Raw genomic sequence first — 57,671 nt, 5'->3', positions numbered from 1 at the left:
GTGGTCGATCTCCAACGATTTTGGAGTGGACAACGACGCCTACTACGAGTTCATGGCCCTGACCATCAAGCATGGGTTCGACGAAGACGCGTGGGCCGTCGACCACATGCAAAAGGTGCTGGACAACGACAATTTCGACTACCAGGAGCTAGTGATCGGGGGCGACAAGGCCGGCCTGCTCTTCCGACGAATCGTGCTGGGCTGGGTCGAAGCCGAATACGGACGCACGCAGGCAACAGCCACCCAAGACTGAACCCAGACGGGACTGAGCCGAAACCATGACCGCGAAATCGCCCAGCATCGATATAGACCTGTTCAGCGACGAAGCCATCGCCGACCCGTATCCGTTGTACGAACAGATCCGCAACGCCGGCGCAGCCGTCTGGCTCGAGCCCTACGACATGTGGGCAATCTCCCGCTTCGAAGATGTCCGCGCTGCGCTCCGCGCCGATTCGATTCTGCTGTCGGGCAAGGGGGTGGCCATGAACGACGCCCTCAACAACACCGGCAATACCAACTCGCTGGTGAGCGACGGAGACGAGCACCGACGCCTGCGCTCCGCCCTGATGAGGCCCATGATGCCCAGCGCCGTGCGCGACATTCGAGAGCGAGTGCAGCAACTCTCCGACGAGCTGGTCGAGCGATTGCTCGCCTTGGACAGTTTCGACGGCATGTCCGATTTCTCTAGCTACCTGCCCGTGAGCCTCATTTCCGTGCTCATCGGCTTGCCCCCCGATGGACGTGCTCGAATGCTCGAATGGGCAGGCGCCGCCTTCAACGCGCTGGGGCCGATGAACGAGCGGGCCCAGGCAGGACTGCCCGGCGTGATGGAGGCCGGCCGATACGTGCTTGACCTCGACCCAGCCGACCTGCCGCCGCAGGGGTGGGCTGCGGGCCTCTTCCGGGCTGCCGACGAAGGCAAGATCGATCTGAGCGAAGCCCGCAAGCTGGTCTTCGACTACATCATTCCAAGTCTCGACACCACCATTCTTGGTGCCGGTCACCTGCTGTACCAGCTCGGACGCAACCCCGGCCAGTTCGACAAAGTCAAGAACGACCGGTCACTGATTCCGGCGGCGGTACACGAGGCACTCCGCATCGGTTCCCCCGTCCGCGCCTTCACCCGTTTGGCCAACGCCGATTATGAGGCTGGCGACGTGTTCGTACCGGCCGGCGACCGGGTGGTGATTCTCTACGCAGCCGCCAATCACGACGAACGGCGCTATGCGCTCCCCGCTGTATTCGACATCGAACGCGACGCCAAGGACCACGTCGCCTTCGGACACGGCGTCCACCGCTGCGCCGGAGCGCACCTCGCCGAGTTGGAGATGCAATGCCTGCTCGACGCCATGGCCCGCAAGGTCACCACGATCGACGTCGAAGACCCCACACCGTTCCCCAGCAACATGCTCTCGGGGTTCTCGTCGTTCCGAGCCAGCATCTCGTGAGTCTCACGAGCCAGCGCGTCGACGCCCACATCGTCAACACCGCCTAGAGCAGTTCGCCAAGGTCACGCTGGCTGACGAAGGACAGATGCGACGAGAAGGTCGCGAAAGAGTGCGCGACGCCCATTGCGGCCGAGGTCGTCGCGGAGCAACGCGACCGTGTGAACCGTCATGATGAGTTCGACGACGCGCGTGTCGCTGAGTTCGGTTCGGACTCGGCCCTGCGCACGCCCGCGACCGAGGACCGCCGACCAACTCTCGAGCACTCGGGCTGCAATCGCGTCGTTGACCCGCAACAGGAAGCGTTCGGGCGTTCCGGCGTGTTCGTGACGGACGATTTCGGCCACGAGTTCGTCGGCCTCGCCGGCTTCGACTGAGAACAACGAGCCCTCGATCAGCGCAGCCTCGATGTCGTCGTAGGTCGCCAGATGGGCCACGACCGAAGCGTGCAACTCCGAGAGCCGCCGGTCGAGGATCTCGGCGACGAGCGCAGGTCGATCGTCGAACTGCCGGTACAGCGTGCGCCGCGAGATCCCAGCCTCATCCGCGATGTCGTTCATCGACGTGCGCTGGGGTCCGAACCTCTCGAAACAGCGAATCGCTGCGTCGACGATCTTGTCCCGCTCATTGGCGTGGTCCGCCAGGGTCACGAGACGGCTTCGACCAACGGCGATGGCGAGGTGACTCGCACGACCTGGCCCGGTGTCTGCCCGTTGCTGACACCGGCCTCGTGGGTGACTTCACCATTGACCAGGATGTACTGGTAGCCGCCGGCGTCGCCCTTCCGTCGCCAGTCGCCGTTCGGCATGTCGTGCACGATGTCGTACCGACTCATGTCGAAATGCAGGTCGTTGAGGTCGTAGACGAGCACGTCGGCCCAGAAGCCCGGCAGGAGCGCCCCGCGATCGCGAATCTGCACGGCACGGGCGGGCTTGAGGCTGAGCTGGAAGTGCATGTCCTCGAGCGTCCGTACGCCTTGCTCCCGAACCAGCCAGATGAGGAGATCAGTCGGATAGTGGCCCATGCCGAACGACTTGGTGTGGGCGCCGCCGTCTGACCCACCACCGACGACACCGGCGTGATCGAGATACGACATGGCTTGCTCGGGCTCCGTGGCGCCGATCGGCGGCGACTTGAGCTGGAGGGCGAGATCGGACCGGAGCGCCAGATCGGCCAATACCGCGACCAAGGATTGGCCGATCTCCTCGGCGATGTCGTTGAGCGTTCGCCCGAGGTGCCCCTCGAGGGCCTCGTTGCCGCCGACATCGATTACCGTCTGGCCCGCCAAGCCCGAAGCGCCGGTGGCTGCGGTGACTTCGCCGAGCTCGGCATCGAAGCTCTCGACGAAGTCGCGGTCGCCGAGCAGGGCACGAATCTCGTCGTCGTCGGCGCAGGCGACGATCCGGCGGACGCCCTTGAACTGGCCACCGGCCGCGTCGAGCTCGCGTACGCCGGCCTCCACCCAGCCACGGTTGAGCAGCGCGCCGGCGGTGATGTCGCGGCCCAGACCTCGCTGCTCGCTGAGCCACTCCAGATCTTGGGGCACGAGGAAGTCGAGCTGATCGTTCGTGAGAAAAGCGTTGTGAATGACCCGAACGCCGGATCCATGCGCGAGTTCGGCGAGGCGTTCGGTGATCGAGCGGTCGCCATAGATCGCAATCTGTGACAGCACCTGGATGATGCCCTCGCCTCTGTCGACCACAGCGCGACGGATCTCGACGAGCGCGTCGTGATCCATCGAATCGGTCGGCATGGACGTGCCGTCGTAGTCCACGTGCGTGTTGCCCTCGGCGCCCATCGACGACATCGAGACGCCAATTACACCGGCGTCCATGGCTTCGTTGATCAGGCGATGGATCTCCGCCATCTCCTGCGCGTTTGGTGACCGGGTCTTGGCCGCGTCGGCACCCATCACGTAGACCAGCAACGGGTTGAGCGGCAGGTACGTCGAGACGTTGACGCCCTTGGGCAGCGCCTCTAGCCGGTCCATCCAATCGGGGAACGTCTCCCAGTCCCATGGCATCGCAGCTCGTTGATGAGCCACGGGAATCTGCTCGGTCGTCGACATCATCAACATCGTCCGCTCGGCGTCGTGAGCCCTCACGGGCGCGAACCCGAATCCACAGTTGGAGTTGACGACCGTCGTGATGCCGTTTGGACCCGAGTCGAGACAGTACGGATCCCAGAACAGGGCGGCGTCGTAGTGCGTATGCTGGGTGACGTGGCCCGGCGCCACGATCTTTCCCGTGGCGTCGATGGTGCGCACCGCGGTGCATCCCTTCAAACGCCCGATCTCGGCGACCCGGCCGTCGCGAATGCCGACATCCCCGTAGTAGCCAGGCGCGCCCGTTCCATCCACGACGAACCCGTTGCTGATTAAGACGTCAAACGATGCGGAATCCACAATCAGGTCCCCCTGGGTTCTCAAACTCTGGTGCCGGTGAAGCCCCGTCGCCCTGGACTGTAGCAAGTTTCTGACACAAGGCACAAAGTCTGCGTTATGTGCCAGAAACCAACCCGATGCCGACGACATGGGCGTGTCACGGGTTCGAAGTCGCCGACCGAGCCGATAGGACGCAGAACTCGTTGCCCTCAGGATCGGCAAGCACTACCCAAGAAACATCGCTCTGCCCGACATCGACACGAGAAGCACCGCGCCCAATCAGCCGATCGACCTCGGCGTCCTGATCATCGGGACGAAGGTCGATATGGAGACGGTTCTGGCCCAGTTTGGCCCGTTCGCTCGGCACGAACATGATGCCCGGCGAGCGGCCGACCTCGGGCCGAATCTCCAACACGACCGGGCCATCGTTGACAACCACCCAATCCAGCGCCTCACACCACCAACGACCAAGCGCCACCGGGTCACGCGAAGCGACAATGACCTGCTCCCACTCAACACTCACGACCGGAACCTAGCGACGCCGTCGATACTGCACGGTCCTCGCGCACCGCTGAGTGCCCCGGCTAGAAGGTACGGAGTCGCCAGGTGTCGACGGCGTCGCATGGTGTGGGCTGTCGAGCAAGCAGCGTCGGCTACTCATTTTCCGATGGCGGCGCGAATTCCGCAATTCGAAACCGAAGGAACGGGAGGACGCGATGTCAGGTGCGACCGAGATTGATCCAAGCCGAACCAGGGCTGCGTTGGACCAGGCGACCCATGCGCCGGGGGCGATCTTTGCCAGCCCCGAGATCTTGCGTCGCGAGGTGGCCGGTCAACAGGGGGAGGCACCTTCCGGCGATCACGCACCTATGGCGTTAGGAGCAGGTGGGTTAGGCTCGTCTTTGCATGGCCGATTGAGTTCGGCCTTGCAAGGAGGAAACCCTGATGGGCCCGGAGGACGCAGAGGGCGGTGGCGGTGCCGTGACGCAGGATGCCCCCGAGGAGTCGGCGCCTCGACTGCAGCCGATATCCCACGTGAACCCTCAGCGCCCAACTGAGCGCCGGAAGGCAGTTGCTATGGCCAAGCGGGCTGTGGCAGCGCCCAGGCAGCGCCGGAAGACAGTTGCTATGGCCAAGAGGGTCGTGGTGAACCCCCGGCAGCGCCGGAAGGCAGCGGGGTAACGGTTAGAGGAACAGCCTGCCCCAATGCAGCGCAGCGAGGGCTCCCAGCACTGCGGTGACTCCCGCCAAGCTCACATAGAGCCACTTCCGGCGGGCGTTGAACTGCAGGTACAGCTCTTGGACGTTGCTGTCGCCCCATAGAGCGAGGTCGCGATACACCGCGTCATCTGTGGGGAACAAGTCAACATCGTCCCCCTGCGCTACAAGCGCGTGCGGGCTATCACCAAACGGACCCTCCGGACTTCGCAGCACCGCCAGCACGGCGACTAGGTTGGCGAACACGCCCGCACCGATCACCGTCATCCACAGAACCGACGGGCTCGCCAAAGGCGGTTTCGTAGTAGGAAATCCGGCCAGCCCGGTGCCCGCAGCGATCACCGCAACGGCGAAGAACGCCATGGATCTCGTGCGGATGCGGTCCATTTGGGCGTCAAGTTCGGCTCGCCAGCGGACCACTTCCTCATAGGCCAGCCGGTAGGCGGCCCGCGACTCAGTCGGGTCAGGTTCGTTCACCGGTGCGGGACGCTACCGGCGGGCGCAGATGCGCCAGCACTGCTGAGTGCCCCGGCTAGAAGGTGTCGTAGTACTCGCGTTGTTCCCAGTCGGTCACTGCGGCACCGAACCGTGTCCACTCGGACCTTTTGAGGGCGACGAGGTAGTCGACGATTTCATCGCCGAGGGTGCTGCGGTAGAAGCCGCTGCGGTTGAATGCGTCGATGGCACCGCCGAGGGTGCGAGGCAGGAGGGGTCCTGCCTCAGCCTCATACGGCGTCTCGCTGGGGGGTGGCGCCTCGAGTTTCGAATCGATGCCGTCGATCCCTGAGAGGATTTGGGACGCGAGGTAGAGGTGGGGGTTCGCAGCGGGGTCGCCAGCGCGGTTCTCGATTCTGGTCGCGGGCCCGGGGGGCTCGTCGATGACGCGCAGCATGGCACCTCGGTGTTGGCGGCTCCACACGATCCGGTCGGGAGCGATGCTGTAGGGCCGGTAGCGCTTGTAGCCGGTAATGGTCGGCGTGGTGAGCAGGCAGGATTCCTCGGCGTGGTCGAGGAGCCCGCCGAGGTAGTGCATCGCCATCTCCGAGAGCGCTTCACCGGGGATCGTCGGCGCGAACAGGTTGCGGCCGTCGCCGGCGCTGAGGACCGATTGATGGATGTGCCAGCCGGTCGTGAAGGTGTCGTCGCCTGCTGGCCTGGACATGAACGTCGCATGCAAGCCGTGTCGCCTCGCGATCTGCTTGACGGCGGCGCGGATCAGAACCGCTTGATCGGCCAGTTCGATGCCGTCAGCGGGAGCGAAGGTGAGCTCCACCTGACTGGGGCCGTGCTCGGCCTCGATCGTCCTCGGCGCCAGGCCCAGCGCCGTGAGGTGGCGTTGGATCGGTTCGAGCAGCGGTTCAATCTGATCGGAGTAGTCCTCAGCCAGCAGGTCCCACCCCGGGTGGATGCGTTGGTGGTCACCGGAGGATTCATCGACGCGGTAGAGATGGAACTCCATCTCGAGACCAGCGCGGAGCCGCAGTCCGCGATCCGCCAGCCGCTGATGCGCTGCAGCACAGATCCGGCGCGTGGACAGCTCGACCGGAGCACCCCCGACGCTGTACAGGTCACAGAGCATCCACCCGGTCCCGTCCAACCACGGCAGCACGCGAAACGTGGCGGGGTCGGGGACCATCAGCATGTCGCGCGCCCCCATCACCGAGGCAAGCGTTGGGCCGCCGTCGGGCTCCCAGAGGCTGAACGCGTAGTGCCGGCCGGTGTCCTTGGTGAGCAACGAAGCCGGAAACGAGACGCCGCTGCGCAGCGCCTGCGCGATCTGCGCCGCGTCGAGAACCTTGCCGTGCAGCAACCCGTGCTGGTCGGCGAACGAGACCCGAACGCTTCGCAGCCCCAAGTCGCGAACCTGGTCTTCGACTCCCGCCGCGGCGTCGGACCAATCCGCGTCCCAGCGGTCTTCCAACTTCGGTATGCCGTGCAATGGTCAGTCCGCCAGCGCGGGAGCCCACCCTGAGGCCTCGCGTCGTTTGGTCTCGAGGCTGCGCCACGCGGTGTCGAAGTCGTCGACGATCGTGACGCCGTCGATGGCGCCGGGGCCGCGGAGCGCACCGGGGTCGGCCGCACCGATGAGCGTGTCCGCGTCGGGCTGGCGGATGGCAGCCAGATACATGCGGCGATGGGCACGGATGCCGACATCGGACGGGCTCAGGTGTTCGGTGGTGCGGTCAAAGATCGGGCCGGGCGACTCGACCGCCCACTGATCGTGAACATTGATGTCGGCGCCCATGCCGGTGTAGGTCCGCTCGCGCTGCTCGACCGGATCGAACCCCCAGTTGTTCGATTTGTCGGCGATCGGGCGGTACTCCGGCAGGGTGACCTGGCTGATGCGCTGCTCGCGCATGACCTCAGCATCGACGGGATCGCCGTAGCTGACGAACATCGAGTACCAGTAGCAGTGCTGATCATCAATGGGGACCTGCCACTGGGTGATGCTCATCTCTCGGCTCATCGCGATCGTGATCGCGTTCGGGAAGATGCAATTCGAGACCCGGACATGGGTGAACTCGTCCCGGTACCGGCGCAGCGTCCGGAACCTGAACCCGAACGGGGTGGGCTCGATCTTGATGTCCGGCGCAGAGGCCACCCGCATCAGCTCAGCGACGGTCACGCCGGTGTCCGCGATGGTGTCTCGGAACTGCAGCCCATAGGTGCCCTCCTCGGGGCCGAGGAAGCGATGCAAGAACGCAGCATGCGCCGGGTCCAAGCCGACCTCGTGAGCCTGCAGCCAGTTGCACCCCCACATGCCCTTGAACGCGAACACCTGCGGGCCCGGCGCCACGAAGCAATCCAGCCCAGGAAGCTCCGGTGGATCGCCCTCGCCCAAGAAGGCCCACACGATCCCATTGCGCTCCGCCACCGGGTACTGAACCTGACACACCCTGGTGTGGAACGTGGACCCCGGTGGTTCCGCCGGGGTTTCGACACACGCGCCGGTCACGTCGAAGAGCCACCCATGGAACGAACAGCGCAGACCGCCATCCTCCACCCGTCCATAGGACAGATCAGCACCGCGGTGGGGACACCGACGCCCAATCATGCCCAGACGACCTCGTTCGTCGCGAAACAGCACGAGGTCCTCTCCCAGCAAGCGAACGGGAACCACCGGCCGGTCGCTGTCGAGTTCCTCGGTGAGCGCCGCCGGCTGCCAGTACCGACGAAGCACATCCCCACCCGGAGTCCCCTGGCCGCTCTCGGTCAAGAGTCGGTTCTCCTCAGCACTCACCATGGGGGCCTCCCTCGTGGTGATATAGCACGACCGATGAAGGCTGGTTCACTCTCTCGGCTCGGCTAGAGGCCGAGCGCGACGGCGGCGCGCTCGGTCTGGGCGTCGGTGTCGCCGTGGCTCAGGCAGAACGCCCTGGCGCGCCTGGTGTAGAGCTGCAGGTCGTACTCGGTCGTGTAGCCGATCGCCCCGTGAACGGTGTGGGCGGCATGGATCATGTCGGCTATCACCTCGTTCGCAAAGACCTTGGTCCCGGCGACTTCGAGAGTCGCGTCGAGCCCCTGGTCGAGCATCCAGGCGGTCTCTGCGACCAGGAGCCGGCAGGCGTCGGTGTTGATGCGCATGTCGGCAAGAGGGTGGGCTACCGCCTGGAAGCTTCCGATTGCCTGTCCGAACTGCTGACGGCTCGATGCGTACTGCGACCCGAGCCGAATCATCCCTTCGCAGCAGCCGACCGCTTCAGCGGTGGCCACGATGGTGGCCGCGTCCAATCCGGCGTCGATGGCTCGCTCCGCGGCGCCGCCGCGGGCCAGGACGCGGTCACCGGGCACGGCCACGTTGTCGAACTCGACGTGGAACAGCGGGTCCCCGCCCGTGGCGCCATGGCGAGCCCAACTGACTCCCTCGGCGTCGCGGTTGACGGCGACGACCGCTGCTTCGCCGTCCGTTGTCGTCAGCGACACAACCAGCACCTGCGCCACCGACGCGTACGGGACCATCGCCTTCGCGCCCGAGATCGTGGCACCGACGTCTGTCTCGGTGAGGATGCTCGACGAGGCAGATCGTTCGTCACGCCCAGCCGCGTCGACCAGTGCGGGCGTGATCACGGCGTCGCTGGTCGCGAGCGTGTTCAGCATGTCGCGGTTCACCGCCGTCGGTTCGAGGGCCTGAAGGAAGGCCGCCGCGAAGCCGGCCGTGGCGACGAGGGGCGTCGATGCGGCAGCCCGTCCGAGCTCCTCGGCCAGCACGCAGAGATCGACGAGTCCTGCACCGCCTCCGCCGATGTCTTCGGGGAGGGCAAGCGCGGTCCAGCCGAGTTCGGCCATCGGGGCCCAGATCTCGGAGTTGACGCCGTCGGCGCTTGCCTCGACCTCTCGAACCGTGTCGGGATCGAGCGAGTCGGACAGAAAGCGCCGGACGCCGTCTCGAATCATCGCTTGCGTGTCGTTGAGCATGAGGTCCATGGCCGTCGCTCCTACCGGGGCAGCCCGAGGCCGCGCTGGCTGATGATGTTCCGCTGGATTTCGTTCGTGCCCATGGCGATCGGCTGCGGGATGCTGTGGACCCAGTGATCGTTCATGAGCCCGTCGAGCGGGGCGTGGCCGTCGCCGGTCTTGAGCTGTCCCCTGGCGCCCATGATGTCGAGACCGATATTGCCGATCAGGATGTTGAGCTCGGATGAGAAGACCTTGCTGACTGCGGGGTCGACGTCGTTGGCGTCGCCCGCCTCCATGGCCGAGACGACTCGGTAGGACAACAGCCTCGATGCTCGGTATCGGGCCTGAAGTCGTACCAGCCCGGACCGCACCGACGGGCGCATGGCCAGCGGCCGGCCGTCGGGGCCGTTCGTGGTTGTCGCATATTCGATCAAAGCGTCGAGCAGCACCTTCACCCGGGCATGGAGCGCAGCCCCAACCCGCTCATGGGCCAGCGTCGCAATCGTGACCCGCCAGCCGTCACCACGCGGGCCCAGCAGGCAGTCATAGGGCACCTCGACGTCGTCGAAGAAGACCTCGTTGAACTCCTGGGGGCCGCCCATCGAGTCGATCGGTCGAACCGTGATCCCGGGAGTGTTCATGTCGACCATGAGCATCGACAGACCGTGGTGCTTGCGCTCACCCGGATCGGTCCGGCACAGCAACAAGCACCAGTCCGCAGCAGTCGCGTAGCTGGTCCAGATCTTCTGACCGTTCACCAAAAAGCACCCGTCAGCGTCGGTCGCCTTCGTCGACAGCGCTGCCAGATCGGAGCCGGCCTCGGGCTCGGAGAACCCCTGACACCACATGACCTCACCCGCAGCCATCGGCTTGAGGAACCGCTCCTGCTGGTCGGCGGTTCCGAACTCCATGAGCATCGGGCCGATGTAGTTGAGGCTCATGTACTGCGGGCCGCGGGGCTCACCGGCCGCCCACATCTCCTCGCGCACCACCATCTGGCTCCACACGTCGGCGTCGACGCCACCGTGGGAGACGGGCCACGACATCGTCAGCCAATCTCGCTCAGCCAACTTCATGCAGAACTCTCGAGTGAAGGGATAGATGCGGTCGTCGTCGTGAAACAGACCGTTCCACCACTCAGGCAGCTCTTTGTCCATGAACGCACGCAACTCCTTCCGAAATTGCTCTGCCTCGGCCGGGAATTCGAACTCCATCCCGTTCCTCCTCAGTGATCGCGGGCCCCATCTTCCCTGGAAACTGCGCGTGGACCTCACGCGTTACTACAGCACGCGGTGTGCCGAATGTGCTCCGCAAGCAGCGCGCCGGGCAAACTTGGCCCATGTCCGACACCTCCGACCATGTCCGGCTCGAGATAGACGGCGCCGTCGCCGTGGTCACGATGGCCAAGCCACCGCACAACCTGCTCAACGGCGCCTTCATCGATCAGCTGATCGGGGCCTTCGAGAGCGCAGCAGACGCCGGTGGCCGCGCAATCCTGCTCCGCAGCGAGATGAAACACTTCTCGGCCGGAGCCGACGTCGACGGGTTCGGATCCGAAGATGGCCGCTCCCAGGACGCCGCCGCCGTCCTCGAACGACTCGAGGGCGTGCCGCTTCCCACCATCGCCGCCGTTCACGGCCTCGCGCTCGGTGGCGGATTCGAGGTCGCCTTGGCCTGCGATTTCATCATCTGTGGGGCCTCGGCCCGACTCGGACTCGTGGAAGCCACCCTGGGCCTGATGCCGTTGCTCGGCGGAGTGCAACGCGTCGTGGATCGAGCCGGCGCGAGCCGCGGCAAAGAGATCGCAATGTTCGCTCGCCGCCACGATCCTGTGCTGCTCGAGAAGTGGGGCATCGTGAACGTCGTGGTGGCCGACGACGAGCTGGGGAATGCGTCACTGTCGTGGGCCCGCCAGTTGGCGACCGGCCCAAACGTCTCCTACGCCGCGATCAAACGCCTGGCTGCCATCACCACCAGCGAGGGTGTGCGAGCCGCTGATGTGGTCCAGGACGAGGCTGCGAAGCCCGTGTGGGCCTCGCAAGACCTCCAGACCGGAATGACCGCCTACGCCGAGACCGGTCCCGGCACCGCGATCTTCCAGGGCCGATGACCGCCCCGCTGGACGGCGTCAAGATCGTCGACTTCACCCGGGTGCTTGCCGGCCCCCATTGCACCAAGCAACTGCGCGACCTGGGCGCATCGGTGGTCAAGATCGAGCCCCCCGCACCGGACACGGGCCGAAGTGGCCAGCCCCACGTCGGACCGATGTCGCTCTACTTCGCCCAGCAGAACAGCGGCAAGCGCGCCATCAGCTTCGACCTCAACTTCGTCGAAGCCCAGGACATCGTGCGCCAGCTGGTAGCCGAGGCCGACATCGTGGTGGAGAACTTCCGGCCCGGCACGCTCGACGGCTTTGGCCTCGGATACCAGGATCTTCTCGCCGTCAACCCGACGCTGATCATGGTGTCGATCAGCGGATACGGCCAGACCGGTCCGTGGCGCAGCCGGCCGGCGTTCGCCCCGACGGTGCAGGCCGAGTCGGGGTTCACAGAGATCATCTCGCGCCACTACGGCGACACGTTGACCTCGGTCGAGAACGACGCGTACAACCACGCCGACGTCTACACCGGCCTCCAGGGCGTGATCGCCACGCTGGCCGCGCTGGCGCACCGCGACCGCACCGGCGAAGGGCAACACGTCGACGTGGCCATGGTGCACTCGATGCTCGCTGTCAACGACCGCGTGAGCTACGAGTTGTCGGACATCGACGTCGAAGGCGAACCGCTGGCCCTCAGCGCCCCTGAATCGCCGGTGTTCGAGCTCCCCGACGGCCAGCTCATCACCATCGCAGCCAGCCCCGTCGCCACATTTGTGTTCCAGCGCTATTGCGCCATGATGCGCCGCAACGACCTGCTGCTCGATATCCGGTTCATCACGCCCGACTTCCGGCGCGAGAACTGGGCCGAGCTGCATGCCGAGATCCGCGATTGGGTGCTGACGTTCCGCACCATCGAAGAGCTCGAGGCCCAGGTCAGTGAGGCTGGGCTGGCGGTGGGCACCATCCGCACGGTGACCGAGATCGCCGAGTCCGAGTGGGCCACCGAGCGTGGCGCCATCCGCGAGGTCGACGATCGTGCCGGGGGCACCGCTCGCGTCCCATCGCCTCCCTGGAAGTTCAGCGCGGGCGAGCTTCCCCCCGCCGGTTTGGCACCATTCCAGGGCGAGCACAACCGCGAAGTCCTGGCGGAGCTGGGGCTGTCCGACGAACAGATCGACAAGTTGCACGACACCGGCGTGATGATCGACAACGTGCCGCCGGGCGTCAGCTGACCGGCGAGGCGGCGAGGGGGAACGCCGTATTGGCTTCTCCTACTGGTCGGGGAGTTCGTTGAACGCCAGACCCCGAGCTGGATCAGGCTCTTTGGGAAGACCGAGCTCGCGCTCACCGATGAGGTTGCGCTGGATCTCGTCGGTACCGCCGGCGATTGACATGCCCTGGGTGAACAGTGCCGTCTTCAGGAAGTGGCCGCCGTCGGGCTGATCCTCGCGGCCGAGCTGTGCGGGCATGCCCTTGCCGGAGAAGCCCAGATCGCGCAGGGTGCGGCACAACAGTGAGTTGCCGAGCTTGCCGAGCGACGGATTCACCTCTCTGGCGCCGTTCCAGTCCAGGACAGCTCGATCGATGTGCGCCTTGGCCAACGCCTGTCGCAGCAGCGGATCGGTTCGATCTTCGTCTTCGAGCAATGATCGGACGACTTGGTCTTTCACGGCTCCTGTGGTGTAGCTGAAACCCGAGATGCCGGTGCTGGTGGCCTGCCTACGCTGCACCACCCCGACAGGCGCCGAGAGGTCGACACCGTTGACGACGTCGCCGCCACCGTCGTGGCCCACCGCATCGAGATCGCGCTCGACGGCCAGCATCGTCATGGCCGCCCGCCAGCCGTTGTTCAGCCCGCCGATCGCATCGTCGTGACGCACGCGGGCGTTGTCCATGAAGACCTCGTTGAACTCGCAATCACCGGTCATGTCCCGCAAGGGGCGAACCTCGACGCCGGGCTGGTCCATGTCGACGCAGAAGAACGAGATGCCCTGGTGCTTGGCCACGTCGGGGTCGGTGCGCGCCATCACGACGGCCCGATCGGCCGTGTGACCGGCGGTTGTCCAGACCTTCTGGCCGTTGACAATCCACTCGTCGCCATCGCGCTCGGCGGTGGTGCGCAGCCCTGCCAGGTCCGATCCGGCGCCGGGCTCGGAGAAGAGCTGACACCAGAGCTCTTCACCTGTGGCGATCTTCGGCAGGTAGCGATCAAGGAGCAGGTCGGGACCGTGTTCGAACAGTGTGGGCGCCACAAGCGTCACCGACACCCCGTTTGGAGGTCCGAACGCGCCGACGTCATCTCGGGCGCGATCGGCTTCCAACGCTTCGAGGTGGCTGAGGCCGCGACCGAAGCGATCGGCCGGCCAGAACGGATAGCCCCATCCGGACTCGGAGATGAGCCGCCACCAGTCCCCCACGGGCATCTCGGCATCCCAGTGAGTCGAGTACCACTCGTGCGCGTCGTCGTAGACCGTCATGTTCGAGCCTGTCCGTCGAGATCGGCGATGGGGCGAGCCTCCGCTGCGACACTACTGCCATGGCCTTAGTCGGGATCTTGGGCGCGGGCCTCAGCGGCGTGGTGATGGGCATCGAGCTCAAGCGTGCGGGCATCGACGACTTCGTCGTCTACGAGAAGCAGTCCGATGTCGGCGGGACGTGGCTGCGCAACACCTACCCCGGACTGCACTGCGACATCCCGTCGCACATCTACTGCTACACCTTCGAGCCCAACCCCGACTTCTCGATGGTGTTCTCGGGCCAACCCGAGATCCAGGCCTACATCCGGTCGTGCGCCGACAAGTACGGCATCGCCGACCACATCCGGCTCAACACCACCGTCGACCGGGCATCGTGGCAGCCTGAGGACGCCTGCTGGGAACTCGAGTTGGCAACGGGCGAACGACTCCGCCACCGCTTCGTCGTCTCAGCCACTGGTGGCCTCACCGAACCCCACTACCCCACCCTCGACGGCTTCGATTCCTTCGAAGGCCTGGTGTGGCACGCCGGGTCGTGGCGCCACGACGTCGACCTCGCCGGGCGTCGGGTCGCGGTGGTGGGCAGCGCGGCGGCCGCGGTTCAGGTCGTTCCCGAGGTGGCGAAGGACGCGACCGAGGTCTTCGTGTATTCGCGCACGCCCAACTGGGTTCGCCCTCGCCGCAACCGCTACTACACCGATGAGGAGAAGGCGGAGCTGTCCACCGACGATGGTTGGCACCGCGCTCGTCGCCAGCAGTACCGCGACAGCATGCTGTGGCAACGGGCGTTCGAGAAGAAGACCGACGCCATCGAGGAGCTGCGCGCTGAGGTCATGGACCAGATGCACGCTGCGATCTCCGATCCGGACACGATCGCCGCACTGACACCCTCGTTCGAGCCGGGGTGCAAACGCATCCTCGTCTCCGACGACTACTACCCCGCCCTGGCGCTGGATCACGTGACGCTCGTTCCGCACGGCGTGACTGCGCTGACCCCGAGCGGCGTGGTCAGCGCCGACGGCACCGAGGTCGATGTCGACGTCGTCATCTTCTGCACCGGGTACAAGCTGGGCGGCCGGGCCGACGGCGGGCCTGCGCTGGAGATCTACGGACGCGACGGCCTTGACCTGCGGACAGCGTTCGCTCGGGCGCCCGAAGCATTCCGGGGAGTCGCCATCCCGGGCTTCCCGAATTGGTTCACCGTCGCTGGTCTCAACGGATCCCCAGGTCATGCTCCGGTGTTCATGACGGCCGAGGTCGCCACCAACTACATCGGCCGCTGGATCCAACACCTGCTCGCCCGCGGCGCGAGCGCCATCGAGGCTCGCCGAGACGCCACCCACGAATGGGCCGAAGCCATCCAAGCGGAGCTGCAGGAGATGAGCTGGGCGGGCGACTGCCCCGGCTGGTACCGCGACCGCAACGGTCGCATCCTGCCGTTCTTCCCCGGCAGCTGGGCCCGCTTCCGTCGCGAGATGCGCAACCTTCACCTCGATGCGTTCGACGTGAGCTGACGCCGACTCACATCACCGAGCGGCGCTGACCTTCACCCGACTACTGCGAGCACATGCTGGCATCGCCCCCAGAGCTGGGCCGCGAAGCCGTTGAAGGAAAGCCACTTGTTTGGATACTCGTATGACTCGGGACCGCTTGTAATGGCTACACATGTGGCGTCAAGCATGCGTTCTTGGTCGAGGCGCTTGAAGGCTGTGGCGTAGCGCTCGGCGTAGCTCATCCCGTCGAACAACGGGTCGGCCTTCATGCCCGCGGGCACCGCCTTCCCACCAAGGAGGTGCTTCGGATCGGTGGTCTTCGTCGTCTCCTCGACAATCATCAAGTAGCCGACCCATGGCCTGAGGCCCGAGATCAGGAGCCCACGCTCGTGGGACTTCCAAACGTCTGCCGCCTGGCCGATGGCTTCCTCAACCCGATTGTTGAAGTTGTTCGCCAAGCTCGATCCCTGCGACTTGGCTTCGACGATAGCGAGAGCGTGCCCTTGGTACTGGAGTACGACATCCCAGGACTTCGTCTCCCGGTAGAAGCCCGGGAGGTACAGCGTGTCACTCGGAGCAGGGTCAGGCTCGATCCCAGCGTCCTCGACCACCTGCCGAATCAGCAGCTCGAACGGCGACATGTGTTTGCCGGCCCGGACGGAACCGCTAGTGCCGCCGTCGCTTCGTCCCGCGAGATTGGCCGCCGCCTGCTGGTCGTTCTTGATCATCCAGAAGTCCTGGATGGCGGCGGCGAACGCCTCTTCGTAGTCGGGCACGGCCGGGGTCATCAAGGTTCCGTGCGTGCTACTACCGACTGGGCCAACCGGCGCGCAGGGTCCACTCCGTAGAGCGGCCACGCGGCGACGGAGGCCGCCGGTCGGTCCCGCGAGCGAAACGCTGAGCGAAGGTCCTCGCTCACCGAGTCTGAAAGCGTCTTGGGGTCCGGTACCCGGATTTTCCGTAGGTACTGGGCCTGAAAGCGGTAGGTGCCACCGCGCATCTTGACGCAGTACGCACCGACCAACAGGTTGGCGACATCGGAGAGCAGAAGGCCGCCGAGGACTTCGAGGTCCCACTCCTCGGAAACGACGAAATACAAGTTGTGATGCGGGTAGTACGCGCCCGGATCGAACACGGGGTGAGCGGCAGCCTTCATATCCGGTAACAGGAGCTTCGGACGCGCCTGGAGACTCGGATCGACCTTGTCGATCGTGCGATGCCAATTCTCGGGTTGCCGCTTCGCCACGTGTCGGGCACGGACGCGGTCAGCATGCGACTCGAGGTATCTGGCCATGCCGGGGAAATCGGCCAAATCGACGAGCCTGCCGTCCTCCCAAGGGTTGACCAAGAACTGGCCGCCCCAGGCGGGTTCACCGTCCGCAACATCTGAGGCAGTCAACAGCGGCAGGAGCCGGCTGGATTCGACTCCATCTGCCCGGGCCGTCACGAAGACGTCATCACATCCGGTCGCGACCCCGATACCGACCCGGGTTCCGGTTCGCCGGTCTTCGATAGGTGCGAAGTGCTCTTCGAGGAAGGCTATCAGCTCGAGATCGTGCGGCGCTCCCGCCGGCCAATGCGCCCCACTGGAGAACCAAGTTGGCAGCTCGGCAACCTTGAATGAATCGTTAGACCGCGGGGGATCAGCGTCGGGATTCGAGAGCCAGGCCACCACCTGCTCGGTATCGGCGGCACCGAACGAAGCCGACGTGTCGACAACCTTGGCGGATCCTTGAGGACCGTTGCGTAAGACAGTGATGGCGGGGTACGCCGCTACCGGGTCCTCAAACGCATCGACGTCGTGCAGTACGACCAAGCTGTCGATGGCGTAGTTGTCGACTACAAGCGAGCGGAGGCGTTCGCCGTACTGATTCCGCATCCAGCGATCAGCGCAAATGAACGCGAGCCGCCCATCCGGAGCGAGCACCGAGAGACCTCGCTCGTAGAACCCGACAAAGACGTCGGCCCGGCCGCGCATCGTCGGCAGTTCCCGACGGTAGGCAGCACTTACCTCGGTCGGCACCTCTTCGAGACGGATGTAAGGCGGGTTGCCGACAACGAAGTCTGCCTGGAGGCCCCGGTGGTCGGCGAGGAGGAAGTCGTCGGTGCGGACCCACTCCCCAGAAAGTCGCTCGGCAACGTCGTTGGGCTCCCCCATCATGAGCAGCGTGTCCATCACCGCCTTGCGCGTGTACTCCGCATTGTGCTCGAGAAGGTCGAACCCCCAAATAGCGCCTGCCATGTCGCGCAGCCGTCTGCCATAGCGTCCGCAGGATTCAGCGAGTCGTTCCACGATTGGGACGATGAACGCACCGCACCCACACGATGGCTCAACAACCGTCGCAGCGCCAAGGTCCTCGTCGACCCGGTAGCCCACCAGATCGAGGATTAGCTCGACGACCCAACGGCGGGTGAACACTTCGCCGTGCTCCCCACCAAGGTGCGGCGTCCAGTTCGGCCTCTCCGTCGTTACATGCATCAACGCCAGTTGCGAAGCCCGGCTCACTCGACCCTTCTCCGCCGAATCCAAACTACAACCCTGTGATCCCATGCGGCGGCACGCTACTGAAGTCCTGTAACAACTATCCCCAGACGACCGGGCCGATCGATTTCGTTCCCGACCTCTTCGAAGCCGCTCCATCGCTCCGTCCGCAGGACCCAGCAAGAGCGGTCCGAGGACGGCGAACCTCATGCGCCGATCGGCGGCGGCTCCTCGCCCGGTCGATGGGCCATGTCTGCGAGATCGCCGAGCCAGGCCGCATTGCCGAGGCCACAGCTCCCGGCGAGCACGACATCCTCCTGGCCGTCGTCGTCGTGGATCGGGTTGGGGATTCCCTTGGGTGGTGGGTCGTGCGTTGCGATGCGCTCGCCCCGCCACACGCCGGTCGGCCGGGTCACGCCAGGAAGTCCCGCAGCGCAGCAGCCATCTCGCTGCGCACGTAGGCACCGGTGGCGATCACGTCGACCGCGGACCGGGTGGGCGCTGCTGGGCGCCGGCCTCGCTGCAGCTGTAGTCGATGCTCTCCACGTCGCACCGGGCGCCGGGATAACGATTCCAGTACCAGGTACCGTCGACGCCATCACCGGTCTCGAATCCTTGCGCCGACAGCCCCATGCCCCGCAGCTTGTGCAGCAGGTAGAGCCCGGCCATGCCGGCTCCAACCACCACAACGTCGACATCGCTCCGATGCTCGCCCATCATGATCCCCTCAGCCGTTCTCGACCTGATTCTCGTCGGTCTCGGCTGCACCGTCGCGATTGACCGGAGCGGAGCGCCTCAGCGCGAGCGTCACTGACATCTCTTCACCTCAGCCCAAGGCCTTGATCAGCGACCCGATCTCTTCAGCGGCCCGGTAGCGGGACGCGAAGCTCGGCAGCACCATCAGCTGGTCGAGACCGGCCGCCTCGAGCTCGCCGACCTTCTCCACCAACTCATCGAGCTGACCCACGATGCATGCCGCCCCGATGAGCTCAGGTGTCGCGAACTGGACCTCGTCCGGGTGCAGATAAGTCCCGTGGCCGGCATGGATCCGGTAGTGGCGTTCGGCCTCGGGACTCTGCTCCACCAACGCGACATAGTCGTCCCACACCCTGCGGAGGTGCGGCGGCGGATCCACCCCGAACTGGCGGAAACGCTCATAGGCATAGTGAAGGCCCATCACCGCCATCGGTCCGCATTGCTCGATCACACGATCCGAGGTGAGGTCCTCACCGGGCTCGAGCACCGCCATCGCGGTCAAAGTCGTCAGCTGAAAGCCACTTTCGTCGAACTCCCGACCGGCGCCGGCCGCGCCGCCAGCGGCGTTCGCCCGGCAACGCTCAACTGCGCTGCGCTTGGGCGGCACCGCAGCGATCAGACCGTCGCCATAGGCACCGGCAAGGGCCTGTCCCTTGGGCCCGAACGCCGACACGTGAATCGGGACCGGATCCGTCACGTTGACGAACCCAAGCTCGGCCATCTGGAAGGCCACATCGGTGGTCTTACCCTTGTGAGTGAACGGTGCCTCCTCGCCGCTGAGCAGTCGACGGGTGGTGTCGAGAAAGGCCTCGAACTCGACCAGTCGAGCCGGCTTGCGTGCCATCAACCGCCACGCGGTGAAGCCGTTGCCCACGCCCAAGAACGTTCGACCGGGAGCCAACACATTGACCGTGGCAATGCTGTGGGCCGTCACCGGCGCAATCCGCGTATCGACTACCGACACACCAGTACCGAGCTTGATCCGCTCAGTCCGGTCCGCCGCCAGCGCCATGCACGAGTAGCAGTCAGACCACAGCATCTGCGAGTCGGCGAACCACGCCGCGTCGAACCCCAGAGCCTCAGCCCGAACCACCAGATCGATGTCGTCGATCTTCGAATGCAGACAAATCCCGAACTCCATCGTGCCCCCTCGCTCAGTCGCCCAGCACAGGTCTAGACCGGACGCAGCGTGCGAGTCGAGTGAGGTGGATCAGTCCAGCAGTTCCACGTCCGGGAAATCAGGACCCTGCCACTCGCCGATCGGGCGCATGCGGGTCTCCGCCGGACCTGACGCGTGTACTAGCGAGTGTGTCGGAGGGGGGACTTGAACCCCCACACCCTTTCGGGCACTAGATCCTTAATCTAGCGCGTCTGCCAATTCCGCCACTCCGACTGAAGGCCCGAAATTGCTGGCTGCGCAGCCATTTCGGAGCGCATCAGCATAGCGCTGAAGCCTGGTCTGTTCGGCGGGGGTCAGGCCTCGCCGATCGCCGTTGCCAGGGCGTCCAGGCTCACTGGATTGAGCTCGCCACGCCACGACCACACGACGATGTCGACCCCGGCGTCGAAGAAATCCTGCGCTCGGGCCACAGCTTTGTCGATGTCGCCGTCAGTCTCGAATCCGAGGTGCACCGACCGGTCGATCTCGGCTTCGTCACGCCCGACTCGCTCACAGTGCGCCCGCAGAACGTCGTCGAGCTCCCGCCATGCAGCGACGTCGGCGGGGAAGGTCATGTCCCATTGGTCGGCGTACTTCGCGGCGGTGCGCAGGGTCCGCACCCGTCCCTGACCGCCGATGACGATCGGGATGCGCTCCTGGATGGGCTTGGGCTCGCACCACGCATCGGTCAACTCGAAGAAGCGTCCCTTGTGGGTGGTCGTCGTTTCCGTCAGCAGCTTGACGACGACCTCCATGCCCTCTTCGAGCCGGTCGGAGCGGTCGCGCAGCGGACCCAGGTCGATGCCGTATGCATCGCTCTCCATGAAGTTCCAGCCGGCACCCATGCCCAGCTCGAAGCGGCCGCCCGAGATGTGATCGAGCGTCGCAGCCATATTGGCCGTGACCGCCGGGTGACGGTGATGCATGCCGTTCACCATGGCGCCCAGGCGGATCCGGGTCGTCGCCTGTGCCAGGCCCGCCAGCATCGTCCAGCCCTCCAGGTTCGGACCGTCATACGGCGGTGCCAAGGGATAGAAGTGATCCCAGTTCCACGCCGACTCGAAGACCTCGATCTCGTCAGCCGCCTGCCAGATGGCGAGATACTCCGGCCAGGTGGCGTGGTGCGGAGGGGTCTTGATGGCGTGACGTCCCATGGGGGCTCCTTGTCTCGTGCGACCAGAACGATACGGGGCCGATGTGTGGTGAACTCGCGGTCGTGACTCGGTCGGGAAGAGGCTCTGGCTGTGGTTGACGCGGCAGACCTGATCATCCGCAATGCCCGCTTGATCGACGGAACCGGTGCCCCGTCGACACATGGCGACATCGCAGTCGGCGACGATCGGATCGTCGGCTTGGGCGATCTCGGCCATGCCGGAGCCGCAGTCGAGATCGAGGCAGGCGGCCAAGCAGTGGCGCCCGGCAACGAGATTGCGTCCATGCGGCACCGCTTGGAGCAGGCGCTGGAAGCGGGCGCCATCGGCCTGTCGACGGGTCTCTACTACGCCCCGGCTGCAGCCGCTCCGACCTCGGAGATCATCGAGCTGGTCACCGCAGTGCGGGCAGCGGGCGGCATCCACACGACCCACATGCGCGACGAAGCCGACCGCGTCACCGAGTCGATGGACGAGGAGGATGTGCGCCGGATCCTGGCCTATCCGGGCACCATGATCGGCTCGGACGGCCTGCCGCACGACGAGTTCCCGCACCCCCGCCTGTGAGGCACATTCCCTCGAGTGCTCGGCCACTATGCGCGCGATCAGGGACTCTTCTCGTTGGAGACCGCAGTGCACAAGATGACGGGGCTGCCCGCACGGCGATTCGGTCTGGCGGATCGGGGCGTGCTGGAGGCGGGTGCCATGGCCGACCTCGTGCTCTTCGACCCGCAGACGGTGATCGACACCGCCACCTTCGAGCAGCCGATGCAGCCAGCCCGCGGCATCGAGCTCGTCATGGTCAACGGCAGGACGATTTGGCGGGACGGCGCCAGCACGGGCGCACGGCCGGGGCGGGCGATCAGGCGAGGTGCAGGGGTCTCGTCGCTGCCGGGCGGGTCAAAGGCCCGTGGCCGCTAGGCGAGGAGCAAGCCCAGTATCAACGTGGTGAAGCCGAATGAGACGGCGACCACCACCGTGATGCGGCTGAGGTTCTTCTCGGCAACGGTCGAGCCCGCAGCGGTAGATCCCACGCTGCCGCCGAACATGTCAGAGACGCCGCCGCCACGCCCGCTGTGCAGCAGCACCAGGCCGATCAGCCCGAAGGCGGACAGCAGGTGAATCCCGCCGACAATCCACGTCATCACGGGCAATGAGGCTACCGGCGCACTGGCGCAGCACCCATGGCAAGGAATAACGCAGCGAACACAGTGTGGGTTCTGCGGTGCTCGCAGCAGTCAACAGGAGGTCAGTGCTCACGCGTTGCCGCTACTGAGCGTACCGGTACTGGTCCCCGGTCAGGGGCCGCCTACGCCCTCTCCCCCCAGAATGCCTTCGATGATCTCGTCGATGTCCTCGTTGCCGTTCACGCCGCCGATGGCATCGCTCGGCTCGGCCACCCCGTCATCGCCGGCTTCGGCATCTCCGGTCCCGAACGTCAGCTCCCACGCAACCTCGGCATGCGCTTCCACCATGAGCTTCCACTCGGCATGCTCGTCGAACGACTCCGCAGGGCAGCGGTGCCGCAGGACAGCAACGGCTTCGCCCTCTCCAGCGCGGTCAGTGCCGCGCCCGCTGATGCTCGAAGCGTCCAGCACCATCACAGACTCCGGCACCTGCGGCACGGGCTCCTCGGCTGGTGGCTCGGTCGGTCCATCCTCGGATGCTTCAGAATCGCCTGTATCCGGGTCGCCTTCTTCGGGTGCGTCAGGATGGACTTCGGGTGGAACGAACGTCTCGACAATAACCCTCAAGTAGCCTTGATCCCCAAAGGGCGCGGCAGTCCGGTTGCGGCCTCCTCCTTCTCCGGGCTCAAACGGAGGAAGAACGTTCCAATCGACGGTGGCGACATAGTCCGCGCAGCGCAGCGTCACCGCGCCAGTGAAATCACCCCCCTCGCTGATCCGGACAAAGTGCCCCGGGGCCGGGGGAGGGTCGGGCGCCTCAACCGGCGGCGCCGTCGTGGTCGGCGAAGCGGCATCCGACTCAGGCGGCGTCGACTCAGCATCCGACTCAGGCGGCGTTGACTCAGCATCCGACGTCTCGTCCGCTGGAGGCACAGAGTCGGAGGTCGGCACAGTCGCCTCGGTGGTCGTCGTGGTCACCGTCGTCGTCGGCACCGGATCCGGAGGCAGTGTGGCCGGCGAGGAGGCCGACTGCGATTCCGTGCCTCCGAAGCCGACGAATCGAACCACTGCAAAAGCAGCAGCGGCGAGAACCGCGGCACCGGCCACCCAAATCAGCAACTGCCGAGCACTCACCTGGCGCTTGGCAGACGCCGCACCGGGCTGGATCACTGGGCGCTCGCCTTCAGCCATTGCAGGCCTCGAATGGACCTCGCGCCACGCCGCTCGTCTCGATCATCGAACCCTCCCGCCGCCCGGGAGCCGAGTCCCGCAAGCGTTGTTCAATACGAATAGTAGTAATCGCTCGACGAAGCGCTCGCGGCCGCGCCGACCAAGCGGAATTCCAGCGAAAAGAAGGCGATCTGACGGGCAAAGCCGAGGCCCGAAGGGCCCGCGAGCGCAGCGAACGGGAGCGGGCAGCAGCAGGCGGCGCCACGAGAACGCTTACCCACCCGCGCGGCGCCTATGGGGCGATTACGGGCGGATCGGGTGGGTGATGGGGGTGCTGCCCTTGGCACCTGGCACCCAGCCTTCGATGATGGCGCTGAAGCCGCCCGCTCCCCCGCCGGCGCGCACCACCATCGGCGACCATGGGGGCAGCTTGCGCAGGTTCCCCCCGGTCGAGCCCTCGCTCGACCCGAACACGTGCCCGCCATCGGAGCCTCCGCTGCCGCCGTGGCCGCCGTCAGCAGTGTCCCTCAGGTGCTGCACGAAAGCGGCCGGCAGGCCCTCTTCGATGCCGCCGGCTCCACAGGCTGCGAAATCGAGATCCATCTGCAGCAGCGGTTCCAGCTCGTCGTAGAAGCGTTCCTTGGTCCAGCCTGAGTCGGCGAAGGTCGACATGTGCTCAGGTGTCATCACGACCATGGCCTCGCTCGGCAGCTTGCGATTTCCCACGCACAGCAGCTGCTGGGCGAGGGTTCGGATGAGCGAGTTCGGCGTGCGGGAAACCTGGTCGATGCAGCCGACCGGGCCGTGGCCGGCGAACAGCGTCACCGTGTCCTGGCCGGGTTCGAACCCCCGCGTCACCGACAACGGCGGCCAGCCGTCGGGCAGGCCCTCCTCGTCCTCGGCGAAGCACCAGCCCACCTTCGAGGGCGACCCGAGTGCCGAGCGATCGATGCCCCCGATGCCCGGCTTGCCGCCGCCCACGTTGCGGATGACCAGCTGCAGGGCCCGGCCGATGGTCGAGTTGGCACGGTTGCCCTGGCCGAGCGCGCTCTTGTCGGTGTTCATGCCGATGCGGCGGCGTATCGGGCCGTTCACAATCACGATCGGGCCCGAGAACCACAGCGTGCACAGCAGGCCGTGCATGTTGAACGTGTCGGTACAGGCCGCCTCGACCGCTGCGAGCACGACCGGCAGGTACTCGGGCTTGCAGCCGGCCATGACGGCGTTGACAGCCACCTTCTCCACCGTGCATTCAGCCAGCGTCGGCGGCACCACGGCCACAATCTCGTCGGGCACCCGCGTCGTACCCGTCAGCATCGCAGCCACGCGCGCCTCGGTGGGAGGCACCACCGGCAGACCGTCGGACCAGCCGCGGTCATAGGCCGCCTCGACGGGATCCTCAGCCGAAGCCAGCTCCACCTTGCGGCTCGTGAACGATGTCGCTCCGAATCGCAGCGCCAGCTCGTCGGCCAGCAGGGGGTCGACCGACATCGAGCCGCAGCCCGGTCGCATGTCGGGCAGGCCCGAGCCGAGATCATCGGCACCGCTCAATGCCTCCCAGCTGCGGCGGTCCCACCCGACAGTGCGAGCCATCTCTCGCCCGTCCATCACCGCCATGAGCGTGGGCACCGTTTCGATGTCGTGATGCCACGACACGGCCAGGTCATGATCGTGCAGGACCTCTGCCGACGGCCCGTCGAGCGCGGCCATGAACTCGGGGTCGTCCTGGGTGAACACCGTCAGGCGTGTCCGGCTACGCACGGCATGGTCGACCAACTCGGCCAGCACGGGCTCGACATCACAGCACGTCGGGCAGTCACGCTTCACGAACGCAACAAGGCCGTCGCTGAGGTGTGTCCGCGGCTCGGCGGCCGCTTCGGAAGGGGGTTGGTTGTCGGCAGGCACGCCGTGACTTTAGGTCCGGGACCCGCCCGCTGGCGCAGGCTCTCAGGTCCAGCCTCCCCGCCGCTGTGGGCGGCGCCAGGACAAGCTGTTCTCTTTAGCGGGGATGGGCCGCGAACTGCTCGCTCGCTGTGGCGTACGCCTGCAGCGCCACGGCGGGACGGCGTCGCGGATCCAGCAGGTTGTTGCCCATCGCATCGAGGTCGGCCGATGCCGGCATGACGATTTCCACACGCCCGCACTCCGTCAAGCTCAGTCGTTCGCATTCGGTTGCCATTCGGCTGGCAGCCCGCAGGGCGCTCCAGCCCCACGTCATGGCCCCGAAGTCCATGGCTGCCGCCATCGGCATGGACATTCCCCAAGACCGTGCCGCCGACGGCAGCTCGGCGATGCCCATCGGGGAACTCACCACGACGAGGTCATAGGACTCATCGCGCAGTACGTCGAGATTGTCCGACGAGTGCACGCCGGCATCAATGTACGCGGTGCCGTCGATCTCCACCGGCTCGAAGACGGCCGGCACGGCGCATGATGCAGCGACGGCCTCAGCGGGCGTCGCCGGGCTGTCGGCATCGAAGACCACCCGCTGGCCGCCGTCGAGTTCAACTGCCGGCACGCGCAGCTCGACCCCGGTCGGCCATTGCTCGCCGAAGAGCCCGCGAACCATGTCCGCGACATGCGATGTCGGCACGTTGCCGTGAGGCAGCAGTGATGCCAGCGCAGTGCCCGGTGCCACCCGACCCGGCAAAGCGGTCGCCAACATCCAGATGTGGGGCGCCATCGGCGCCCCGAAGCTGGCCGTGGCCTCGCGCTTGGGGCCGCGCTGGGCGCGTGCCGCGCCGAGCAGCCGCTCGCCGTCGGCACTCAACGGCTGACGGGTCTCACGCCGGAACAGGTCGCTGGGGCTGAGACCGGCGGCAACCAGCGCGCCCGAGATGGAACCGGCGGACGTTCCCACGATCAGGTCGACGTCGCGGGCGTCGATCCCCCACGTGTCCTCGAGCGCTTTGAGCACGCCGGCATGGAAGGCCCCGCCGACGATGCCGCCGGAGCCCATGACGAGCGCCACGCTGCGATCAGATCGTGGGCGCCCGCCAGCGCCGCCGGTGGTCATCGGCCGCGGCTACTTGGCGATGTCGCTGTGCTCGACCATCCAGCCGATCATCGACGGGATCGAGCGCTTGCGAGCGCCGTTGCCCACGATCAGCCCGACGTGGCCCGCAGGCAGGCGCATCTCGGTGGCGTCAGCGGCGCCGACCAGCTTGTCGAGGCCGTAGGTGGATTCCGGCGGCACGATGTGGTCGCGCTCAGCGATCACGTTCAGGAACGGTGCCTTGATGTCGGCGAGGTCGAGCCTGCGCCCGCCCAGCATCAGGTCCCCGGTCATGAAGCCATTGCCTTCATTGAACATCTCGACGGTCTGGATCATCGTGGCGCCCGGGAACGGGATGTGATTGCGGGTCCACGACGTCATGGCCTGGTAGGAGCTCAGGAACTTGTCGTCGTCGAGGTGCTCCCAGAAATCCATCACGGTGCTGAGGTCGGAGGTGGGCGTCAGCAGAGTGAACGACGCCCGCACCGACTCCGCCGGCACGTTGCCGCTGGCGTCCATCAAGTGCGCTGGGTCGATGCCGTCGGCGCCGACGCCGGTCATGACCGTCGGCATCTTGGTGAAGTCCACCGGGGTGGCCATCACGACGACGTTGCGGATCGGGTCGTCGGGGTGGCCGGCCGCGTACAGCAGCGTCAGCAGACCGCCGTAGCAGTAGCCGAAGACGGTGACACCGACCTCGCCGCCCATCTGGTTGACCTTGGCGACCGCCTGGGGCAGCAGCTCGTCGCAGTAGGTCTCGAGGGTGTTGTGGGCTTCTTCCTCGTCGGGTACGCCCCAGTCGAGCAGGAAGACATCGAAGCCCTCGGCTACCAGCCGCTCGATGAAGCTGTTGCCTGGCTGCAGGTCCAAGATGAACGAGCGGCTCACCAAGCTCATGACCAGCAACAGCGGCGGGCGCACAGTCGGGCTCTCGCTGCGGTATCTGTACAGCACGGCCTTGCCGTTGCTCCACACCGCGTCGCGAGGCGTCTGGCCGACCGGGGCACGGTCGATGCCCATGACGTGGCGGGTGAGGTTCCACCAGCGCCGCATGCCGGTCTCCCACATCTCCGCAAACGGTGCGAGCGGGTTGGGCACTTCCGCAGGGCGCTCGGATGATTCGCCGTTGGCGGCGGAGTCGGCTTTGGGCTTGACAAGAGTGGTTGCAGACATGGCTGCTCCTTCGGGGTGATGAGAGGGTGTTCAGGAACTTTCGACAGCTGCGGTGAGCTTCCCCGCCGCAGGCTTCATCGGGTTGGTCTTTGATGCGCTGGCTTTCGTTGAGTCGGTCTTTGATGCGCTGGCCTTCGTTGCTGCTGACTTGGATGCAGCCGGCTCGGACACGGTCTGCTTCGATGCCGGCGCGGCCTTGCCGTTCGTTGCCGGCGCCGCCTCAGCGGGGACAACGGCGACCACGTCGAACACGAGATTCTTGAGACCCTTCAGCTCACGATCCACTGCGGCGACCTGCTGGCGCAGCTTGCGCACGTCGGTGGCAGCAGGCAGGTTCCAGAAATGCAGCCAGCGCCGGCTGGCCTGCTCGAATTCGGCGGCGAAAGCGCTGGTGACCTTGGCGCTCGCGGCCATGAAATCGCGGAAGCCATCTGAGGCTGCGAACTGCTGGAGACTCGGCGCTACGGCGGACTCCCATTCGTTGTAGATCTCACGCCACTGCTTAGCCATGTTTGTTTCCTCCGGGAAAAGGGGGTATTCGGTCTGATGTCACGAATTCCGGCGGCGTGCGAGACACCTGCCGGTGCGAATTGATGAACTGACGGGACGAGCGCCGCTGTCCATCAATTGCATGACGCTATGCAATCATATCTAGGTTACGGCCCTGTCACACGAGCATTTCACGTCGAGAAATTGTGTGACACTCTGCAATGATCCGCTGGCCGGGGCGAACAGATCGGCTAAGGTAGGAATGCAGCCGATGAACGTGATCGACATGGACCAGCAGGGTGTACGAGACCCAGCGCAGTCCGGAGGCAGCGGCACCCGTCGCACCCTCGGGCTGCCTCGTGTTCGCGACGCGCAGCAGCCGAGTGCTCCTGAGCCCACCGAGTGGGGCGACGACTGGGATCTCGATCACAAGGTCGCCGCCCTGTGGCGCGCCGCCCGGCTGGGGCCGACGGTCGAGCGCCTGCGCCGGCACGTCCTCGGCGGCGGATCGAAGTCCATCGAACCGGGCCAGTTCCGGGCCCTCGATGCCGTGGCAGGAAACGGGCCCGCAACGATTCGAGCACTCGCAGACATCATGGACGTCGAGCCCAGCACGGTCACCCGTGCCATCACCAGGCTCGAAACCGACGGACTCGTCTACAAGCAGCGCGCCGAGCGCGACCAACGAGAGGTGCTGGTCGAGCTGACTGACCTCGGAGCAGCCCGCCACCAGTACTTCGTAGACCGCGCATACCGCATCTACGAGGAGATCTTCGCGGTGTTCGACACGAGTGAGCGGGAAGTCCTCGCTGACTTGCTGGAGCGCATGCTGGTGTCGACCGATGCCGCGCTGGCACGGCTCGATGCCCGCGCCCTGTAGTCCCTACCCACGAGACAGCAGAGTCGCCGAGCAACGCCGGGACCGCGAGGATTCCGTGAGCGCAGCGAACGAGGACGTGAGACAACATGAGTGACGACGGCAAGATGCTCCCTTGGGTGCACGCCGCAACAAGGATCCCGGCGCCATGACCGGCACCGATGCCAAGACGCCACAAGATCGGTCTCGCATGCGTCGCATGGCAGCACCTGCGCCGCTGCGCGCCGGCTACCGGGCGGCCGGTTCGGTGGCCGAGTGGATCCGGGGCCACAGCGAGGACGACCTGCCTGCAGTGCGTCAGACGCCCGCCGCCGCGTGGAAATGGATGATCGACGAATGGTCGATCCAGTTCGAGCTGGCCTCGGCCCGCATGAGAATTCCCGACGGGCCGTTCCGGCAGCGACTCCGCTCCGAGCTCGCCGAGGCACACCGGCACTATGCCGACCGCGGCTGGCTGGAAGACCCTGCCGCGTACCACCGCACTCCCCCGCCGCTCGACGGCGGCGTGCAAATCGGCGCGACCTCGGCGGGCGATGCGGACTTCTGGCATGTTCGCTTCACCAGCGAGTTCGAGCCGTGGCCCGGCGAACCCGGACGCGAGCGCTGGATGAGCTACCGGCCGGTACGCACCACGCACGCATGGATGCTGCAGCATCCCGATCAGCCACGTCCCTGGGTGGTGGCCGTCAACGGCTACCGCACCGGCGAGCCGCAGCTGGATATGTGGATGCTGTACGCGAACCGCTTGCACCGACGCTGGGGCCTGAACGTGATCGCAGTGGTACTGCCGCTGCACGGACCCCGGTCGATCGGCGTGAGCGGTTCCCGGGTCATCCACGCGGGCGCCATGAACACGGTGTTCACGGTCGCGCAGGGCGCTTGGGACATCCGGCGGGTGATCGGCTGGGTGCGCGACCAGCACGAGGCGCCGTCGGTTGCCGTGTCAGGCATATCGCTCGGCGGCTACATGGCGGCGATGACTGCCGCTTTGGAGGACGACCTGGCTGCCGTGATCGCCGGTGTCCCCGAGAGCGACCTGGCACGCGGCACCCGCCGGCAGGTCGAACCGCTGCTGCCCCCCTTCTATGAGCAGTGGGGTCTGTCCTGGGAGCCGTATGAGCAGATCCTCTCGGTGGTGTCGCCGCTGTCGCTGCCTTGCAAGGTCCCGCGTGATCGGCGCTACATCTTCGCTGGCTTGCTCGACCGCTGGGTTCGGCCCGGCAACGTCAAGACGCTATGGGAGCACTGGGAGCGGCCCGACATGGCGTGGTACCAGGGCTCGCACCTCTCCTACCCGTTCGAGCGCGAGGTCTCCCGCTACGTGGACCGCGCAGCGACGGAGACGTTCGGCCGCTTGCCAGCAGCACCGCCACGCTGACCGCCCACCCGCAGCCAACAGCGGTTAGACGCGTTCGGACTGTCCCAGCACCGCCAGCCGATGCCGCACCACCTTGCCGGTGGTGGTCATGGGCAGTGCGTCGACGAAGTGGATGTCGCGCGGCACCATGAAGCTCGGAAGGCTCTCGGCGACCCATGCGCGCAGCATGTCGGCATCCACGCGCTGCCGCTGGCGCGGCACCACGAACGCTGCAACACGCTGACCGAATTCGGGATCGTCCACGCCGACGACGGCGGCGATCTCGACGCCAGGGTGGCGTCCGAGCACCTCCTCGACGCCGGAAGGGAACACATTCTCGCCGCCGGTCACGATCATGTCGTTGGCTCGTCCCGAGACATGAAGCCGACCGTCTTTGTCGAGCCGACCGATATCGCCGGTGGCCATCAGCGTGCCGGCCCGGTCGCCGTCGCTCCCGTCGGTGTAGCCGAGGAACTGCGCCGTGCTGGCGAGATGGACCCAGCCCGGGGTGCCTCTGGGCGCCGGCATGCCGTCGTCGCTGAGAATCGTGAGCGTTACCCCGTCGGGCGGGCGGCCGACGGTGCCGGGCGCGGCACGCAGGTCGGCGGGATCTGCGATGGTCCCGATGGCCGTCTCGGTGGAGCCATAGACGTTGTAGAGGTCGTCGCCGAAGCGGTCCATCCAAGCGCGAGCGAGCTCGCCGGAGAGGACGTTCCCGCTGCTGAGCACCATGCGGGGCCTGCGCACCGACGCGGGGTCGATCGGCAGTTCCAGAATGCGGCGCAGCATCAGCGGCACCACGACAAGCGCGTCGTAGCGGTGCTCGCACAGCAGCTGGCCGATCTCCGCGGCCTCGAAGCGCTGCCTGACTTCGATCGTGCTGGCTGTGGCCAGCCCGACGGCGAGCTGGCTGAGACCCCAGGCGTGAAAGAGCGGCGACGCGACGAAGTAGCGGTCGCCGAGGCGGTACGGCACGCGCCGCAGCATCCCGACCCCGCCGACGCGAGTCGTCTTCAGCGTGCGAACGGCGCTCTTGGGGGCGCCGGTGGTGCCAGACGTCAGCAGCACGAGCTTCGGTCGGCGACTCGGGGGCGAGCATCGCAATCCCTCGGCGGCGATGGGCGCCATGGCATCGGGACCGTTTCCATCGGCCACGAACACCCTTGCGTTCGTGCCCGACTGCGCGATGACCTCGGAGAACTCCTGGTCGGCCACGATCACGGCGATGTCGTCGCGCTCGCAGACCTCGGCCAGGTTCGATGCCGGGAGTGCCGTCGACAGCAGCACCGTGTCACAGCCGGCCCGCTCGGCGGCAACCAGTGCGGTCACGAACCACCGGTGGTTGCGGCACAGGATGCCGACGGCAGCCAGGCCGCCATCGGGCCCAACTGCCGCAGCGCGCATGCGAACGGCGACGCTCGACGCTGCACGGTCCAGCGTGCGATAGTCGATCGTTCCGTCGTCGTCGACGATGGCGGCGCGGCCGCCGAACCGAAGCGCTGCCGCGGACACGGACGCCGCAGTGCCGAGGCCCCAGCGCACCGACGCCCACCAGCGTGCTGAGTTCAAGGCCGCGTCGACAGCACCCATGCGCAAGGCGACGTTCCACATGCTGTCGCCGGCAGTGACGGACCCGATCACCGCAGCTCAGTCCCCGCCGGCGTCGAAACTTCGATAGACGCCCAGCAGGGCTGCCTTTTGCTCATCGGTCAGGCTCGGATCGGCTTGGACTGCTTCGACCACGGTCGGCACATCTTCACGGTCCATCAGGCCGGCGTACGACAGCAGGGTGGCTGCCCGCACGTTCAGCGCTTCAGCAAGTGCTTTCAACACCCGCACCGACGGCTCGTGGAGCCCGCGCTCGATCTGGCTGAGGTACGGATTCGACAGCTGGGCCATCTTGGCCAGCTGACGCTGGCTGAGCTCCATCAGCTCGCGCTGCGCGCGGATGAAGCCGCCAAGCTGGTCGAAACCGGGAAATGGGCTCGCCGACCTCTGATCGTCCGCTTCAGCGACGTCAGGGTCGGAAGCGGCCATCAGGCCTGAGCGTCCTCGTTGGCGCGCTCCCACGCAGCGGCGATGCGCGCAGCGCAGTCCTTATTGGCCTCGTGCATCTGGCCCAGGAAGCTGAAGTAGGTGTCGATCATCTCGGTGGGCTTGGGCAGGTACTCCGCGAACGGCGAGGACATCGCCGGGACGGCGGACAGCCATGCCTCGGCAACACGCTCGTTCATCGAGACGAACTGCTCTTGGGCGGTCTTCATCTGCTCGAGGGTGCGGTCCTGCATTTCACGGACGGAATCGAGAACGGCCATGGGGCTGGCTCCTGGAGGTGAGGGGAAGCGCCGACGGGGGTCACCGGCGCTGCTAGAAATAGTACCCACTCCGGGAACAACTTGCAACTCTCCAGTGCCTCGCGGAGAGCGTGGGGCTCGAACCGTCCGTGTGCGCTGCGAGGCACACATGTCGCGACGTCAGTCGGTGATGGTGGATGTGGCTTTGGCTCTGTAGTTGGCGGCGCCGATGAGGTACACGATGTGAAATTCGATGTCTGCGTCGATGCCGGCGGTGGGGACGTTCACGGTTGCGCCGGTTTCGTCGCTGTTGACGGTGATGGTGACGACGTTGCCGAGTTTGCGGTCGAGTGCGACGGCGTAGTAGACGGTGACCGCACCACTCGAGCGGCAGCTGAGGCTGATCACGAACTCCAGGTCGTCGCCTCGTGCGGCCGTCGCGTCAGCGACAGAGACAGTCGGCTTGCCGACACAGGCCGCGACGGCGGGCTCGGGCGGCGGATCGTCGTCGTCGGTGATGTGCGCGGTCTGTGTCGATTGCTGGCCGACGGTGTAGCCGCTGCCCGCGGCGAGGGTGGCGGTGATGGTGCCGTCGGGCTCATCGGTGTCGTCGTCGACGGTGGCGATGGTGAGGGTGGTTTGGGTGGCGCCTTGGGGGATCGTCACCGTCTGCGTGCCGACGGTCGCGCCCCACTCGCCCGCCGAGGCGACATCCACGGTCACGTCGAGGTCGGCTGTTGCGGGTTTCGACGCGGTGACCGTGAACGTCGCAGCCGTGCCCTCAGTGCCGCCGGTCGCGGCGGTGATGTCGATCTGCGGGGGCGGCTCGTCGCTGTCGATAATGACAACGGTGGTGGACCCGTCGGCGCGCTCGACACCGTCAGGACCCCACGAGATGCCCAACGTCACACCCTCGGTGCTGCCGTTCAGCGTCGGCGCCCGAGCGCCGGTGCCGTACCACACAGTGATCTCCTGATCGAGGAAGTCGCTGTCATCCACAGCCGTCAACACCAACTCAGCACGCTGATCACCCGGCTCCAACACAACACCGTCATCACCCGGCCCGAAGACCACCTCGAACTCATTCGCGAACACCGCATCGCGATCATTCAGATCGCGCATCGTCCAATGCGTGCCCTCATCGCCGCCGGTCACCCTCAACGGCACCGTGAGCGTCTCCCACGACCGCAAAGCACGAGTCGGCGCGATCCTCAGATGCGCCTGACTGTCATCGCCGGCGCCGTCCTCAGCGATCGAGGTCGCAAAGAAGATCATGTACACCGTCAACGGATCCACATCATCATCAAACACCGCAACCGCGGCCGTGCTCTCAGCGGCCGACACCGTGTACTCCGAATCCGCACCCGGAGCGTCCAACGTGGCCGTGACAGAGCCATCGGCCTCGTCTGTGCTGTCGCCGGTCGTGGGGATGGTGAGCGTCGTGGTGCCGCCCGAGGGGACGTTTACGGTGCGCGGCCCGGCGGCAGCGTAGTCGCCCGCCGTGGTCACCGTCACCGCCACCTGCACCGCCGCCGCAGGGGTGGCGGTCACCGTAAACACCGCGTCGGCACCCTCGGTCACATCCCCAGCAGCAGCGATGCTGACCTCGGGGATCACCAGCGGCGGGTCGTCGTCGTCGGTTACCGGCGCGGTCTCCGACGCCAGCGGGCCAACGGTGTAGCCGCTGCCCGCAATCAGGGCGGCTGTCACGCCGCCGTCGGGCTCGTCGTCGCCGTCGTCTGCGGTGGCGATGGTCAGGGTCGCCTGGGTGGTGCCCGACGAGATCGTCGCGGTGCGTGTTCCGGTTGTGACGCCGAAATCGCCTGATGCGGTGATGGCCACGGCCACATCGAGGTTGGCTGCCGGCTGCGGCGCCGCGGTGATAGTGAACACCACATCGGTGCCCTCGGTGCCTCCCGAGCCAGCAGTGATGTCCACCTGCGGCGGCGGGTCGTCGTCGTCGGCCACGACGACCGTGGCGGCCTTGTCAGCGCCCAGGTCGTAGCCGGCGCCATCGATCAGCGTGACGGTGACCGACCCGTCGGCCTCGTCGGCGCTGTCGTCAGCGGTAGAGACCGACAGGGTCGTCGATCCTGAAGTCGGGATCGTCACCATGCGAGCGCCGGTCGTCGCGCCGAAGTCCCCGACCGCCGACACCGACACCGACACCGCAAGCGGCCGCGCCGGCGCGGGAGCCGCGGTGACGGTGAACGTCGCGTTGTGACCCTCGGTGACGTCTGCGCCGGCGCCGATGCTGACCACCGGCAGGGTTTCGGTGACGGTGCCGGTTCCTCTGGGCTGCGCTAGGGCGTTGGCCGCGCCCGGCGCCCACACCACGCTGAGGAAGACCTCACCAACGTCGACGGTGGGCACCCTCACCGTCGCCGACATGTCACCGCTGACAAACGTCACCGACTCGGTGGGGGACCCGAAGTCTCCGTACCAGACGTAATAATGCGCCGTGATGCTGCCGCTGTAGCGGCAGCTCAAGCTGATGACGAACTCGAGGTCATCGCCCCGCGCCGCGGCAGCATCGGACACCGACACGGTCGGCCTGCCCGCACACGCAGGCGGCAGGTCGTTGTTGGTGATGGTGACGGTGAGCGCCCCGCCGAGCGTGATGCCAGCGAGCACGCCGGTGTGGGAGGGGGCGCGGGCGCCGGTGCCGAACGCGAACGTGATCGGCCGGTCGACGGTTGCGTCGTCGTCGACGGCCTCGAAACGCATCACCGCGGTGCGCCCGCCGGGGCCGAACTCCACCGCGGTGGCTGTGCCGTAGCCCGTGCGGGTCACGCCCGGACCTGTCGGGTCGTCCAGCGTCCAGTCGCTGCCCGGCGTCCCGGTCACCGTGATCGGCACGCTGACCGTCTCGCCGTCCAAGAGCGTCCGGCTCAAAGAGATCTCCACATCAGTCCAGCCGCCGTTCTCAGAAACCGACGCGTCCGCCGACGCCAGCGAGACCCTCACTGGCACCGAGCCGCCGTCGTCATCCCTGACTCCGACCGTCGCGGCCGCCGACGGGGCGAGGTTGTAGTCGAGGCCGTCAACCAGCGTGACGGTGATGGTCCCGTCGGGCTCGCTGATCGAGTCGCCGGCGGTTGCGACCGACAGCACCGCGCGGCCCGAAGCGGGAATCGCGACCGTCTGCGCGCCCACCGAGACGCCGAACGCCCCCTGTGAGGCGACCGACGCGCTCACCGCCAGATCAGCCGACGGCGTCGGGATGGCGGTGAGGGTGAACTGCGCGGCGGAACCCTCCACGACAGCGGGGCCCGCCGCTATGGAGATCAGCGGGGCGGACTCGTCGTCGTCGATCCTCACCGTGATCGCCGCCGGGTCGGCCACGCCGTTGCCGCCGCGGACAGCGGCGGACACCTCGAACGTCTTAGCCGTCGACCCGGTCACCTCGTACACATCGTTCTGCGCTGCCGTGAACGCCACCGACCCCGAACTCTCCGTCGAGCCCGCCGGGATCGTCAGCACAGCCGGCGGGCCCAGCCGCCCGTCCGACGCCACTGCCGGCGCTACCGCCGTCGCAGAAAGGTCTGCGGTCACGTCCTTCGATGACAAGCCGCTGAGGCGCGCCGTGACCGCCACCGAGCCGCCCTCGGCCACCGACGCGCTCGCGGCGTGCAACGACATCACCGGCATCGGATCGTCGTCGGTGATCGTCACCACCACCAGCCCCGATTCGGGGCGATACCCCAGCGGCAGACCGCGCAGCCCGACCGCGAACGTCTCGAGGCCCTCGTACACACTGTCCTGGGCGATCGAGATCGTCGCGGTCGCCGACGACGAACCCGCTTGCACCGTCACCGAGGCGGGCGCCGAGTAGTCGGCACCAGCCTCAGCACTCACACCGGCGAACGCCAGCGGCACCACCAGATCGGTGGCCGGGGCGGGGCCGCCCACCGACACCGCCACATCCACACTCCCGCCCTCGGCGACGCTCGCCGCTGCGACTGACAGCGTGACCGGCTCCGTGGGCACGCCCGTGTGCCCCGTCACCACGACGCTCCATGAGCTGAGGATCTCCCTGAAGCCGTCGACGCAGTACAAGTCGTACCAACTCCTTGCCAAGCTGCGCGTGAAGGCGGCAAGACTGGTGCAGTCGGGCAGCGTCGGCATGCGCCGGATTCTCAGCTTCCATGTCCCCCCCGGGTTCTCGCCCAGATGGCGCGATGTCCCGAAATCGAACGAGCCCCGCAACGAGCACGAGTGAGCGCGGCACCCGTCAGTCTCCGGCAACAGGAGGGATTCGGTTCCTGTCGGCGACACCAGGGTCCACCGGTAGGCGCGGACGTTCGATATGTCGCCGACGACGGTGACTTTGACGTGCTCGGTGAAATCGATGGCCGTCTGCACATCAAGGGCCAGCTCGATCTCCGCTCCGCGCCCCGGCAGCGACACATCGCCGGTATGCGAAGCCGTGGAAGTCTGCATCGGAGGCAGCAGCGCCCAACTGGCCGCGGCATCGACCGCCGCATCGGCATCCACCAGACCGAAGCCGTACTTGTAGCTGAACGAGTACGACATGGGCACCGGCCCCGCCGAGCTGTACTTCGAGGCGCCGCTCATCCAGCCCGAGTCCTGCGGATCGACCTTGCGCGCGGTGTCGGCCAAGATCACCTTCACGTCCCGCCATGTCAAATCGGCGTTCACGCTGCGCATCAACGCGACCACCCCCGACACCATCGGCGCAGCGAAGCTGGTGCCCTTGAGGCCGTCGCGGTAGTGATTGTCGCCCACGGGCGCCAAGACCCCCGCCTCGCCGTAGTCCCCTGCGAGTCCGCACACCCACGTACTGGGGCCTTCTTCGGAGTAACTTGCCAATGGCCCCGAGGGTGCCACCGCGCATGCCAAAATGATGCCGCGATAATTGTTGGCAGCCTCCAGGCCCGACCAGACACGTCGGGAGCCTGCAACGCGGCTGTTGCCGGCTGACTTCACATGGGGAGTCCCCTTACCGCCGAAACCCTGTTCGAGGCTGGTCTCCAGTGCCCGCTGCCAAATGGAGCCCGCCCGATCAAGTCCTCGTTTCACAGGGGTGCCATAGCTGTGGTTGGCCACCGCCACCGTGCCTATGTTGAAAGTCAGTGCCTCGGCTTTTCGAGCTGCGGAGTAGTTGTCCAGGAGGTTGTAGTTCACCAGCGTGGCCCGGGGGGCGACGCCGCGCCCGCCCACGGTGTTGTCGCGCGCCCCCACAGTCCCGGCAACCATGGTGCCGTGAGGTCCGCCACTCCACCCCTCGACTTCTGAGGTGTAGCCGCCCCAGTTCGTGCTCCGGCTGGTGTCCGCGTTGTCGCGGAGATCCTCGTGCGCCGGATTCCAGGTGTGGTCCACCACCGCCACTGTCACCCCGGCCCCCATCGTCGTGGACCACACATCGCCGAGGTTGATGTCGACCACCGGATCCTGCCGACGGAGATCATTGGTCTCGTCATACCGGTAGTCGCCGGACGCGTCCAAATGCCACAAGCAGCTCGACAGCTCGTCGGGCCAAAGGCTCGTGTACTTGGTACACCGCCGCCTCGCAGCCGCCGTGTCCGAGGCAACGCCGTCCGCGGATATTCGCGAGCCCTGCCCCACCTCGAGCGGCGTGAACGTGTTGGGAACCGCGGCGTCGACACCGGGTTCGGCCGACAACGCGTCGGCCAGACGCAGCGATGCTGCGTCCGACCCCGTCTTCACCAAGAATGCGTTCGGCAACTCGCCCAGCGGCGACACCTGTCCGGGCGCGACACCGTGGCGGTCCCACACCGCCTCGATTGCCGGCCCGCCCACATGCGGACCGAACAGCACATTCACGCCGCCCACCAACAGATGCGGCTGTCCGGTGTCGGACACAAACCAGGTGTCAGGCTTCGCCGCCGCTGCGGCACCCGACGCCGAAGCCCCCGACGCGTTACCAGCCACCCCAGGCGCATACGCGCTCGCCGCCGCAGACGCCGCCAGCGACCGGGCATCGCCCAGCTCCGCTATCTCGGCTGCGTCCAACAAGCGCAGCGGCACCTCACGCCCGCCGTCATGCATAATCCACACGCCGTCGGGGCCCATCAGATCCGTGACCCCCAACTCTGGCACCGCCTCGCCCAACTCCGGAGCGCCCAAACCGTCCTCAGGCGCCAGCCCGTCCCCGGCACCTGGCTCGGCGTCCGGCGGCGCAAGATCGCCGTCAGGCGCCGAAGGCTCACCACCCGTCGCGGACGGCCCCCGATTCACCGTCGACTCAGCGGTCTGGAGGACGGCGCTGTACGACTCGCCCTCAGCGTCGAGCGAGGTCCGCGGCTGCTGCGCCGACGAGGACTGCGGTGACGCGCCCGCCGCGGGCACGCCGACCAGCACCCCGCACCAGAGGACCAGCACCAAGCCGGCAGCGGTGATTCGAACAGGCCGGGCCTTGACCACCATGACCCCACAACCATAATCCACTCACGGCTGCGGACCCGCAGACCACGCCCAACAGACAAGCAAGAGCGCTCTGGCGCTCACAGCTTGACCAGAGAGCACCGGACAGTCTCGCCCCTACGGCGAGGGTGCCCGGGAGCAGGCGGCGACCAAGTTGCGCCACGACGGCGGACACTGGCGGGGCGGAGCCCGTCGATGATGAATCAGTCGGTGATGGTGGATGTGGCTTGGGCGGTGTTGTTGGCGGCGCCGATCGTGTACAGCACATGGAACCCGATGGCCTTGTTCACCCCGGCGGTGGGCACACTCACGGTCGTCTCGGTGTCGCCGCTGTCGATGGTGACGATGTCGCCTGCGCTGAAGCCTCCGCCGTGGGAGACGAAGTAATACACAGTGACAGCACCCGTCGAGCGGCAGCTCAGGCTGATCACGAACTCGAGGTCGTCGCCTCGCGCTGCAGTCGCGTCGGCGACGGCGACCGTCGGCTTGCCGGTGCATGCCGCGACGGCCGGCTCGGGCGGCGGGTCGTCGTCGTCGAGAATCTGCGCGCTCTGTGTCGCCTGCTGGCCGATCTCGTAGCCGCTGCCCGCAGCGAGTGTCGCAGTGATCGACCCGTCAGGCTCGTCGACGCTGTCATCGGTCGTGGCGACGGTGAGGGTGGCCTGGGTGGCGCCTTTGGGGATCGTCACCGTCCGCTGCCCGACCGCAGCGCCCCACTCGCCCGTTGAGGAAACGTCGACGGCGACGTCGAGATCGGCTGTCGTCGGGGCCGACGCGGTGACCGTGAACGTCGCAGCCGTGCCCTCGGTGCCGCCCGCAGCGGCGGTGATGTCGACCTGCGGGGGCGGCTCGTCGCTGTCGATAATGACAACGGTGGTGGAACCGTCGGCGCGCTCGACGCCGTCAGGACCCCACGAAATACCCAACGTCACCCCCTCGGTGCTGCCGTTCAGCGTCGGCGCCCGAGCGCCCGTGCCGTACCACACAGTGATCTCGTGATCGTCCCAGTCGCTGTCCGCCACAGCCGTCAACACCAGCTCGACACGCTGGTCGCCGGGCTCCAGCACAACACCGTCGACACCCGGCCCGAAGGTCACCTCGAACTCATTCGCGAACACCGCATCAGGATCATTCCGATCACGCATCGTCCAATGCGTGCCCTCATCGCCGCCGGTCACCCGCAACGGCACCGTCAGCGTCTCCCACGGCCGCAAAACACGCGTCGGAGCAATGGCGAACTGCGCCTGATTGTCATAGCCGGTGCCGTTCTCGTCGATCGACGTCGAAAAGAAGATCATGTACACCGTCAACGGATCCACATCATCATCAACCACCCGCACCGCGGCTGTGCCCTGCACGGCCGACACCGTGTAGCCCGCATCCGCGCCGGGCGCATCCAGCGACACCGATACGCTGCCGTCGGCCTCGTCGACGCTGTCGTCGACGGTTGGGACCGTCAGCGTCGCCGTCGCCGCGCCCGCCGCGAAGCTCACCATTTGCGAACCCTCAGCCACGCCCCACTCGCCCGACGCCGACACCGTCACGCTGACATCGAAAGCCGCGGACTTCGGCTCGCTCGCGGTCACCGTGAACACCGCACCAGAACCCTCAGTCACAGCACCAGCCGCAGTCACCGAGATCTCGGGGATCACCGGCGGCGGATCGTCGTCGTCTGCGACTTGCACCGTCCGCGACGCCAGCGGGCCGATCGTGTAACCGCTGCCCGCCGCCAGCGTGGCAGTGACCGACCCGTCAGGCTCATCGACGCTGTCGTCTGCGGTGGCAACGGTCAAGGTCGCCCCGGTAGTGCCCGCGAGGATCGTCGCAGTACGCGTTCCGGTTGCGACACCGAAATCGCCCGAAGCAGCAACCGTCACAGCCACCTCCAGGTCCGCCGCCGGCGCCGACGACGCCGTCACGGTAAACGTCGCGCTGGTGCCCTCCGTGCCGCCCGAGCCGGCCGTGATGCTCACCACCGGCGGCGGCGGATCGTCGTCGTCAGCGACGCCGACAGTCGCAGACGTCTTGGTGCCCAAGTCATAGCCGGTGCCGTCCACCAGCGCCACGGTCACCGACCCGTCCGCCTCGTCGACCCCGTCATCACGAGTCGCAATAGCCAGCGTCGCCGATCCCGAGGTCGGGACCGTCACCGTCCGCGCACCGGTCGTCGCACCGAAGTCTCCCACAGCCGACACCAACACCGACACCGCAAGCGGACGTGCCGGCGAAGGCGCCGCGGTGACGGTGAAGGTCGCACTGCCGCCCTCGGCGACATCGGCACCAGCCGCGATGGAAACCACCGGCGGGGTAGTGATGACGGTGCCGATGGCCGCGGGCACACGGAAGGCGTTCGCGGCGCCGGGGGCCCATGCGACCTGCAACTTCACCCTGTCGGAGTCTTTGGTAGGCACGCTCGCCGTCGCGTGCGTGTCGCCGGGCTCGAAAGTGGCTTTTTGCGTATTCCCGACGATATCGCCGTCGCGCACGAGGTAGTAGTGCGCCACTACCGAACCAGTCGCACGACAGTTCAGACTGAGCCTGAACACCAAAGTCCCGCCCCGCGCCGCACTCGAATCAGCCACCGACAACGTCGGCCTGCCGGTGCACGCAGGCATCTGGTCGTGGTCGGTGATGGTGACAGTGAGCGCCGCACCGAGCGTGATGCCGGCGATCACACCAGTGTGGGAGGGGGCGCGGGCGCCGGTGCCGAACGCGAACGTGATGGGCCGGTCGACGGTCGCGTCGTCGTCGACGGCCTCGAAACGCATCACCGCGGTGCGCCCGCCGGGGCCGAACTCCACCGCGGTGGTCGCACCCTGGCCCGTGCGTGTGACGCCCGGCTCTGCCGGGTCGCCCAGTGTCCAATCGCTGCCCGGCGTCCCGGTCACCGTGATAGGCACGCTGACCGTCTCGCCGTCCAACAGTGTCCGGCTCAAAGCGATCTTCACATCCGTCCAGCCGCCGTTCTCAGACACCGACGCATCCGTCGATGACAACAAGACGTTCACCGGCGCGACAGCGTGGACATCATCCACGACAGCGACCGTCGCGGCCGCCGACGGCGCGAGGTCGTAGCGGAAGCCGTCAGCCAGCGTGACGGTGATGGTCCCGTTGGGCTCTCTGATCGAATCAGCGGTGGTCGCGATCGCGAGCTCCGTGCTGCCCGACGCTGGGATCGTGACCGTCCGCACGCCGGTTGTGACGCCGAACGCCCCTTGCTGGGCCACCGTCACGCTCACCGCCAGATCAGCCGACGGCACCGGGCTGGCGCTGACCGTGAATTTCGCCGACGAACCCTCAACGACGGTGCTGCCCGCAACGATCGACACCAACGGCCTCGCGGTGTCGTCGTCGAACACCTCCACGATCTTCGACGGCGACGTTGGCGGTGTGTAATCGGTGCCTGCGTTGACTGTCACGGTGATCGACCCATCGGCTTCCGCATCGGAGTCGTCAGTCGTGCTCAGCGCCAGTACCGCGCTGCCCGAGGTGGGGATGGTGACCGTCCGCACGCCCACCGTTACACCGAACGCCCCCTGCTGGGCCACCGTCACGCTCACCGCCAGATCAGCCGACGGCACCGGGACAGCGGTGAGCGTGAACTCCGCCGCCGAACCCTCGGCGACCGCCGGTCCCGCGGTGACGGAGATACTCGGGACAGGGTCGTCGTCGTCGATCCCCACCGCGACCGCAGCCGGATTGGCGACGCCGTTTCCGCCCGCCGCGATCCCCGTCACCATGAACGTCTTCGCCGTCGCCCCCGAGAGTTCGTACACCTCGTTCTGCGACGCCGCGAACGCCACCGTCCCCGAGCTTGCCGTCGACCCCGCTGGGATCCTCAATACGGCCGGCGAGCCGAGCTGCCCGTCCGACGCCACAGCCGGCGCGACCGGCGTCGCAGACAGATCCAAAGCCACATCTTTCGACGACGCGCCGCTCAGGCGTGCCGACAGCGCCACCGAGCCGCCCTCGACCACCGATGCGCTCGCCGCGTGCAAGGTCAGCACCGGCAGCGCATCGTCATCGGCGATGGCCACTGTCACCGGCTCCGACGCGGGCCGGTACCCCTGCGGAATAGGCCCCAGTCTCACCGTGAATGTTTCAGGGCCCTCATGGATGCTGTCCTGGAGGAGAGAGATCGTCGCAGTCGCCGACGTCGACCCCGTCGGCACCGTCACCGACGCGGGCACCGAGTAATCGGCGCCCGCTTGCGCACTCACATCCGACGACGCCAGTTGGACGACCAGGTCCTGGGTCGGCGCAGCACCGCCCACCGACACCGTCGCATCCACGCTCCCGCCCTCGGCAGCATTCGGCGAAGCCACCGACAGGGAAATCGGCACCGTGGACGAGCTCGAATGCCCAGTCACCTCCACGCTCCACGAGCGCAGGACCTCCCTGAAGCCGGCGTCGCAGAATTCGTCGTAGCGGGAATGAGTCTTGAAGGCGGGGTCGGCACAGTCAGGGTCCGTCGGCATGTGCTGAATTTTCAGCTTCCACGTACCCCGCGCGTTCTCGCCCAGATGACGCGACGACCCGAAATCGAACAAGCCCCGCATCGAGCACGATCTCACATTGCAGATTTCGGCTTCGGGCGCCAAGAGAGATTCGGTGCCTGTCGGAGACACCAAGGTCCACCGGTAGTCGCGGACATCGGCTGTGTCGAGGGACACGGATACCTTGACGTGCTCAGTGAACTCGATGGCGGTTTGCAGGTCGAGCGCCAGTTCCACCGTCTGGCCGCGCGCCGGCAGCGACACCTCGTTGTTGTGTGCAGCCGTGAAGGTCTGCATCGGAGGCAGCAGCGTCCATCCGACCGCGGCATCCACAGCAGCCTTGGCATCCACCAGTCCGAAGCCGTACTTGTAGCTGAACGAGTACGTCTGCGCCACCGGACCCGTCGAACTGTACTTCTGGGCGCCGCTCATCCAGCCCGAGTCCTGCGCGTCGACCTTGCGCGCAGTGTCGGCCAGGATCACCTTCACATCCCGCCACGTCAACTCGGCGTTCGCGCTGCGCATCAACGCGATCACGCCCGACACCATCGGCGCAGCCGCGCTGGTTCCGCCGAAATGGGCGTAGTAGACGTCCTGGCCCACGGTCGTCAAGATTCCCGCTTGGCCCGCGTCCCTGGCCAGTCCGCACACCCACAGGTTGGAGCCTTCCTCGGAGAAACTTCCCGATAGCCCTGAAGACGCCACCGCGCACACCGAGATGATGCCGCGGTAGTTGTTTCCGGCCTCCAAGGCTGACCAGTAGCGCCGGGAATCAGGGTCGCGGCCATTGCCGGCCGACTTCACGTGGGAAGTCCCCTTGCCGCCGAAACCCTGCGCGAGGCTTGTCTCCAGTGCCCGCTGCCAAATCGACGGTTCCGGAGCAAGCCCCGACCGAGGCCGAGTGCCATAGCTGTGGTTGGCCACGGCCACGGTTGCCTTGTTGAGCGTCAGCGCCTCGATTTCCCTCGCGAGTGAGTAGTTGTCCAACAGGTCGTAGTTCACCAAGGTGGCGCGAGGCGCGACGCCCCGCCCGCCCACGGTGTTGTCGCGGGCGCCCACAACGCCGGCAACCGCGGTGCCGTGATAGTGGTGCCGCGGGTCCGCCTCTGAGGTGAATCCGGCCCAGTTCGTGCTGCGGCTGGTGTCCGCGTTGTCCCTGAGATCTTCGTGAGTCGCTGTCCAGTTGCGATCCACAACCGCCACAGTCACCCCGGCCCCCATCGTGGTGGACCACACATCGTCGATGTTGATGTCGATCACCGGATCGCTGACCTGCACCGCCTCCCACCGCTTGGAGAACCTGTAGTCGCCAGACGCGTCGAGGTGCCACGAGCAACTCGACAGCTCGTCGGCCCAGAGGTCGTCGTAGAGATTGCATCGCTGCCTGGCATCCGCCAACGTCGAGGATGAGCTGTCGGGCGCCTTCAACAGGGTCTGCCCTTCCTCGAAGGGTGTGAAGGTGTTGGGAACCGCGGCGTCGACCACGGGCTCCGCCGACAGCGCGTCCGCCAGACGCAGCGACTCGACGTCCGACACCGTCCTCACCAAGAACGCGTTGGGCAGCTCGCCGAGCGGCGACACCCGCCCCGGCGCGACCCCGTGGCGCTCCCACACCGCATCGATGTCGAGAGCGCGCGCCTGCAATCCGAACAGCACGTTCACACCGCCGACCAGCAGGAGCAGCTCGCCGGCATCGGACACGAACCATGTGTCCGGCTTCGCCGCCGAACCCGCCGCGGCCCCGGACGCATTCGAGTCGCCCGCACCGGGCGCGTACGCAGTCGCCGCCACAGACGCCGCCAACGAACGCTCCTCGCCCAGCTCCGCTATCTCGGCCGCGTCCAACAAGCGCAGCGGAGTCTCGCCCCCACCGTCACGCATGACCCACACGCCGTCGGGCCCCACCAAGTCCAAGACTCCCAACCCCTGCACGGCCTCGCCCAGCTCCGGACCTCCGAGCCCGTCCTCTGGCGCCAAGCCGTCTTCGGGCGCCAACCCGTCCTCTGGGGCAAGAACGTCCTCGACGCCGAGCGGCGCATCAGGCAGCGCAAAACCGCCGCCTGGAGCGGTGGGCTCACCATCTGTCGCGGACGGCGCCCGATTCGTCGTCGGCTCGGCGGTCTGGAAGGCGGCGCTGTTCGACTCGCCCTCGGCGTCGAGCAGGATCTGCTGCTGCGTCACCGACGAGGGCTGCTGTGACGCGCCCACCGCGGGCACGCCGGCCAGCACCCCGCCCAGCAGCGCCAGCGCCATGCCAGCTGCTGTCAATCGCAAGAACCGCATCGAACCTCTCACAATCATTGAATAATAATGCACGCCTGCGGGCGCGTGGGTCTGCTTGGCGCTCAATACTTCGCTTCCGACAGACGCTTGGCGGGACGTCAGTTGGTGATGGTGGATGTGGCTTTGGCTGTGTTGTTGGCGGCGCCGATCGTGTAGAGGATGTGGAGTTCGATGGTGCTGTTGACCCCGGCGGTGGGGACGGTCACGGTGGCGTCGATGTCGCCGCTGGCGATGGTGACGAGGTCGCCTGCGCCGTAGCTGCCGCCGTGAGCGATGAAGTAGTACGCGGTGACAGCACTCGTGGAGCGGCAGCTGAGGCTGATGACGAACTCGAGGTCGTCGCCTCGTGCGGCCGTCGCGTCAGCGACAGAGACAGTCGGCTTGCCGACACAGGCCGCGACGGCGGGCTCGGGCGGCGGATCGTCGTCGTCGGAGATCGGCGCGGCTCGCGACGCGTGGGAGCCGATGGTGTAGCCGCTGCCCGCGGCGAGGGTGGCGGTGATGGTGCCGTCGGGCTCGTCGGTGTCGTCGTCGACGGTGGCGATGGTGAGGGTGGTTTGGGTGCTGCCTTGGGGGATCGTCGCGGTGCGGGTGCCGGCGGTTGCGCCCCAGTCGCCGGTTGAGGCGATGTCCACAGCCACGTCGAGGTCGGCTGTTGTGGGTGCCGACGCGGTGATGGTGAACACAGCGTCGGTTCCCTCGGTTCCGCCTGCGGCAGCGGTGATGTCGATCTGCGGGGGCGGCTCGTCGCTGTCGATAATGACAACGGTGGTGGAACCGTTGGCGCGCTCGACGCCGTCGGGACCCCACGAGATGCCCAACGTCACCCCCTCGGTGCTGCCGTTCAGCGACGGCGCCCGAGCGCCGGTGCCGTACCACACAGTGATCTCCTGATCGACCCAGTCGCTGTCGGGCACGGCGGTCAACATCAACTCGACACGCTGATCACCCGGCTCCAGCACAACACCGGGGTCGCCGGGCCCGAACGTCACCTCGAACTCGTTCGCGAACACCGCGTCGGGATCGTTCAGGTCGCGCATCGTCCAATGCGTGCCCTCCTCGCCGCCGGTCACGCTCAACGGCACCGTCAGCTTCTCCCACGACCGCAAAGCACGCGTGGGGGCAATGGCGAACTGCGCCTGATTGTCATAGCCCGTGCCGTTCTCGTCGATCGACCTCGCAAAGAAGATCATGTACACCGTCAACGGATCCACATCATCATCAGACACCGCAACCGCGGCAGTGCCCCGAGCGGCGGAGACCGTGTACCCCGCATCCGCCGCAGGCGCATCCAACGACACCGTGACAGAGCCGTCGGCCTCGTCCACGGAGTCGTCGACGGTGGGGATGGTGAGCGTCGCCGTCGCAGCGTCCGCCGCGAAGCTCACCGTCCGCGAGCCCCCAGCCACACCCCACTCGCCCGACGCTGACACCGTCACGCTGACATCGAAAGCCTCAGGCTTCGGCGGGCTCGCGGTCACCGTGAATACAGCACCAGCACCCTCGGTCACAACGCCACCAGCAGCAGCGATGCTGATCTCGGGGATCACCGGCGGCGGATCGTCATCGTCGGTTATCGGCGCGTTCCGCGACGCCAGCGGGCCGACGGTGTAGCCGCTGCCTGCAACCAACGTCGCGGTGACGCTGCCGTCTGGCTCGTCGTCGCCGTCGTCGACCGTGACGATGGTCAGCGTCGCCTGAGTGGTGCCCGACAAGATCGTCGCCGTCCGCGTTCCGGCCGTGACGCCGAAACCGCCTGCTGAGGTGATCGCCACAGCCACATCGAGGTCGGCCGCCGGCTGCGGCGCCGCGGTGATGGTGAAGACTGCGCTGGTGCCCTCGGTTCCCCCCGAGCTGGCCGTGATGTCCACCTGCGGCGGCGGATCGTCGTCGTCTGCGACGACCACCGTGGCGGTGCTGCTGGTGCCCGGGTCGTAGCCGGCGCCGTCCACCACAGTCGCCGTGACCGACCCGTCAGCCTCGTCGACGGCATCGTTGAAGGTAGAGACCGCGAACGTCGCCGACCCCCCAGTCGGCACCGTCACCGTCCGGGCGCCGGTCGTCGCGCCGAAGTCCCCCACCGCCGACACCATCACATCCACCGCGATCGGACTCGCCGGCGGGGGGGCCGCGGTGACGGTGAACGTCGCGCTGTGGCCTTCGGTGATGTCGGTTCCGGCCGTGATGGTGACCACCGACGACGGGCCGTCGTCGTCGGCCACAGCGACCGTCGCGGTCTTGGCCGCGCCCAGGTCATAGCCGGCGCCGTCCACCACAGTCGCCGTGACCGACCCGTCAGCCTCGTCGACGGCATCGTTGAAGGTAGAGACCGCGAACGTCGCCGACCCCCCAGTCGGCACCGTCACCGTCCGGGCGCCGGTCGTCGCGCCGAAGTCCCCCACCGCCGACACCATCACATCCACCGCGATCGGACTCGCCGGCGGGGGGGCCGCGGTGACGGTGAACGTCGCGCTGTGGCCCTCGGTGATGTCGGTTCCGGCCGTGATGGTGACCACCGACGACGGGCCGTCGTCGTCGGCGACATTGATGGTCGCGGTGCTGCTGGTGCCCACGTCGTAGCCGGCGCCGTCGGCCAGCGTGGCTGTCACCGAGCCGTCGGGCTCGTCGATGCTGTCGTCGCGGGTCGCGACGGAGAAAGTCGCCGTGCCGTTGCTCAACACGAGGGTTCGCCGCCACGGGCGGTAGGCGAGGTCGCCGGTCTGGGAGATGTCCACGGTGACGGTGATCGGGCTTGCCGGCGCGGGGACCGCGGTTATGGTGAACGTCACGGCGGCGCCCTCGGTGACATCGGCACCGGCTGCGATAGTGACCACCGGCGGGGTGGTGATCACGGTGCCGACGGCCGCGGGCACACCGAGGGCGTTCGCGGCGCCCGGCGCGTATACCACCTGAAATTTCACCTTGTCGGAGTCCTTGGTGGGCACGCTGGCCGTCGCGGATGTGTCGCCCGGCCCGAACGTGACACTCCGGGTCGCCCCGTCGATCTCGCTGCCGCGACCGATGTAATAGTGAGCCACCAAGACACGGCTGAATCGACAGCTGAGAGTGACACGGAATTCGAAGTCCTCTCCCCGCAGCGCGGTCGCGTCGGCCACCGACACCGTCGGCGGGCCGTCGCACACCGGCGGGAGGTCGTGGTCGGCGATAGTGACGGTGACCGGCCCACCCACTGCGACGCCGCCGGCGACCCCGGTATGGGTCACAGATCTTGTTCCGGTGCCGAACGAGAACGTGATAGGCCGGTCAAGCTCCGCGTCGTCGTCGATCGCCTCGAAGCGCATCACCGCGGTGCGCCCGCCCACGCTGAACTCCACCGCGGTGGTGCTGCCATAGCCGGTGCGCTTCACGCCCGGCCCCGTCGGGTCGCCCAACAACCAATCGCTGCCCGGGACTCCCGTCACCGTGATCGGCACCCTCACCGTCTCACCGGCCACCAGCACCCGACTCAAAGCAATCTCGAAATCGGTCGCGCCCCCGTTCTCAGAAATCGACGCGTCCCCCACCGACAAAGAAACCGCCACAGGCACCGGCCCGCCGTCATCGTCGGCCACCACAACCGTCGCCGTAGCGGCCGCGGCGAGGTCGTAGGCGAGGCCGTCGGCCACAGCCACGATGACCGACCCGTCGGGCTCGCCGAACGAGTCATCTGTTGTCGCGACCGACAGCACAACGCTGCCTGAAGCGGGGACCGTCACCGACCGCGTACCCACAACGACGCCGAATGCGCCCTGCTGGGACACCGTCACGCTCACCGCCAGATCAGCCGACGGCGCCGGGAACGCAGCAACAGTGAACTCCGCAGCAGAACCCTCGGTGACAGCGGAGCCCGCGGCGATCGAAACCCGCGGCCTCGCCCTGTCATCGTCGAACACCGCCACGCTCGCCGATGACGACGGCGGCGTGTAATCGACCCCCGCAGCCACCGTGACCGTGACCGACCCATCAGGCTCTGCGGCCGAGTCGTCAATGGTCCTCACCGCCAACACCGCGCTGCCCGACGCGGGAATCGTGACCGACCGCACGCCGGTCGTGACGCCGAACGCCCCTTGCTGAGCCACCGTCACACCCACCGCCAGATCAGCCGACGGCCTCGGACTGGCAGTCAACGTGAATTCCGCCGCCGCGCCCTCCGCCACAGCCGCGCCCGCCGCGATCGAGACCACCGGGGCGGACTCGTCGTCGTCAATCCTCAACGAGACCGCAGCCGGGTCGGCCACGCCGTTGCCGCCGCGGGCGGTCGCGGACACCTCGAACGTCTTCGCCGCCGACCCCGACAGCTGGTACACATCGTTCTGCGACGCCGCGAACGCCACCGACCCCGAACTCGCCGTCGACCCCGCCGGGACCCTCAACACAGCCGGCGAGGCCAGCCACCCATCACTGGCCACCGCCGGCGCCACCGCAGCCGCAGCCAACGTCACCGTCACATCCTCAGACGACAAACCACTCAGCCGCGCCGCCACATCCACCGAACCGCCCTCGGCCACCGATGCACTCGCAGCGTGCAACGACAGCACCGGCAGCGGATCGTCATCGGCGATCGTCACCACCGCCAGCCCCGACTCGGGACGGTACCCCAACGGCAAAACGCCCAGCCTTACCGCGAACCTCTCAGGACCCTCGTGAATGCTGTCCTGGTGGACCGAAATCTGGGCCGTCGCCGAAGAAGACCCCGCAGGAACCGTCACCGACGCGGGCGCGGAGAAGTCTGCACCCGCTTCAGCGGCAACATCGGTCAACGTCAACGGCACCACCAGATCCTCGGTCGGGGCGGTACCGCCCACCGACACCGTCACGTCCACGCTCCCGCCCTCCGCGACGCTCGCCGCCGCGACCGACATAGAAACCGGCTCCGTCGGCCCGCCTGCGTGCCCCGTCACCTCGACGCCCCACCAGCTGATGACCTCCCAGAAGCTGTCGTCGCAGAACCAGTCGTACCAAAACCGGGAGCTGAAGTTCGAAGGGCTCGAGCAGTTGGGAGTCGTCGGCATGCGCTGGACTCTCAGCTTCCACGTACCCCTCGCGTTCTCGCCCAGATGACGCGACGACCCGAAATCGAAGTTGCCCGCCCGCAACGAGCACATGCGCGCCCAGCACCCGTTGGCCTCTGGGGCCAGTAGAGACTCGGTGCCCGTTGGCGACACCAGCGTCCACCGGTAGTCACGGAAGTCCGATATGTCGCCGCCGACGGTGACCTTGACGTGCTCGGTGAAATCGATGCTCGTCTGCAAATCCAGGGCCAATTCGATCTCATCACCGCGTCCCGGCAGCGGCACCTGGCCGAAGTGCGTAGCCGTGAAGGTCTGCATCGGGGGCAACAGCGCCCAACTCGCCGCGGCAGCCACCGCGGCCTCGGCATCCACCAAACCGAACCCGTACTGGTAGTTGAACGAATAGGTCTCGGCCACCGGCCCCGACGAACTGTACTTCCGGGCGCCGCTCATCCAGCCCGAGTCCTGCGCGTCGACCTTGCGCGCAGTGTCGGCCAAGATCACCTTCACATCCCGCCACGTCAACTCGGCGTTCGCGCTGCGCATCAACGCGATCACCCCCGACACCATCGGCGCAGCCGCGCTGGTCCCGCCGAACGTGTCGCGGTAGTGATTGTTGCCCACGGGCACCAAGATCCCCGCTTGGCCCTCGGCATCTGACAGCCCGCACACCCACAGATTCGTGCCCTCTTCGGAGTACCTCGCCGTTGTCCCCGCCGAGTTCACCGCACATGCCGAGATGATGGCGCGATGGTTGTTCGCGGCCTCCAAGGTCGACCAGTAGCGTCGTGAACCAAATGAGCGGCCGTTGCCGGCCGCCTTCACATAGGAGGTCCCCTTGCCGCCGAATCCCTGCTCGAGGCCGGTCTCCAAAGCCCGCCGATATAACTCGCCCTTCCGCGCGAGCCCCGGCCACTTCTTGGCCCCGTAGCTCATGTTGACCACCGCCATGGTCTCGATGTTGAGCGTCAGCGCTGTGACTTCCCGCGCGGTGGAGAAGTCGTCCAACAGGTTGTAGTTCACCAGCGTGGCCCGGGGCGCGACGCCGCGCCCGCCGACCGCGTTGTCGCGGGCGCCCACAACCCCGGCAACCGCAGTGCCGTGATGGGCGCCGCTCCTGGTGGTCTCCGAGGTGAAGCCGCCCCAGTTCGTGCTCCGGGCTGTGTCCGCGTTGTCGACCAGGTCCTCGTGGTTCGGATTCCATGTGCGATCGACCACCGCCACCGTCACCCCGGCCCCCATCGTCGTCGACCACGCATCGCCGAGGTTGAGGTCGGCCACCGGATCCCTCACCTGCCAGCGGGGATTGGTGGCCGCGTCATACCGGTAGTCGCCCGACGCGTCCAGATACCACTGGCAGCTCGACAGCTCATCAGCCCAAAGGCTGGTGTACTTGGTACAACGCCTCTGAGCAGCCGCCGTCTGCGACGCATAGTTAGAAACCTCCACGTCCGTCGCGACCTGCCCCACCTCGAACGGCGTGAACATGTTGGGAACCGCGGCCTCCACACCCGGCTCCGCCGACAACGCGTCCGCCAAACGCAGCGACTCAGCGTCCGACACCGTCCTCACCAAGAACGCGTTGGGCAACTCGCCCAGCGGCGACACCCGCCCCGGCGCGACGCCATGGCGGCCCCACACCGCCTCGATAGCCGGCCCGCCCACATGTTGACCGAACAGCACGTTCACACCGCCCACCAACAGATGCGGCTGCCCGGTGTCAGACACGAACCAAGTGTCGGGCCTCGCCACCGCACCGGCCCCCGACGCCGAAGCCCCCGACGCGTTCCCAGCCGCCGCTGGCGCATACGCGCTCGCCGCCGACGACGCCGCCAACGACCGGACCTCGCCCAGCTCCGCTACTTCCGCTGCATCCAGCAGGCGCAGCGGCACCTCACGCCCGCCGTCATGCATGATCCACACGCCGTCGGGTCCCACCAGATCCGTGACCCCCAACTCCTGCACCGCCTCGCCCAGCTCTGGAGCGCCCAAGCCGTCCTCAGGGGCCAAATCGTCCTCAGGAACCAGCCCGTCCCCGTCACCCGGCGCGGGTTCCGTCGGCGCAAGATCGCCGTCAGGCGCTGAGGGCTCGCCACCTGCCGCGGACGGCGCCCGATTCGTCGTCGACTCGGCGCTGTGCAGGTCGGCGCTGTACGGCTCGCTCTCGGCGTCGAGCGGAGTCCGCGGTTGCTGTGCCGACGCGGACTGCTGTGACGCGCCCACCGCGGGCACACCGGCCAGCACCCCGCCCAACAGCGCCAACACCAAGCAGAAAACGTTGACTCGAACAGCCCGGGCCTTGACCACCATGACCCCTCAACCTAATTCACCCACCGCAGCGGACCCGCAGACCACGCCCGTCAGACAACTCGCGGCAGCGGACCCGCAGACTGCGCCCACCAGACAAGCAAAGACGCCCTCGCGCCCACGGCTCGACAAGAGAGCATCTGACAACCTTGCTCCCTGCGACGAGGACGCCCGTGACTAGGCGGCGGCCAAGTTGCTGCACGACGGCGGACACTGGCGCGGCGGCGCCCGTCGGCGATGAGTCAGTCGGTGATGGTGGCTGTGGCTTTGGCTGTGTTGTTGGCCGCGCCGATCGTGTACAAGACATGGAACCCGATGGCCTGGTCCACCCCGGCGGTGGGCACACTCACAGTCGTCTCGGTGTCGCCGCTGTCGATGGTGACGATTTCGCCGCCGCTGAAGCCTCCGCCGTGGGAGATGAAGTAATACACAGTGACCGCACCACTCGAGCGGCAGCTGAGGCTGACCACGAATTCGAGGTCGTCGCCTCGTGCGGCCGTCGCGTCAGCGACAGAGACAGTCGGCTTGCCGACACAGGCCGCGACGGCGGGCTCGGGCGGCGGGTCGTCGTCGTCGGAGATCGGCGCGGCTCGCGACGCGTGGGAGCCGATGGTGTAGCCGCTGCCCGCGGCGAGGGTGGCGGTGATGGTGCCGTCGGGCTCATCGGTGTCGTCGTCGACGGTGGCGATGGTGAGGGTGGTTTGGGTGCTGCCCTGGGGGATCGTCGCGGTGCGGGTGCCGGCGGTTGCACCCCAGTCGCCGGTTGAGGCGACATCCACGGCCACGTCGAGGTCGGCTGTCGTGGGTGCCGACGCGGTGATGGTGAACACAGCGTCGGTTCCCTCGGTTCCGCCTGCGGCAGCGGTGATGTCGATCTGCGGGGGCGGCTCGTCGCTGTCGATAATGACAACGGTGGTGGAACCGTCGGCGCGCTCGACACCGTCTGGACCCCACGAGATCCCCAACGTCACCCCCTCGGTGCTGCCGTTCAGCGACGGCACCCGAGCGCCGGTGCCGTACCACACAGTGATCTCCTGATCGACCCAGTCGCTGTCATCCACAGCCGTCAACACCAACTCCGCACGCTGATCACCCGGCTCCAGCACAACACCGCGATCACCCGGCCCGAAGACCACCTCGAACTCATTCGCGAACACCGCATCAGGATCATTCAGATCGCGCATCGTCCAATGCGTGCCCTCATCACCGCCGGTCACCCTCAACGGCACCGTCAGCGTCTCCCACGACCGCAAAGCACGCGTCGGCGCGATCCTCAGATGCGCCTGATTGTCATCGCCGGCGCCGTCCTCAGCGATCGACCTCGCAAAAAAGATCATGTACACCGTCAACGGATCCACATCATCATCAGACACCGCAACCGACGCAGCGCTCTGGGTCGCCGACACCGTGTACCCCGCATCCGCACCCGGCGCGTCCAACGACACCGACACACTGCCGTCAGCCTCGTCAACGGAATCGCCAACGGTCGGGACAGTCAGCGTCGCCGACGCCGCGTTGGCCGCGAAGCTCACCGTTTGCGAACCCCCAGCCACACCCCACTCGCCCGACGCCGACACCGACACAGCGACATCGAACCCCGCAGGCTTCGGCGGGCTCGCGGTCACCGTGAACACCGCACCAGAACCCTCGCTCACAGCACCCCCAGCAGCAGCGATGCTGATCTCGGGGATCACCGGCGGCGGATCGTCGTCATCTGCGACCTGCACCGTCCGCGACGCCAGCGGGCCGACCGCGTAACCGCTGCCCGCCACCAACGACGCCGTCACACTGCCATCAGGCTCATCGACACTGTCATCAGCAGTGGCGACGGTCAGCGTCGCCCCGGTGGTGCCCGACAAGATCGTCGCCGTACGCGTCCCGGTCGTGACCCCGAAATCGCCCGCGGCGGTGAGCGCCACGGCCACATCAAGATCCGCCGCCGGCGCCGGCGTCGCAGTGACGGTGAACACCGCGCTCGTGCCCTCGGTCCCGCCCGAACTGGCCGTGATGTCCACCTGCGGCGGCGGATCGTCGTCATCGGCCACATCGACCGTGGCGGTCTTGTCCGCGCCCAGGTCGTAGCCGTCGCCGTCCACCAGCGTGGCGGTGACCGAACCGTCGGGCTCGTCGGCCGAGTCGTCAGCGGTCGCGACCGCGAACGTCGCCGACCCCGTCGTCGGGATCGTCACCGTCCGGGCGCCGGTCGTCGCGCCGAAGTCCCCGACGGCCGACACCGTCACATCAACCGCTATCGCGCTCGCCGGCAAAGGCACGGCAGTGACGGTGAAGTTCGCGTTGTGGCCTTCGGTGACGTCGCCGCCGGCCGCGATGGTCACCACCGATGACGGGTCGTCATCATCGGCGACTGCGACCGTCGCCGTGCTGCTGGTGCCCAGGTCGTAGCCGGCGCCGTCGACCAGCGTGGCAGTGACCGACCCGTCGGCCTCGTCGACACCGTCATCCCGGGTCGCAACGAGGTAGACCGCGACACCGTTGCTCAAGACCAGGGTTCGCTGTCCCGACCGATAGGCGAAGTCGCCGGTCTGGGAGATGTCCATGGCGATGGTGATCGGGCTCGCCGGTGCAGGGACCACGGTCACGGTAAACGCCGCGGCGGCACCCTCGGTGACGTCACCGCCGGCGACGATGCTGACCACCGGCAGGACGGTGATGATGGTGCCGATGGCCTCGGGCACACGGAAAGCGTTCGCGGCGCCGGGAGCCCACGCGACCTGCAATTTCACCCTGTCGGAGTCTTCGGTGGGCACGCTCAACATCGCGTGAGTGTCGCCGGGCTCGAAAGTGACCTTTTGGGTATTCCCGACGATCTCGCCGTCCCGCGCGATGTAGTAGTGCGCCACCACCGAACCAGACGCACGACAACTCAAACTGAACTCGAACACCAACCTCCCACCCCGCGCCGCACTCGCATCAGCCACCGACACCGTCGGCTTTCCCTCGCACACCGGCGGGAGGTCGTAGTCGGCGATGGTGACGGTGAGCGGCCCGCCTGCCGTGATGCCGCCGGCGACCCCAGTGTGGGTGGGCGCTCTCGTTCCAGTGCCGAACGAGAACGTGATGGGCCGGTCAAACGTCTCGTCGTCGTCGACAGCCTCGAAACGCATCACCGCAGCGCGCCCGCCAGCGGTGAACTCCACCGCAGTGGTCTTGCCGTAGCCGGTGCGCACCACCCCCGGCCCGCCCGGATCGCCCAACAACCAGTCACTGCCCGGCGTGCCCGTCACCGTGATCGGCACCCTCACCGTCTCGCCGGCTCTGAGCGCCCGGCTCAAAGCAATCTCGAAATCGGTCGCGCCGCCGTTCTCAGACACCGACGCGTCCGCCGCCGACAGCGTGATCGCGACGCCCGCCGGGCCGCCGTCGTCGTCGGCCACCACAACCGTCGCCGTAGCGGCCGCGGCGAGGTCGTACCCGAGGCCGTCGGCCACAGCCACGATGACCGACCCGTCGGGCTCGCCGAACGAGTCATCTGTTGTCGCGACCGACAGCACAACGCTGCCCGAAGCGGGGACCGTCACCGACCGCGTGCCGACAGTGACGCCGAAGGCACCCTGCTGGGCCACCGTCACGCTCACCGCCAGATCAGCCGACGGCGCCGGGTCGGCGGTCAGGGTGAACTGCGCGGCGGAACCCTCGGTGACCGCGGGGCCCGCCGCTATGGAAACCCGAATCCTCGAAGCGTCGTCGTCGAACACGGCCACGGTCGCCGACGGAACCGGCGACGGCGTGTAATCAGCGCCCGCGGTGATGGTGACGGCGACCGACCCGTCGGCTTCCGGGGCCGAGTCGTCAGTGGTCCTCACCGTCAGCACGGCCCGACCAGAGGCGGGGATCGTGACCGTCCGCACACCAGTGACGACGCCGAATGCGCCCTGCTGGGCCACTGTGACGCTGACCGCCAGATCAGCCGACGGCGCTGGGTCGGCGGTGAGGGTGAACTGCGCGGCGGAACCCTCAGTGACCGCGGGGCCTGCCGCTATGGAGACCATCGGGGCGGACTCGTCGTCGTCGATCCTCACCGTGATCGCAGCGGGGTCGGCCACGCCGTTGCCGCCGCGGGCGGTCGCGGACACCTCGAACGTCTTCGCCGCCTGCCCCGAAGGCTCGTACACGTCGTTCTGCGACGCGGCGAACGCCATAGACCCCGAGTTCGCCGTCGAGCCCGCCGGGATCGTCAACACCGCCGGCGAGCTGAGCCACCCATCGCTGGTCACCGCCGGAGCGACAGCGGACGCGGACAGGTTGATAGTCACATCCTCAGACGACACGCCGCTGAGCCGCGCGGCGACATCCACCGAACCGCCTTCGACCACCGCCGCCGCGGCGTGCAACGTCAGCGTCGGCAACGGGTCGTCATCGGCGATCGTCACCACCACCAGCGGCGACGCGGCCCGGTACCCCACCGGCAAAGAGTGCAGCCTGACAGCGAATGTCTCGGAACCCTCGTGGACGGTGTCCTGGATGATCGAAATCTGGGCGGTGGCCGACGACGACCCCTTGGGCACCGTGATCGACGTCGGCGCCGAGAAGTCGGCGCCCGCTTCAGCCGTCACGCCCCCGAACGCCAGCGGGACCACCAGATCCTTCTCCAGCGCCGGGCCGCCC

The 57,671-nt window shown here is 67.1% G+C and carries 34 protein-coding genes, 1 tRNA gene and 2 pseudogenes (2 of these 37 cut by a window edge); 8 read left to right on the top strand and 29 right to left on the bottom strand.

Translation table 11 applies throughout. From position 1 onward, the window contains the following. Positions 1-253, top strand: the end of a protein-coding gene (locus ACOGJB_RS19685) for a Rieske 2Fe-2S domain-containing protein (RefSeq protein WP_419838764.1). 851 nt of this gene lie to the left of the window's left edge; 253 of the gene's 1,104 nt are visible here — the last part of the coding sequence; its start codon lies beyond the left edge, outside the window; the stop codon is at positions 251-253. A 25-nt stretch (positions 254-278) separates the two neighbouring features. Beyond that, a complete protein-coding gene (locus ACOGJB_RS19680) occupies positions 279-1,448 on the top strand; it encodes a cytochrome P450 (protein ID WP_419838763.1) in 1,170 nt (389 codons plus the stop codon). Between the two features lie 62 nt (positions 1,449-1,510). Here ACOGJB_RS19680 and ACOGJB_RS19675 read toward each other — a convergent pair whose 3' ends face one another. The 8 genes from ACOGJB_RS19675 to ACOGJB_RS19640 all read right to left on the bottom strand — a co-directional run bounded on the left by ACOGJB_RS19675 (position 1,511) and on the right by ACOGJB_RS19640 (position 10,658). Further along, positions 1,511-2,095 (bottom strand): TetR/AcrR family transcriptional regulator, encoded by a 585-nt coding sequence (locus ACOGJB_RS19675; protein WP_419838762.1) that lies wholly within the window; start codon positions 2,093-2,095, stop codon positions 1,511-1,513. Then, complete coding sequence (locus ACOGJB_RS19670; protein WP_419838761.1) at positions 2,092-3,849, bottom strand: N-acyl-D-amino-acid deacylase family protein; 1,758 nt, start codon at positions 3,847-3,849, stop codon at positions 2,092-2,094. The genes ACOGJB_RS19675 and ACOGJB_RS19670 overlap by 4 nt, the downstream gene beginning before the upstream one ends. Positions 3,850-3,985: 136 nt before the next feature. After that, positions 3,986-4,351: a VOC family protein gene (locus ACOGJB_RS19665; protein WP_419838760.1), complete on the bottom strand. Its 366-nt coding sequence runs from the start codon at positions 4,349-4,351 to the stop codon at positions 3,986-3,988. Positions 4,352-5,013: 662 nt separating this feature from the next. After that, positions 5,014-5,523, bottom strand: coding sequence for a hypothetical protein (locus ACOGJB_RS19660; protein WP_419838759.1), 510 nt, complete (start codon positions 5,521-5,523; stop codon positions 5,014-5,016). 55 nt (positions 5,524-5,578) lie between these two features. Further along, positions 5,579-6,967, bottom strand: a complete 1,389-nt coding sequence (locus tag ACOGJB_RS19655; RefSeq protein WP_419838758.1) for a glutamine synthetase family protein — start codon at positions 6,965-6,967, stop codon at positions 5,579-5,581. Positions 6,968-6,988: 21 nt separating this feature from the next. Beyond that, positions 6,989-8,290: a Rieske 2Fe-2S domain-containing protein gene (locus tag ACOGJB_RS19650; RefSeq protein WP_419838757.1), complete on the bottom strand. Its 1,302-nt coding sequence runs from the start codon at positions 8,288-8,290 to the stop codon at positions 6,989-6,991. Between the two features lie 62 nt (positions 8,291-8,352). After that, entirely contained in the window at positions 8,353-9,471 is a 1,119-nt protein-coding gene (locus ACOGJB_RS19645) for an acyl-CoA dehydrogenase family protein (RefSeq protein WP_419838756.1), read from the bottom strand. A gap of 11 nt (positions 9,472-9,482) precedes the next feature. Then, a complete protein-coding gene (locus ACOGJB_RS19640; RefSeq protein ID WP_419838755.1) occupies positions 9,483-10,658 on the bottom strand; it encodes an acyl-CoA dehydrogenase family protein in 1,176 nt (391 codons plus the stop codon). A gap of 125 nt (positions 10,659-10,783) precedes the next feature. Between ACOGJB_RS19640 and ACOGJB_RS19635 the strand changes: the two genes are divergently transcribed. Then, on the top strand, positions 10,784-11,554 hold the full coding sequence (locus tag ACOGJB_RS19635; RefSeq protein WP_419838754.1) for an enoyl-CoA hydratase/isomerase family protein: 771 nt from the start codon (positions 10,784-10,786) through the stop codon (positions 11,552-11,554). Further along, a complete protein-coding gene (locus ACOGJB_RS19630) occupies positions 11,551-12,774 on the top strand; it encodes a CaiB/BaiF CoA transferase family protein (protein ID WP_419838753.1) in 1,224 nt (407 codons plus the stop codon). Before ACOGJB_RS19635 ends, ACOGJB_RS19630 begins: the two co-directional genes overlap by 4 nt. A 39-nt stretch (positions 12,775-12,813) precedes the next feature. Here the strand turns inward: ACOGJB_RS19630 and ACOGJB_RS19625 are convergent, their stop codons facing one another. Next, positions 12,814-14,019 (bottom strand): acyl-CoA dehydrogenase family protein, encoded by a 1,206-nt coding sequence (locus ACOGJB_RS19625; protein WP_419838752.1) that lies wholly within the window; start codon positions 14,017-14,019, stop codon positions 12,814-12,816. A 59-nt stretch (positions 14,020-14,078) separates the two neighbouring features. Between ACOGJB_RS19625 and ACOGJB_RS19620 the strand changes: the two genes are divergently transcribed. Continuing rightward, a complete protein-coding gene (locus tag ACOGJB_RS19620) occupies positions 14,079-15,530 on the top strand; it encodes a flavin-containing monooxygenase (RefSeq protein WP_419838751.1) in 1,452 nt (483 codons plus the stop codon). 32 nt (positions 15,531-15,562) lie between these two features. Here the strand turns inward: ACOGJB_RS19620 and ACOGJB_RS19615 are convergent, their stop codons facing one another. From ACOGJB_RS19615 to ACOGJB_RS19585, 7 genes and pseudogenes are all read right to left on the bottom strand, one after another. Next, complete coding sequence (locus ACOGJB_RS19615) at positions 15,563-16,297, bottom strand: PaeR7I family type II restriction endonuclease (RefSeq protein WP_419838750.1); 735 nt, start codon at positions 16,295-16,297, stop codon at positions 15,563-15,565. Continuing rightward, a complete protein-coding gene (locus ACOGJB_RS19610; protein WP_419838749.1) occupies positions 16,297-17,988 on the bottom strand; it encodes an Eco57I restriction-modification methylase domain-containing protein in 1,692 nt (563 codons plus the stop codon). Before ACOGJB_RS19610 ends, ACOGJB_RS19615 begins: the two co-directional genes overlap by 1 nt. A 209-nt stretch (positions 17,989-18,197) precedes the next feature. Further along, on the bottom strand, positions 18,198-18,407 hold the full coding sequence (locus tag ACOGJB_RS19605; protein WP_419838748.1) for a hypothetical protein: 210 nt from the start codon (positions 18,405-18,407) through the stop codon (positions 18,198-18,200). Positions 18,408-18,510: 103 nt separating this feature from the next. Beyond that, positions 18,511-18,711 (bottom strand): annotated as a pseudogene (locus tag ACOGJB_RS19600) (NAD(P)-binding protein); the annotation flags it as partial. 106 nt (positions 18,712-18,817) lie between these two features. Next, positions 18,818-19,888, bottom strand: coding sequence for an LLM class flavin-dependent oxidoreductase (locus tag ACOGJB_RS19595; RefSeq protein WP_419838747.1), 1,071 nt, complete (start codon positions 19,886-19,888; stop codon positions 18,818-18,820). 168 nt (positions 19,889-20,056) lie between these two features. After that, positions 20,057-20,140, bottom strand: a tRNA-Leu gene (locus tag ACOGJB_RS19590). Between the two features lie 80 nt (positions 20,141-20,220). Continuing rightward, on the bottom strand, positions 20,221-21,060 hold the full coding sequence (locus ACOGJB_RS19585; RefSeq protein ID WP_419838746.1) for a TIGR03560 family F420-dependent LLM class oxidoreductase: 840 nt from the start codon (positions 21,058-21,060) through the stop codon (positions 20,221-20,223). An 84-nt stretch (positions 21,061-21,144) separates the two neighbouring features. Here ACOGJB_RS19585 and ACOGJB_RS19580 point away from each other — a divergent pair. Continuing rightward, a pseudogene (locus tag ACOGJB_RS19580) lies at positions 21,145-21,978 on the top strand (amidohydrolase family protein). Here ACOGJB_RS19580 and secG read toward each other — a convergent pair. The 6 genes from secG to ACOGJB_RS19550 all read right to left on the bottom strand — a co-directional run bounded on the left by secG (position 21,975) and on the right by ACOGJB_RS19550 (position 28,032). Next, positions 21,975-22,202, bottom strand: coding sequence for a preprotein translocase subunit SecG (secG, locus tag ACOGJB_RS19575; protein ID WP_419840780.1), 228 nt, complete (start codon positions 22,200-22,202; stop codon positions 21,975-21,977). The pseudogene ACOGJB_RS19580 and the gene secG overlap by 4 nt on opposite strands. Before the next feature lie 153 nt (positions 22,203-22,355). Next, positions 22,356-23,375 carry a hypothetical protein gene (locus tag ACOGJB_RS19570; protein ID WP_419838745.1) on the bottom strand — a complete coding sequence of 340 codons (1,020 nt, stop codon included), beginning with the start codon at positions 23,373-23,375 and terminating at the stop codon, positions 22,356-22,358. A 282-nt stretch (positions 23,376-23,657) separates the two neighbouring features. Then, a complete protein-coding gene (locus ACOGJB_RS19565; RefSeq protein ID WP_419838744.1) occupies positions 23,658-25,259 on the bottom strand; it encodes a thioredoxin in 1,602 nt (533 codons plus the stop codon). A gap of 94 nt (positions 25,260-25,353) precedes the next feature. Then, a complete protein-coding gene (locus tag ACOGJB_RS19560) occupies positions 25,354-26,370 on the bottom strand; it encodes a patatin-like phospholipase family protein (RefSeq protein ID WP_419838743.1) in 1,017 nt (338 codons plus the stop codon). Positions 26,371-26,379: 9 nt separating this feature from the next. Further along, on the bottom strand, positions 26,380-27,522 hold the full coding sequence (locus ACOGJB_RS19555; protein ID WP_419838742.1) for an alpha/beta fold hydrolase: 1,143 nt from the start codon (positions 27,520-27,522) through the stop codon (positions 26,380-26,382). Positions 27,523-27,552: 30 nt separating this feature from the next. Continuing rightward, positions 27,553-28,032, bottom strand: coding sequence for a hypothetical protein (locus ACOGJB_RS19550; RefSeq protein ID WP_419838741.1), 480 nt, complete (start codon positions 28,030-28,032; stop codon positions 27,553-27,555). A gap of 250 nt (positions 28,033-28,282) precedes the next feature. Between ACOGJB_RS19550 and ACOGJB_RS19545 the strand changes: the two genes are divergently transcribed. Both ACOGJB_RS19545 and ACOGJB_RS19540 read left to right on the top strand, forming a co-directional pair. Beyond that, the gene (locus tag ACOGJB_RS19545; protein WP_419838740.1) at positions 28,283-28,891 is read left to right on the top strand and encodes a MarR family winged helix-turn-helix transcriptional regulator; all 609 of its coding nucleotides are present in this window, start codon (positions 28,283-28,285) and stop codon (positions 28,889-28,891) included. Between the two features lie 112 nt (positions 28,892-29,003). Beyond that, complete coding sequence (locus tag ACOGJB_RS19540; protein WP_419838739.1) at positions 29,004-30,266, top strand: alpha/beta hydrolase family protein; 1,263 nt, start codon at positions 29,004-29,006, stop codon at positions 30,264-30,266. Positions 30,267-30,290: 24 nt separating this feature from the next. On the opposite strand, the gene ACOGJB_RS19535 is transcribed toward ACOGJB_RS19540, so the two are convergent. The 7 genes from ACOGJB_RS19535 to ACOGJB_RS19505 form a co-directional block, all read right to left on the bottom strand. Next, positions 30,291-31,886, bottom strand: coding sequence for an AMP-binding protein (locus tag ACOGJB_RS19535; protein WP_419838738.1), 1,596 nt, complete (start codon positions 31,884-31,886; stop codon positions 30,291-30,293). Positions 31,887-31,892: 6 nt separating this feature from the next. Beyond that, the gene (locus tag ACOGJB_RS19530; protein ID WP_419838737.1) at positions 31,893-32,282 is read right to left on the bottom strand and encodes a helix-turn-helix domain-containing protein; all 390 of its coding nucleotides are present in this window, start codon (positions 32,280-32,282) and stop codon (positions 31,893-31,895) included. After that, positions 32,282-32,560 (bottom strand): hypothetical protein, encoded by a 279-nt coding sequence (locus ACOGJB_RS19525; protein WP_419838736.1) that lies wholly within the window; start codon positions 32,558-32,560, stop codon positions 32,282-32,284. Before ACOGJB_RS19525 ends, ACOGJB_RS19530 begins: the two co-directional genes overlap by 1 nt. Before the next feature lie 159 nt (positions 32,561-32,719). Next, positions 32,720-38,950, bottom strand: coding sequence for a S8 family serine peptidase (locus tag ACOGJB_RS19520; protein ID WP_419838735.1), 6,231 nt, complete (start codon positions 38,948-38,950; stop codon positions 32,720-32,722). Between the two features lie 200 nt (positions 38,951-39,150). Then, positions 39,151-45,726: a S8 family serine peptidase gene (locus tag ACOGJB_RS19515; protein ID WP_419838734.1), complete on the bottom strand. Its 6,576-nt coding sequence runs from the start codon at positions 45,724-45,726 to the stop codon at positions 39,151-39,153. Between the two features lie 98 nt (positions 45,727-45,824). After that, positions 45,825-53,048, bottom strand: coding sequence for a S8 family serine peptidase (locus tag ACOGJB_RS19510; protein ID WP_419838733.1), 7,224 nt, complete (start codon positions 53,046-53,048; stop codon positions 45,825-45,827). 239 nt (positions 53,049-53,287) lie between these two features. Continuing rightward, positions 53,288-57,671: the 3' portion of a S8 family serine peptidase gene (locus tag ACOGJB_RS19505; RefSeq protein WP_419838732.1), read on the bottom strand. The gene runs 2,480 nt beyond the window's last position; 4,384 of the gene's 6,864 nt are visible here — the last part of the coding sequence; the start codon falls outside the window, past its right edge; it ends in the stop codon at positions 53,288-53,290.

It is taken from the genome of Candidatus Poriferisodalis sp., assembly GCF_965208895.1.
Classification (GTDB): domain Bacteria; phylum Actinomycetota; class Acidimicrobiia; order Acidimicrobiales; family Poriferisodalaceae; genus Poriferisodalis.
Note: the sequence above shows the minus strand (reverse complement) of the source record. Positions and strands in the feature narration are given on the sequence as shown.

Excerpts from the sequence above, each read along its gene's own strand:
- ACOGJB_RS19650 (WP_419838757.1), bottom strand. The coding sequence starts at position 8,290 with ATGGTGAGTGCTGAGGAGAACCGACTCTTGACCGAGAGCGGCCAGGGG.
- ACOGJB_RS19635 (WP_419838754.1), top strand. The coding sequence starts at position 10,784 with ATGTCCGACACCTCCGACCATGTCCGGCTCGAGATAGACGGCGCCGTC.
- ACOGJB_RS19560 (WP_419838743.1), bottom strand. The coding sequence starts at position 26,370 with ATGACCACCGGCGGCGCTGGCGGGCGCCCACGATCTGATCGCAGCGTG.
- ACOGJB_RS19680 (WP_419838763.1), top strand. The coding sequence starts at position 279 with ATGACCGCGAAATCGCCCAGCATCGATATAGACCTGTTCAGCGACGAA.
- ACOGJB_RS19625 (WP_419838752.1), bottom strand. The coding sequence starts at position 14,019 with ATGACGGTCTACGACGACGCGCACGAGTGGTACTCGACTCACTGGGAT.
- ACOGJB_RS19525 (WP_419838736.1), bottom strand. The coding sequence starts at position 32,560 with ATGGCCGTTCTCGATTCCGTCCGTGAAATGCAGGACCGCACCCTCGAG.
- ACOGJB_RS19555 (WP_419838742.1), bottom strand. The coding sequence starts at position 27,522 with ATGTCTGCAACCACTCTTGTCAAGCCCAAAGCCGACTCCGCCGCCAAC.
- ACOGJB_RS19630 (WP_419838753.1), top strand. The coding sequence starts at position 11,551 with ATGACCGCCCCGCTGGACGGCGTCAAGATCGTCGACTTCACCCGGGTG.
- ACOGJB_RS19620 (WP_419838751.1), top strand. The coding sequence starts at position 14,079 with ATGGCCTTAGTCGGGATCTTGGGCGCGGGCCTCAGCGGCGTGGTGATG.
- secG (WP_419840780.1), bottom strand. The coding sequence starts at position 22,202 with ATGACGTGGATTGTCGGCGGGATTCACCTGCTGTCCGCCTTCGGGCTG.
- ACOGJB_RS19615 (WP_419838750.1), bottom strand. The coding sequence starts at position 16,297 with ATGACCCCGGCCGTGCCCGACTACGAAGAGGCGTTCGCCGCCGCCATC.
- ACOGJB_RS19515 (WP_419838734.1), bottom strand. The coding sequence starts at position 45,726 with ATGCGGTTCTTGCGATTGACAGCAGCTGGCATGGCGCTGGCGCTGCTG.
- ACOGJB_RS19595 (WP_419838747.1), bottom strand. The coding sequence starts at position 19,888 with ATGGAGTTCGGGATTTGTCTGCATTCGAAGATCGACGACATCGATCTG.
- ACOGJB_RS19545 (WP_419838740.1), top strand. The coding sequence starts at position 28,283 with ATGAACGTGATCGACATGGACCAGCAGGGTGTACGAGACCCAGCGCAG.
- ACOGJB_RS19550 (WP_419838741.1), bottom strand. The coding sequence starts at position 28,032 with ATGGCTAAGCAGTGGCGTGAGATCTACAACGAATGGGAGTCCGCCGTA.
- ACOGJB_RS19520 (WP_419838735.1), bottom strand. The coding sequence starts at position 38,950 with ATGGTGGTCAAGGCCCGGCCTGTTCGAATCACCGCTGCCGGCTTGGTG.
- ACOGJB_RS19570 (WP_419838745.1), bottom strand. The coding sequence starts at position 23,375 with ATGGCTGAAGGCGAGCGCCCAGTGATCCAGCCCGGTGCGGCGTCTGCC.
- ACOGJB_RS19610 (WP_419838749.1), bottom strand. The coding sequence starts at position 17,988 with ATGCATGTAACGACGGAGAGGCCGAACTGGACGCCGCACCTTGGTGGG.
- ACOGJB_RS19510 (WP_419838733.1), bottom strand. The coding sequence starts at position 53,048 with ATGGTGGTCAAGGCCCGGGCTGTTCGAGTCAACGTTTTCTGCTTGGTG.
- ACOGJB_RS19645 (WP_419838756.1), bottom strand. The coding sequence starts at position 9,471 with ATGGACCTCATGCTCAACGACACGCAAGCGATGATTCGAGACGGCGTC.
- ACOGJB_RS19530 (WP_419838737.1), bottom strand. The coding sequence starts at position 32,282 with ATGGCCGCTTCCGACCCTGACGTCGCTGAAGCGGACGATCAGAGGTCG.
- ACOGJB_RS19640 (WP_419838755.1), bottom strand. The coding sequence starts at position 10,658 with ATGGAGTTCGAATTCCCGGCCGAGGCAGAGCAATTTCGGAAGGAGTTG.
- ACOGJB_RS19585 (WP_419838746.1), bottom strand. The coding sequence starts at position 21,060 with ATGGGACGTCACGCCATCAAGACCCCTCCGCACCACGCCACCTGGCCG.